55 protein-coding genes and 1 tRNA gene (2 of these 56 cut by a window edge) are annotated in these 57,671 nt (G+C 47.2%); 21 read left to right on the forward strand and 35 right to left on the reverse strand.

What is annotated here, in order from left to right:
• Nucleotides 1-249 carry the start of a protein-glutamate O-methyltransferase CheR gene (locus EXT46_RS02980; RefSeq protein WP_130145126.1) on the reverse strand. It extends 585 nt beyond the left edge of the window, so only the first 249 of its 834 coding nucleotides appear in the window; its start codon is at nt 247-249; its stop codon lies off the left edge, out of view.
• Nucleotides 250-296: 47 nt separating this feature from the next.
• A complete protein-coding gene (locus EXT46_RS02985) occupies nt 297-1,229 on the reverse strand; it encodes a chemotaxis protein (protein ID WP_022944060.1) in 933 nt (310 codons plus the stop codon).
• A gap of 167 nt (nt 1,230-1,396) precedes the next feature.
• Between EXT46_RS02985 and flgA the strand changes: the two genes are divergently transcribed.
• The 3 genes from flgA (at nt 1,397) to flgN (ending at nt 2,933) form a co-directional block, all read left to right on the forward strand.
• Nucleotides 1,397-2,113 carry a flagellar basal body P-ring formation chaperone FlgA gene (flgA, locus tag EXT46_RS02990; protein ID WP_082342239.1) on the forward strand — a complete coding sequence of 239 codons (717 nt, stop codon included), beginning with the start codon at nt 1,397-1,399 and terminating at the stop codon, nt 2,111-2,113.
• A gap of 72 nt (nt 2,114-2,185) precedes the next feature.
• A complete protein-coding gene (gene flgM / locus EXT46_RS02995; RefSeq protein WP_022944062.1) occupies nt 2,186-2,512 on the forward strand; it encodes a flagellar biosynthesis anti-sigma factor FlgM in 327 nt (108 codons plus the stop codon).
• Complete coding sequence (gene flgN / locus EXT46_RS03000) at nt 2,505-2,933, forward strand: flagellar export chaperone FlgN (protein ID WP_053911114.1); 429 nt, start codon at nt 2,505-2,507, stop codon at nt 2,931-2,933. The genes flgM and flgN overlap by 8 nt, the downstream gene beginning before the upstream one ends.
• A gap of 57 nt (nt 2,934-2,990) precedes the next feature.
• On the opposite strand, the gene EXT46_RS03005 is transcribed toward flgN, so the two are convergent.
• Nucleotides 2,991-8,741, reverse strand: coding sequence for a retention module-containing protein (locus EXT46_RS03005; RefSeq protein WP_130145128.1), 5,751 nt, complete (start codon nt 8,739-8,741; stop codon nt 2,991-2,993).
• 228 nt (nt 8,742-8,969) lie between these two features.
• On the opposite strand from EXT46_RS03005, the gene EXT46_RS03010 reads away from it, so the two are divergent.
• The 4 genes from EXT46_RS03010 to EXT46_RS03025 are packed head-to-tail and all read left to right on the forward strand — an operon-like array spanning nt 8,970 to nt 15,110.
• Complete coding sequence (locus EXT46_RS03010; RefSeq protein WP_240701075.1) at nt 8,970-10,943, forward strand: TolC family outer membrane protein; 1,974 nt, start codon at nt 8,970-8,972, stop codon at nt 10,941-10,943.
• 23 nt (nt 10,944-10,966) lie between these two features.
• On the forward strand, nt 10,967-13,099 hold the full coding sequence (locus EXT46_RS03015; protein ID WP_130145130.1) for a type I secretion system permease/ATPase: 2,133 nt from the start codon (nt 10,967-10,969) through the stop codon (nt 13,097-13,099).
• Nucleotides 13,096-14,520, forward strand: coding sequence for an HlyD family type I secretion periplasmic adaptor subunit (locus tag EXT46_RS03020; protein ID WP_130145132.1), 1,425 nt, complete (start codon nt 13,096-13,098; stop codon nt 14,518-14,520). The genes EXT46_RS03015 and EXT46_RS03020 overlap by 4 nt, the downstream gene beginning before the upstream one ends.
• Before the next feature lie 2 nt (nt 14,521-14,522).
• The gene (locus EXT46_RS03025; protein ID WP_130145134.1) at nt 14,523-15,110 is read left to right on the forward strand and encodes a response regulator transcription factor; all 588 of its coding nucleotides are present in this window, start codon (nt 14,523-14,525) and stop codon (nt 15,108-15,110) included.
• A 5-nt stretch (nt 15,111-15,115) separates the two neighbouring features.
• Here the strand turns inward: EXT46_RS03025 and EXT46_RS03030 are convergent, their stop codons facing one another.
• The 3 genes from EXT46_RS03030 to EXT46_RS03040 all read right to left on the reverse strand — a co-directional run bounded on the left by EXT46_RS03030 (nt 15,116) and on the right by EXT46_RS03040 (nt 18,461).
• Nucleotides 15,116-17,065 (reverse strand): LapD/MoxY N-terminal periplasmic domain-containing protein, encoded by a 1,950-nt coding sequence (locus EXT46_RS03030; protein ID WP_165381045.1) that lies wholly within the window; start codon nt 17,063-17,065, stop codon nt 15,116-15,118.
• The gene (locus tag EXT46_RS03035) at nt 17,062-17,697 is read right to left on the reverse strand and encodes a transglutaminase-like cysteine peptidase (protein WP_053910756.1); all 636 of its coding nucleotides are present in this window, start codon (nt 17,695-17,697) and stop codon (nt 17,062-17,064) included. The genes EXT46_RS03030 and EXT46_RS03035 overlap by 4 nt, the downstream gene beginning before the upstream one ends.
• 308 nt (nt 17,698-18,005) lie before the next feature.
• A complete protein-coding gene (locus EXT46_RS03040; RefSeq protein ID WP_026110991.1) occupies nt 18,006-18,461 on the reverse strand; it encodes an LPP20 family lipoprotein in 456 nt (151 codons plus the stop codon).
• A gap of 128 nt (nt 18,462-18,589) precedes the next feature.
• Between EXT46_RS03040 and EXT46_RS03045 the strand changes: the two genes are divergently transcribed.
• From EXT46_RS03045 to EXT46_RS03080, 8 genes are all read left to right on the forward strand, one after another.
• Nucleotides 18,590-19,759: a flagellar assembly protein T N-terminal domain-containing protein gene (locus tag EXT46_RS03045; protein ID WP_165381046.1), complete on the forward strand. Its 1,170-nt coding sequence runs from the start codon at nt 18,590-18,592 to the stop codon at nt 19,757-19,759.
• A gap of 147 nt (nt 19,760-19,906) precedes the next feature.
• On the forward strand, nt 19,907-20,641 hold the full coding sequence (locus EXT46_RS03050) for a glutathione peroxidase (protein WP_130145140.1): 735 nt from the start codon (nt 19,907-19,909) through the stop codon (nt 20,639-20,641).
• Nucleotides 20,642-20,895: 254 nt separating this feature from the next.
• The gene (locus EXT46_RS03055) at nt 20,896-21,729 is read left to right on the forward strand and encodes a hypothetical protein (RefSeq protein ID WP_130145142.1); all 834 of its coding nucleotides are present in this window, start codon (nt 20,896-20,898) and stop codon (nt 21,727-21,729) included.
• 10 nt (nt 21,730-21,739) lie between these two features.
• Nucleotides 21,740-22,267 carry a hypothetical protein gene (locus tag EXT46_RS03060; RefSeq protein WP_130145144.1) on the forward strand — a complete coding sequence of 176 codons (528 nt, stop codon included), beginning with the start codon at nt 21,740-21,742 and terminating at the stop codon, nt 22,265-22,267.
• A gap of 52 nt (nt 22,268-22,319) precedes the next feature.
• Complete coding sequence (locus EXT46_RS03065) at nt 22,320-22,829, forward strand: hypothetical protein (protein ID WP_130145146.1); 510 nt, start codon at nt 22,320-22,322, stop codon at nt 22,827-22,829.
• A 52-nt stretch (nt 22,830-22,881) separates the two neighbouring features.
• Nucleotides 22,882-23,394 (forward strand): hypothetical protein, encoded by a 513-nt coding sequence (locus EXT46_RS03070; protein WP_130145148.1) that lies wholly within the window; start codon nt 22,882-22,884, stop codon nt 23,392-23,394.
• A gap of 31 nt (nt 23,395-23,425) precedes the next feature.
• The gene (locus EXT46_RS03075; RefSeq protein ID WP_130145150.1) at nt 23,426-23,974 is read left to right on the forward strand and encodes a hypothetical protein; all 549 of its coding nucleotides are present in this window, start codon (nt 23,426-23,428) and stop codon (nt 23,972-23,974) included.
• 52 nt (nt 23,975-24,026) lie between these two features.
• Nucleotides 24,027-24,554 carry a hypothetical protein gene (locus EXT46_RS03080; RefSeq protein ID WP_130145152.1) on the forward strand — a complete coding sequence of 176 codons (528 nt, stop codon included), beginning with the start codon at nt 24,027-24,029 and terminating at the stop codon, nt 24,552-24,554.
• A gap of 104 nt (nt 24,555-24,658) precedes the next feature.
• Here the strand turns inward: EXT46_RS03080 and EXT46_RS03085 are convergent.
• The 9 genes from EXT46_RS03085 to rppH all read right to left on the reverse strand — a co-directional run bounded on the left by EXT46_RS03085 (nt 24,659) and on the right by rppH (nt 32,193).
• Nucleotides 24,659-24,733, reverse strand: a tRNA-Arg gene (locus EXT46_RS03085).
• A gap of 66 nt (nt 24,734-24,799) precedes the next feature.
• Nucleotides 24,800-25,369: a FlgO family outer membrane protein gene (locus EXT46_RS03090; protein WP_022944077.1), complete on the reverse strand. Its 570-nt coding sequence runs from the start codon at nt 25,367-25,369 to the stop codon at nt 24,800-24,802.
• Nucleotides 25,370-25,429: 60 nt separating this feature from the next.
• A complete protein-coding gene (locus EXT46_RS03095; protein WP_022944078.1) occupies nt 25,430-26,155 on the reverse strand; it encodes a FlgO family outer membrane protein in 726 nt (241 codons plus the stop codon).
• A 12-nt stretch (nt 26,156-26,167) separates the two neighbouring features.
• Nucleotides 26,168-26,761 (reverse strand): FlgO family outer membrane protein, encoded by a 594-nt coding sequence (locus EXT46_RS03100; RefSeq protein WP_130145154.1) that lies wholly within the window; start codon nt 26,759-26,761, stop codon nt 26,168-26,170.
• Nucleotides 26,762-26,840: 79 nt separating this feature from the next.
• A complete protein-coding gene (locus tag EXT46_RS03105) occupies nt 26,841-27,674 on the reverse strand; it encodes a thymidylate synthase (RefSeq protein ID WP_022944080.1) in 834 nt (277 codons plus the stop codon).
• Between the two features lie 4 nt (nt 27,675-27,678).
• A complete protein-coding gene (gene lgt / locus EXT46_RS03110) occupies nt 27,679-28,494 on the reverse strand; it encodes a prolipoprotein diacylglyceryl transferase (protein WP_130145156.1) in 816 nt (271 codons plus the stop codon).
• A gap of 12 nt (nt 28,495-28,506) precedes the next feature.
• On the reverse strand, nt 28,507-29,313 hold the full coding sequence (locus EXT46_RS03115) for a sulfite exporter TauE/SafE family protein (protein ID WP_022944082.1): 807 nt from the start codon (nt 29,311-29,313) through the stop codon (nt 28,507-28,509).
• Between the two features lie 75 nt (nt 29,314-29,388).
• The gene (gene ptsP, locus EXT46_RS03120) at nt 29,389-31,662 is read right to left on the reverse strand and encodes a phosphoenolpyruvate--protein phosphotransferase (protein ID WP_130145158.1); all 2,274 of its coding nucleotides are present in this window, start codon (nt 31,660-31,662) and stop codon (nt 29,389-29,391) included.
• A gap of 9 nt (nt 31,663-31,671) precedes the next feature.
• Nucleotides 31,672-32,193: an RNA pyrophosphohydrolase gene (gene rppH, locus EXT46_RS03125; protein ID WP_022944084.1), complete on the reverse strand. Its 522-nt coding sequence runs from the start codon at nt 32,191-32,193 to the stop codon at nt 31,672-31,674.
• Between the two features lie 459 nt (nt 32,194-32,652).
• Here rppH and mutH point away from each other — a divergent pair, with 459 nt between their 5' ends.
• Nucleotides 32,653-33,321 carry a DNA mismatch repair endonuclease MutH gene (gene mutH / locus EXT46_RS03130; protein ID WP_053910737.1) on the forward strand — a complete coding sequence of 223 codons (669 nt, stop codon included), beginning with the start codon at nt 32,653-32,655 and terminating at the stop codon, nt 33,319-33,321.
• Between the two features lie 39 nt (nt 33,322-33,360).
• Here mutH and EXT46_RS03135 read toward each other — a convergent pair whose 3' ends face one another.
• Both EXT46_RS03135 and EXT46_RS03140 read right to left on the reverse strand, forming a co-directional pair.
• Complete coding sequence (locus tag EXT46_RS03135) at nt 33,361-33,792, reverse strand: fosfomycin resistance glutathione transferase (RefSeq protein WP_130145160.1); 432 nt, start codon at nt 33,790-33,792, stop codon at nt 33,361-33,363.
• Nucleotides 33,793-33,797: 5 nt separating this feature from the next.
• On the reverse strand, nt 33,798-34,121 hold the full coding sequence (locus EXT46_RS03140; RefSeq protein WP_022944087.1) for a hypothetical protein: 324 nt from the start codon (nt 34,119-34,121) through the stop codon (nt 33,798-33,800).
• Nucleotides 34,122-34,337: 216 nt separating this feature from the next.
• Here EXT46_RS03140 and EXT46_RS03145 point away from each other — a divergent pair, with 216 nt between their 5' ends.
• Complete coding sequence (locus tag EXT46_RS03145; RefSeq protein ID WP_022944088.1) at nt 34,338-34,580, forward strand: hypothetical protein; 243 nt, start codon at nt 34,338-34,340, stop codon at nt 34,578-34,580.
• Between the two features lie 109 nt (nt 34,581-34,689).
• Here the strand turns inward: EXT46_RS03145 and eno are convergent, their stop codons facing one another.
• From eno to rlmD, 5 genes are all read right to left on the reverse strand, one after another.
• Complete coding sequence (gene eno / locus EXT46_RS03150) at nt 34,690-35,982, reverse strand: phosphopyruvate hydratase (RefSeq protein ID WP_045978620.1); 1,293 nt, start codon at nt 35,980-35,982, stop codon at nt 34,690-34,692.
• A gap of 69 nt (nt 35,983-36,051) precedes the next feature.
• Nucleotides 36,052-37,686 (reverse strand): CTP synthase, encoded by a 1,635-nt coding sequence (locus EXT46_RS03155; RefSeq protein WP_022944090.1) that lies wholly within the window; start codon nt 37,684-37,686, stop codon nt 36,052-36,054.
• Nucleotides 37,687-37,793: 107 nt separating this feature from the next.
• Entirely contained in the window at nt 37,794-38,555 is a 762-nt protein-coding gene (mazG, locus tag EXT46_RS03160) for a nucleoside triphosphate pyrophosphohydrolase (RefSeq protein WP_130145162.1), read from the reverse strand.
• Nucleotides 38,555-40,720, reverse strand: a complete 2,166-nt coding sequence (relA, locus tag EXT46_RS03165; protein ID WP_130145164.1) for a GTP diphosphokinase — start codon at nt 40,718-40,720, stop codon at nt 38,555-38,557. The genes mazG and relA overlap by 1 nt, the downstream gene beginning before the upstream one ends.
• Nucleotides 40,721-40,728: 8 nt before the next feature.
• The gene (rlmD, locus tag EXT46_RS03170) at nt 40,729-42,042 is read right to left on the reverse strand and encodes a 23S rRNA (uracil(1939)-C(5))-methyltransferase RlmD (protein ID WP_130145166.1); all 1,314 of its coding nucleotides are present in this window, start codon (nt 42,040-42,042) and stop codon (nt 40,729-40,731) included.
• Nucleotides 42,043-42,121: 79 nt separating this feature from the next.
• Between rlmD and barA the strand changes: the two genes are divergently transcribed.
• Complete coding sequence (gene barA, locus EXT46_RS03175; RefSeq protein ID WP_130145168.1) at nt 42,122-44,881, forward strand: two-component sensor histidine kinase BarA; 2,760 nt, start codon at nt 42,122-42,124, stop codon at nt 44,879-44,881.
• 26 nt (nt 44,882-44,907) lie between these two features.
• Here barA and EXT46_RS03180 read toward each other — a convergent pair whose 3' ends face one another.
• The 11 genes from EXT46_RS03180 to rpoE all read right to left on the reverse strand — a co-directional run bounded on the left by EXT46_RS03180 (nt 44,908) and on the right by rpoE (nt 53,799).
• Complete coding sequence (locus EXT46_RS03180) at nt 44,908-45,303, reverse strand: hypothetical protein (RefSeq protein ID WP_130145170.1); 396 nt, start codon at nt 45,301-45,303, stop codon at nt 44,908-44,910.
• A 71-nt stretch (nt 45,304-45,374) separates the two neighbouring features.
• On the reverse strand, nt 45,375-46,106 hold the full coding sequence (pdxJ, locus tag EXT46_RS03185) for a pyridoxine 5'-phosphate synthase (protein WP_130145172.1): 732 nt from the start codon (nt 46,104-46,106) through the stop codon (nt 45,375-45,377).
• Nucleotides 46,107-46,113: 7 nt separating this feature from the next.
• Nucleotides 46,114-46,809, reverse strand: a complete 696-nt coding sequence (gene recO / locus EXT46_RS03190; RefSeq protein ID WP_130145174.1) for a DNA repair protein RecO — start codon at nt 46,807-46,809, stop codon at nt 46,114-46,116.
• A 6-nt stretch (nt 46,810-46,815) separates the two neighbouring features.
• Nucleotides 46,816-47,715, reverse strand: coding sequence for a GTPase Era (era, locus tag EXT46_RS03195; RefSeq protein WP_026110994.1), 900 nt, complete (start codon nt 47,713-47,715; stop codon nt 46,816-46,818).
• A gap of 1 nt (nt 47,716) precedes the next feature.
• The gene (rnc, locus tag EXT46_RS03200; protein ID WP_022944099.1) at nt 47,717-48,394 is read right to left on the reverse strand and encodes a ribonuclease III; all 678 of its coding nucleotides are present in this window, start codon (nt 48,392-48,394) and stop codon (nt 47,717-47,719) included.
• A gap of 2 nt (nt 48,395-48,396) precedes the next feature.
• On the reverse strand, nt 48,397-49,335 hold the full coding sequence (gene lepB, locus EXT46_RS03205; protein ID WP_130145176.1) for a signal peptidase I: 939 nt from the start codon (nt 49,333-49,335) through the stop codon (nt 48,397-48,399).
• A 21-nt stretch (nt 49,336-49,356) separates the two neighbouring features.
• The gene (gene lepA, locus EXT46_RS03210) at nt 49,357-51,144 is read right to left on the reverse strand and encodes a translation elongation factor 4 (protein ID WP_022944101.1); all 1,788 of its coding nucleotides are present in this window, start codon (nt 51,142-51,144) and stop codon (nt 49,357-49,359) included.
• Between the two features lie 68 nt (nt 51,145-51,212).
• The gene (locus tag EXT46_RS03215; protein WP_130145178.1) at nt 51,213-51,662 is read right to left on the reverse strand and encodes a SoxR reducing system RseC family protein; all 450 of its coding nucleotides are present in this window, start codon (nt 51,660-51,662) and stop codon (nt 51,213-51,215) included.
• A gap of 3 nt (nt 51,663-51,665) precedes the next feature.
• Nucleotides 51,666-52,553, reverse strand: a complete 888-nt coding sequence (locus EXT46_RS03220; RefSeq protein ID WP_240701076.1) for a MucB/RseB C-terminal domain-containing protein — start codon at nt 52,551-52,553, stop codon at nt 51,666-51,668.
• A 60-nt stretch (nt 52,554-52,613) separates the two neighbouring features.
• On the reverse strand, nt 52,614-53,216 hold the full coding sequence (locus EXT46_RS03225) for an RseA family anti-sigma factor (protein WP_130145182.1): 603 nt from the start codon (nt 53,214-53,216) through the stop codon (nt 52,614-52,616).
• Between the two features lies 1 nt (nt 53,217).
• Nucleotides 53,218-53,799: an RNA polymerase sigma factor RpoE gene (gene rpoE / locus EXT46_RS03230; RefSeq protein ID WP_022944105.1), complete on the reverse strand. Its 582-nt coding sequence runs from the start codon at nt 53,797-53,799 to the stop codon at nt 53,218-53,220.
• A 203-nt stretch (nt 53,800-54,002) separates the two neighbouring features.
• Here rpoE and nadB point away from each other — a divergent pair, with 203 nt between their 5' ends.
• Entirely contained in the window at nt 54,003-55,619 is a 1,617-nt protein-coding gene (gene nadB, locus EXT46_RS03235) for an L-aspartate oxidase (protein ID WP_130145184.1), read from the forward strand.
• On the opposite strand, the gene EXT46_RS03240 is transcribed toward nadB, so the two are convergent.
• Together EXT46_RS03240 and EXT46_RS03245 are read right to left on the reverse strand one after the other, a co-directional pair.
• Nucleotides 55,594-56,019: a protein YgfX gene (locus tag EXT46_RS03240; RefSeq protein ID WP_130145186.1), complete on the reverse strand. Its 426-nt coding sequence runs from the start codon at nt 56,017-56,019 to the stop codon at nt 55,594-55,596. The two genes, nadB and EXT46_RS03240, sit on opposite strands and share 26 nt — an antisense overlap.
• A complete protein-coding gene (locus EXT46_RS03245; protein ID WP_022944108.1) occupies nt 56,012-56,263 on the reverse strand; it encodes a succinate dehydrogenase assembly factor 2 in 252 nt (83 codons plus the stop codon). Before EXT46_RS03245 ends, EXT46_RS03240 begins: the two co-directional genes overlap by 8 nt.
• 145 nt (nt 56,264-56,408) lie before the next feature.
• On the opposite strand from EXT46_RS03245, the gene EXT46_RS03250 reads away from it, so the two are divergent.
• Complete coding sequence (locus EXT46_RS03250; protein WP_022944109.1) at nt 56,409-57,317, forward strand: folate-binding protein YgfZ; 909 nt, start codon at nt 56,409-56,411, stop codon at nt 57,315-57,317.
• 12 nt (nt 57,318-57,329) lie between these two features.
• Nucleotides 57,330-57,671, forward strand: partial view of a peptidylprolyl isomerase gene (locus EXT46_RS03255; protein WP_022944110.1) — the 5' portion only. The gene runs 147 nt beyond the window's last position; 342 of the gene's 489 nt are visible here — the first part of the coding sequence; its start codon is at nt 57,330-57,332; its stop codon lies off the right edge, out of view.

Raw genomic sequence — 57,671 nt, forward strand, 5'->3', positions numbered from 1 at the left:
GTCGCGAAACCACAATGTTTCATTGGTGGTCATGGCATCAACAACAGCGGCACGAAGTTGCCGCTCATGCGGGCTCAACGTTTTACTAACCAACTGCGACAAAGATTCAACGCTAAAGCGAGCCATCAGCGGAGCCAAGCGACTTTTAACTAAATAAAGTTTGTTATCACCCAGCACAATGCCACACTGCTGTTCTAAAAATGCACGAAACTGGTTGTATTCACCGAGCTCTAAATGCTTATTTTCCAAATTACTCTCACCTAACTCACTTGAAGCGGTTACAAGACAAGGCGGCATTAATCACAATGCACCCACTTTTTAACTGCTGTAGCCAGTTCGTCGGGGTTAAATTTGGCAATAAAATCATCTGCCCCAACTTTTTCTATCATCGCATGGTTAAATACGCCACTTAAAGAGGTGTGCAGTATCACATGCAATGGTGCCAGCTTCGGATCCGCTTTGACCTCTGCTGTTAAGGTATAGCCGTCCATCTCTGGCATTTCCACATCCGATATCAGTAACGCCACTCGCTCAGTGATATCATCTTTGCAGTCGAGCTTCGCTATTTCTTTTAATCGCAGCAGGGCCTCTTTACCGTTTTTCGCCAGCTCAGTTTGCACCCCGAGAGGCTCCAGTGCCCGTTTTACTTGATTACGCGCCACGGCAGAGTCATCGGCAATAAACACAATACGCTCACCGAGATCTTTCTGCATCTCGCCATCTGAGGCAATGCCCTCACTGACCTCGGTATTAACAGGGCTGATCTCTGCAAGAATTTTTTCGACATCCAAGATTTCTACGAGCTCGTCATCAATCTCAGTCACTGCGGTAAGGTAAGAATAACGCCCCGCACCTGACGGCGGTGGCATAATCTTTTCCCAGTTCATATTGACGATACGCTCAACGCCACCCACCAAAAACCCCTGCACAGAGCGGTTATATTCGGCGATAATAATAAAGCAATTTTCAATATCAGTGATGGCCGGACCGCCTACTGCCATAGACAAATCGATGATAGAAATGGTTTGTCCACGAATATGCGCTACCCCACGAATATAAGAATTCGTTTTCGGCATATTTGTTAGTGGTGGACACTGAAGGACTTCTCTAACTTTAAAAACGTTGATCCCGAACCGCTGGCGTCCTTTTAGTTTAAACAGCAATAATTCAAGGCGGTTTTGACCCACAAGTTGGGTTCGTTGATTGACAGAATCTAAAATGCCAGCCATCGGATTCTCCTAGCATTAATTTACAACTTCGCACACTCGCGCCAAATAGGAACGCATTTTGCTTCTTAGCTTCATACGTTAGTATAACTACGCTAGAACGCCCAGTTTTTGACGCTTCGTAGTTATACCCTGTTTTACCCAATAAGCATAGTCGAAACATGGTGAGTATGTTCAAAAAAATTCAACTTTTCCAAAGCTTATGGTTAATAGCCGGTGTATTAATAAGCTCAACGGCTGAGGCAAACAACAGCCAACAACAGCGCTATGATCGCCACGCTTTGCAAACGCTTGCTGAGCAATACATCACAGAGCAAGCGCACATTCAGCCCGATCAAGAGCTGCAAGTGCAAGCGATGGACTTAGATGCGCGCATCGGTCCTAGAGAGTGTGCAGTAACACCGCAAGCCTCTACGGCTAGCGCTCCGCCATTTAATCGGCAGGTAACAGTAAAACTTAAGTGTCCAAGTCCTGCTCTTTGGAGTCAGTATGTCCATGTACGCATCAGTAAGCTCTCTACTATCGTGGTCGCCAATGATCACATTGCCCGTGGGCAAATTATTAGTGCTGATGATTTAACTACGGAGCAGCGTCCGCAACATTTTGTTCGCGCTCGCTACATAGAGCAGCCAGAAGTTATTGTCGGCAGCCGTAGTAAACGCAGTATTCGCAGAGGATTGCCAATTAGTATGAATCAGTTGTGCATGGTGTGTAAGGGCGATAATGTGAGCATTATTGCCCGCTTTAACGGACTCACTATAAAAACATCTGGAGAAGCGCTAGAAGATGGCGGTGTCGGCGATAATATTCGCGTGCGTAATGTAAAGTCTGGCCGGCTAATCAATGCCAAAGTAACAGCAGTGGAAACCGTGGCGGTTAATATTTAAATTTTATGCTAAAGTATTGGCTAGAATGGCCGATAAACAGTGCAAAGGTCAATATAGCTTAGGTAATTAGTGATGGTGAATCAAGTCAACAAAGGCCAGCAAGGCTCGGTGTACAACACACCACAAAATAAAGTGGAGCAACAAAAGCTCAACCAAACGCAAACTCAAGGTAATGAGGCAAATGCAAAAGCCAGTACTAAGGCTGCAGCAGATTCAGTAAGCCTTACCCCACAAGCAAAGCAAATGAAGTCTTTGCAAGAAAAAGCTGAGCGCTCATCAGGGTTCGATCAACAAAAGGTTGACGAATTAAAGCAAGCTATCAGTGAAGGAAAATATCAAGTAGATAGCGAAAAGCTTGCTAAAAACATCGCTGCGTTTGAGTTCGATTTGTATGGCTGATTCAGCACTTAGTGTAGCTCTCGGCCAACAGCTCTCAAGTTTACAAAACTTGCTACAGCTACTTGAAGACGAGCTGAGCGCTATTGCTGGGCGCAGTGGTGATGAGCTGAAGGAATTAACGCCTAGAAAAGAGCAAGCGCTTGTTCAAATTCAGCAACAAGACCAGCATATTGCTCAGCTATTGAAAGCGCAAGAGCAAGAGGTATTAGCGCCGCACCAAGAGATGATAGAGCATGCACAGACTTTATTGCTAAAATGCAAACAGCAAAATCAAGTGAACGCCCAAGCTGCTCATAATGCTCAACTCACTGTCAAACAACTCAAAGATATTCTTATCGGCGCACCAAGTTCATTAACCTATGCTGCCGACGGTGGGATTGACCGCAGCGAAAATAAAATCGTAAAGAATTTAAAAGCCTGAACCTACTAAGCTAAATATTGATTTGAAAAAGGGAGCCTGAGCTCCCTTTTTTGTCTTTTATAATTCGCCTTTGCCTGAGCTATCCAGCATCGCTTTGAGCACTTCATCTTCGCCAACAGTGGCATAATGCGAGGCTCCTCCAAAGCCATGCTCCTCACTTGTTACTGTTTGCTCTGAGGCTAAATCATCAAATTGAGCTAATACTTCTTCTGCCTCACCGGGATTATCCAAAATTGACTCTGCTCCTAACAAGCCCGATTCACTGATAGCTTGCTCGGCACTGACTGTGATTTCTTTTACTTGGTTAAACTCGGTAAACTGCTCATTATTTAAGCTAAAACTTACAGCCTCATAATCCAGAGTCTCAACACTGGCATAATGGCTTTGACTATCAGTTTCTTCAACCACCACCTCTTGAGCGGAAGCGCTGATCTCTAAAGGTTGCTCTGCTGAGGAGTTTTCATAAATAGAGCCACTATCAAACACCTGATTATTGGTATCTTTTACTAAATAGTTGCCCGCATCATCAATGGTCACGAAATAATAATCCTCACCACTGAGTAAATCTAAATCAAGTAATGAGAGAGTATATCCCCAGTCCCCACTAGCGTCAGTGGTTGTACTCGGGTAAGTATTTAGAACATCCAAGTCAATACCCAATAGGCCAACACCAATTAAGCTAGAGCCAACAATGTAGATCTCTGTACCTGCAGGTGCTGTGCCTTCCGCTGACGGTAGCACTAAACCCAAAATGCCGGGGTCAAAATCAGTGACCTCAAAGCTAATGGGAGTTGTATCTATGATACCGCTATCCACAGCACTGCCGGTATTTCCCGCTTGGTCGGTAACACGTGCGGTCACCGTATATTGACCATCGACCAGTACTGCGCTGGCGCTAATAGACCAATCACCGTTGTTATCTGTGTTAGTGGTCACCGTGTGGATAGTGCCCGCATCATCCACAAATTGCACACTCACCTGAGCATTCGCTTCATTTGAGGAGCCACTGACTTGCGGGGTGTTGTCATTGGTTAGTGCTACGCTGCTTGCATCAATGCTTACTGTCGGTGCAATGGTATCTATGGTGCCAGTGTCGCTTGCACTGCTGCTATTACCAGCAGCATCAGAAACACTGACGGTTACGGTGTAATCTCCTTCAGCCAGGCTGGGGGCAGACACCGACCAATTACCACTGCCGTCTACCGTCGCACTGAGTGTGTAAGTATCACCGTTGTTATCCAGCACACTAATACTCACTTCCCTGCCTATTTCACTGGATGTACCGCTCAGCAGCGGTGTGGCATCGTTCCCTAACCCTAATGGGTCAAGGGTGACACTCACTCCTTGAGTGTCAATATTTCCGGTGCTAGACACTGTGGTGGTATTGCCCGCATCATCCATGATCGTTGCACTCACGGAGAAGGTGCCATCAGATAACGCCGAAGGCGTCACAGACCATGTGCCATCTGCTGCGACAACGGTCGAAATATTCTGGCTATCACCATTACCGTCAGTGACTGTGACTGAGACAGTAGCACCTATTTCATCACTGTTCCCTGAGATAAGCGGGGTATTGTCATTGCCATTTGCAGGCACGTTCACGCTCAAGCTAGGGGCGGTAGTATCCACCTCACCGGTTGCGCTCACTTCGGTTAGATTGCCAACGTCATCACGTACTGCCGCTGCTACGGTAAAACCACCTTCAGCCAGCGCCGTAGGCACAGCCACAGACCAGTTTCCATTTGAGGTAGACGCTTGCAGGGTTTGCTGGTCACCGAACGCATCGGTCACTATCACCTCTACCACTGTGCCATCTGCCACATCCGTTGTGCCACTGATAACTGGCGTGCTGTCATTAGTTAAGCCAAGGGTATCAATGCTAAGGACAGGTGGTTCATTATCAAAATCGAGTGTACTGATGGTGGTCGAATTACCAGCGGCATCAGAGGCTGACGCAGTCACATAGGCTAATGTCAGAAGCGGCACCGTCAGATTAAGTAAAGTCCAATTGCCATCCGCATCGGTGATCGCTGTGTACGTTGCACCAATCCCTCCTCCGACTAGGTGTTCTGTGATGGTGACTTCACTGCCTGCGGGCAAATCCGAAGTACCAGACAAGGAAACAAGGTTACCTAACAGAAACGATGGCACTATGGTCAACTCGGGGCCAATGGTATCAATTACAGCACTTTGTGAATCAGTACCCGTATTGCCTGCATCATCAACAATGGTCGCGGCCACGGTATAAGTACCATCGGCTAACGCTGAAGGAGCGGATACCTGCCAATCACCATTGGCATCAGTGGTAGTGATTACGCTTTGACTGTTCCCCTGAGAGTCAGTAAAGATAAGTGTTAATTGGCTGCTCGCCTCGCTTGAGCCCCCAGAAATAAGAGGCGTGTTGTCGTTAGTGAGCTCGAGTGGGTCAATCTCAACACTTGGAGCAAGAGTATCGATGACCCCTGTCTCAGAATCCGTTGAGGTGTTGCCAGCTCCATCATCAACGCTGGCTGTGATAGTAAACTCTCCTTCTGCCAGCGCTGCACCAACGTTTGCGCTCCATGTACCGTCTGCGCCGACTGTGGCGCTCAAGTTCTGAACATTGCCAAGGGCATCAACCACGACTATTGATACCACGGCTCCAGGCGCAGCGCCCGCTGATATACCAGAAATAACAGGAGTGGCATCGCTTATCACTCCTACGGGATCAATCGTGATCCCTGGACCGGCAGTATCAACAGTACCAGATTCATTGTCGGTGCCCTCATTTCCTGCGGCATCAGTAATGCTGGCGGTAATATCAAAATCCCCCTCAGCAAGTGCAGTGGGCACCTCAGCTGTCCAACTGCCATCACCGGCTAACAGTGCCGTAAAACTCTGACTATCTCCGCTGGCATCGACTACGGTAATTGATACAACGTCCCCCTCATTGCCTTCAGCACTGCCGCTAATAACAGGGGTTTCATCATTCACACTGCCAACGGGCGAAATTGTCACAGAGGGTGCTGTAATATCCACTTCGCCTTGGACTTGATCATTCGCTTGGTTACCGGCATTGTCACTGACTTCGGCGGTGATAGTGTATTGCCCTTCAGCTAAAGGCGTGGAGAGCGACACACTCCAAGTGCCATCACCTTGCACCGTCGCCTGAACGGTCTGGGTATTACCACTGGCATCGACCACGGTGATAGCCACCGTTGCTCCAACCTCAGAACTACTGCCAGTAATGATTGGAGTCGTGTCATTGCCTATACCCGGGTTGTCGATGGTCAAATCCGGTGCGCTGGCATCAATACTGCCCTGCGCTGACGCTTGGGTGTTGTTCCCTGCTTCATCAGTCACTGATGCAAGTACAGTATAATCCCCTTCAGCTAACGGCTGGGAGGCTTCTACCTGCCAGCGACCATCGCTTTGCACCACCGCTGTTAACGTTTGCGTCGTACCATCGTTATCGGTGACCTCGATAGCCACGCTTGCGCCCACTTGCGAACTAACACCGGAAATAATAGGCGTGGTATCACTTTGCGCTCCAAGCGGGTCAATACTGAGCGTCGGAGCCGTAACATCTATTTGCCCTTGGGCATTTGCCTGCGCTTCATTTCCTTGGGCATCAGTAACACTCGCTGAAACGGTAAACACCCCCTCAGCAAGCGCCTGCGCAGCAGATACTTGCCAACTTCCGTCGCTTTGCACCTCAGCAGTGAATGACTGAGTTGTACCATTCGCATCAACCACTTCGACCGCTATCGTTGCTCCTATTTCATCACTTGTTCCGGAAATCACTGGGGTGGGATCGTTGGTGACTCCAAGTGGAGTCAGGGTTAGGCTCGGCGCTGTAGTATCCACTTCGCCTTGAGCAGTATCACTGGTACTGTTGCCGGATGCATCAACCACACTCGCCTGCACTTGGTAAACACCCTCACCTAGCGGTTGTTGAGTTTGTACTTGCCAGCTACCATCTTGCTGAACTGTCGCTTCTAATGTTTGTCGATTGCCTTCAGCATCAGAGACAATCACAATAACGGTGCCCCCGACTTCACTACTGGTGCCAGTAATAACGGGGGTTGTGTCATTGGTAATCGCAGGAGAATCTATCGTTAACTCCGGCGCACTGACATCTATAACTCCTTGCTCGGTATCACTGGCGCTATTACCTGCCGCATCAGTGACACTTGCCTGTACCTCAAACTCTCCCTCAGCCAGCGCTTGTGGCACCTCCACCTGCCAGCTACCATCTGCCTGGACAGTAGCCGTTAAACTTTGTGCAACTCCCGCCGCATCTGTAACCACTATATTGACGGTGGCGCCGATTTCATCACTGCTGCCACTGATTATTGGGGTGCTATCACTGATAGTTGCCAGTGAGTCAATGAATATACTGGGCGCTTGGCTATCCAATAAACCCGACTCTGAGTCACTGGCCTCTAAGCCACCCGCCGCTACAGAGGCGGTCACTGAGAATTCGCCTTCGGCCAATGGCTGAGCCACATCAATTTGCCACTGACCGGCAACAGCGGTTGTGGTTATACTCTGCTCATTTCCCAAAGCGTCAACGACAGTGATAGTGATCACACTACCACCAGGGGCATCCGTGCTGCCCGCTAGACTCGGCGTACTGTCGTTTGTGGTGCCAATCGCAGCGATATCAATAGTTAAACTCTCTAGGTCAGTATCACCATTAAAGCTGCCCTGGGCCTGCGCCTGGCCAATATTCCCTGCTTCATCCGTGCTACTAGCAACAACACTGAACTCCCCTTGCACCAACGGTTGTGTCACTTGCACTTGCCACGTGCCGTCCTCCCCCACAGTAGCGACCAGTGTTTGGGTTGCGCCTGCTGCATCGGTAATGAGTACATTGACTGCTGCTCCAGCATCCAAATCGCTGCTACCCGAAATAGCTGGCGTCGGGTCACCTTCATCTATAGGGGTAGCGATAACAATAACGGGGGCTATGGTGTCAAGTTCCCCTGATGTTGTTCCCACCACAGTGTTTCCCTGAGGATCGGTGGCCGTCACAGTCACTTCGAACGCACCGTCTGCTACCTCGTCAGAAAATACTACCTGCCACTGACCGCCATCATCAATAACCACTGTCTGCTCAATCGAAACACCATTAGCCGTGATCAATGTCACAGTCGCAGTTTGCCCTGCCATATTGGTGCTGGAGCCACTGACTTGAATGTCTGGGTTATTAGTTAAACCTATCGGCGTCACCGTAATAACTCCGCTCTCACCACTCGCTGCTTCACCCTCTGGCAACACCCCATCGCCGGTATTCTCAACCGTTATCGCACCTTGATTCTGAGCACTAAAATCGTCATTTAAGGTCAGTTGCTGACCTGATAGCGTTTCGCTGATACGTGTGAGCTGTACAAAAGAGGTCCCCCCTCCACCAGCGGCGCCTCCACCCGCACCAGCAGCGGTTGCTTCTAAGGCATCGAGAATGTCACCGTCACCTTGCAGTGCATCCAAAAAAGAGGAAATACTGGGGTCTTCGTTAGTGGCAGAAGGTGAGGTCGGCTGTGCATCAAGGCCATTGAGTGCCTCGGCAACACTTTGCTGGGCGACCTGATGCTCATCTAGGCTCAAACCAAATTCAGCTAGCGTGTCTGCCCCTAGCGATACATGCTGATTGGCAGGAATTTCAAAGTCGCTGTGAGTGCCTGAGAGTGTCACTGAGCTTTGTGCTTGGGTCATTATGCGCGCGCCTTGGACGATACTATCGCCAACGCTAACAAGCTTTACCTCACCATTGGGCAAACGTACAAATACTTCCCCTACTACCTCTTTTACAATTAACTGATCCATGGCGGTTTCCTCACTGAATTTGGCCGACAAATTAAGTGTAGAAACTGACGAGTAAAGTGTTATTGGACAGCAGTCCAATTTTGTCGCCAAAAAACCATACTTTTATACTAAGTCGAACGAATTTTAGAGGTACAAAAAATGATTTTATTGCGCATCGATGAATTCTCGACTAAATCATACAATTGACATGGCAGTACTGGGTTTATTTAACAAAACTGGGAGGTTAGCATGGATCGTGAACAGGCTAACAAGGAGTTCATAGGTCTTAAACCGCTTCTACTTACCGCTATTGCACTGACTACGATGTTTACAAGCTCGTTATCACAAGCACGCTCTACAGAACCACTTTCTTACGCCGCCAAACAAGCAATTGACACAAATCCGCAGGTAAAACAGCGTTGGCATGAATTTAAAGCGTCAATGCATGGGGTCGATGCTGCATTCTCTGGCTACTTGCCTAAAGTCGACGTCAATGCAAGCACTGGGTACGAGACTCGTAATTACGGCGTTGATGATGACTATGCGCGAAATACCGCCGAGTTGAGCGTAACTCAAATGCTCTATGACGGCTTTCGCACTAGCAACGAAGTGGAGCGGTTTGAGCAAGTCCAGCTAACACGTTACTTTGAACTGCTAGCTCAAGCACAACAAACCAGCTTAGATGCCGCTACTGCTTATCTTGATGTTATTCGCTACAACAAGCTGGTGGAGTTAGCAGAGCAAAACCTTGAACAACACCAAATGGTGTTTCAACAGATTGAGCAAAGCGTCGACGCAGGCGTAGCCAGAGCAGCCGATCTAGAGCAAATCACCGGGCGTTTATCGCTGGCCGAGTCTAACGTTATGACCGAGCTTGCCAACTTGCACGATGTCAATGCCCGCTATCTACGGATTGTCGGCGAGCTGCCCCCTAGCAATCTCAACGAGGCGGGGATCAGTGATGACCAGATTCCGTTTTCTATCAACAAAGCGTTAGCGCTAGCATATGAAAACTCTCCGCGCTTTTATGCCACGCTCTATGGTATCAGCGCAGAGCAAGCCTTTGCACAAAGCCAAAAGTCCGGATTTCACCCCAATGTGAACTTATCCGCTCGCTATGGCATGCAAGACAGAGATGAGCTTGGTTTTAACACGACCCGCTCCGAGGGCCGAATTGGCATTGATGTAAGCTACAACCTGTTCAATGGTGGCCTTGATAGTGCCAATCTCGAGCAAGCATACGAACAAGTCAATGTTGCTAAGCAACAACGCGATTTAGCCTGTTTAGAGATACGCCAAGGCGTGCAAATCGCCTACAATAATGTACGCATTTTAGAGCGTAAGCTACCGGCCTTAGAGCAGCACCAGGCCGCCTCGGAGAAGGTCAAGCTGGCTTATAAGGATCAGTTCGATATCGGCGAGCGTACTTTGCTGGACGTGCTTGATGCTGAAAATGAGGCGTTTCAATCCAGCCGAGCCTATATAAATGCCGAGTATGAGCGAATGAACAATGTATTGGCGATGCTAGCAGAGATGGGCGGGTTACTCGAAGCTTTAAGTATTACCAACGAGGACTACCCGACTTTAAGTGAGTTAACTGAGTCGCCGCTTACAGCAGATAGCGAGCACCTTTGCCCCAAAGTCGACGTTGCCAGCCAAATGTCTCGCAAGTCCTTTCTTGCCGAGAAAAATAAGCGTAACAACGCCTATAAAAGTATAAAAATAGACACTACATTACCAGCTGCAGGTCTAAGTAGTAACGCCGCCGTTATGAGTGCTGATGACGACAGTGATGGCATTGCCAATGATAAAGACCAGTGTCCGGCCACACCATTTGCAACCGAGGTCGACGCCCAAGGCTGCACTAAATATACAGCGGACACGCGTTCGGTGGAAATAGGTATTCCCTTTGCCTTCGATTCTGACGTGGTGATGCCGCAATACTACGCTGAGATTGAGCGCCTCGCGACATTCTTAAAGCAACACCCAGATAAAACCGTTGAAATCCACGGCCACGCGTCACTTGATGGCGAACCTCAGTACAACAAACGGCTGTCAGAGCGCCGCGCTTTTGCTGTTACCGAGATTCTTATCAATAACTTCGGTATTTCTGCACAGCGGGTGACGGCCATGGGCTTTGGTATTGAACAGCCTATCCAGAAAGAAATTTCAGTGCGTGCCAATGCGCTCAATAGGCGAATTGAAGCCAAAATCAACAGCTAACCACCTACCAAAAATGGCGTTTTATGAAAATGGATCATGCTCACGGCGGTGCCTTAGCGGATTGCTTAGCAATAATATGCAATTATCATAATCGCCCCTTCTCTGGCGAGGCGCTTATCGCTGGCCTTCCTCTTGTTGACGATAAGCTCACTCCTTCTGTGCTGTCACGCGCCGCCAAACGTGCTGGCTTTAAGGCGAAGCTCGTACATCGAGACCTTGATGCGGTTAATACCGCTTTACTGCCCGCCATTGTGTTAATGGCAAACAATCAAGCCTGTGTGCTGCTAAGCTTCGATAAGCACAACGAGCAAGTATCTGTGATTTACCCTGAACTTGCAGATACGCCAGTACAACAAAGTATCGGGGAGTTTGAAAAAACCTACAGTGGCGCGGTTATCTACCTTCAGCCTGAATTTGCCTACGATGCCCGCGCGCCTCTGACTAATAAAAATAGCCGCACCGGGTGGTTTTGGCCGATCATCAAAGAATGTCGCTCGCTGTATCGCGATGTGATTATTGCCGCACTATTCATAGGCCTGTTTTCAGTGACCATGCCGCTGTTTGTGATGAACGTATACGACCGCGTTGTTCCAAACCAAGCCGTACACACTTTATGGGTTTTAGGTATTGGCGCCATGTTGGCGCTCAGCGCCGACTTGGTGTTGCGTTTGATGCGCAGTTATTTTCTTGAATTAGCCGCGAGCCGTATCGATGTAAAAGTCTCAGCCACCATTATGGAGCGTGTACTCGGCATGCAACTGAAGAATAAGCCCCAGTCTTCAGGTTCATTTGCCGCAAACCTTCACGCTTTTGAGTCTATCCGTGGGTTCTTTAGCTCTATGACCTTAGTGGCATTAGTCGATTTACCCTTTGTATTAATTTACGCATTAATTATCGCACTGATTGGCTTAGAGTTAATTGTGCCGCTGATCATTGGCGCTACAGTCATTTTGCTGTACGCCCTTGCCAGTCACAATCGTCTTGAGCAGCTAAGTGACAACACCATGAAAGTCAGTGCCATGCGCAATGCCGTGCTGGTTGAAAGCTTAAACAACCTCGATGATATCAAAGCCTTTCATGGAGAATGTAAAGTGCAATCAGCGTGGGAACGAGCGACACTGTATTTAGCGCGTATAAATACCCAAAGCCGTTTGCTCAGTGCCTCAATTACTAATCTGTCTACCTGGATGCAACAAGGGGTCGGCATTGGCCTTATCATTGTTGGTGTGTACTTGGTGATTGACGGCGAATTAACGCAAGGCGGATTGATTGCCGCGTATCTGTTGTCTTCTCGCGCCATGGCCCCAATCTCGCAAACAGCTGCTGTGATGGCACAATATCACCACGCGGCTACGGCTATGGATTCACTTAATGAGATAATGGACAAGCCAGTAGAGCGACCAGAGGGCAAACACTGGGTATCGCACCCAGTTCTTAACGGCCACCTCAAGTTAGATCAAGTTAATTTTAGCTATGATGAAAACGCAGTGCCTATTATACGCAACGTGTCACTGCAAATTAATGTCGGTGAGCATGTGGCCCTGGTCGGTAAAAATGGCTCTGGCAAAAGCACCATTGAGAAGCTTCTTATGGGGTTATATAGCCCTAGTGCAGGCCATATATTAGTTGATGACATTGATATCGGCCAACTCGACCCGGCTGAGCTACGCCACAATATAGGATACGTTCCCCAAGACGTGAGCTTGATGTACGGTACGTTGAGAGACAACATCACGCTTGGTGCGTGGCATGCCGAAGATGAACAAATAATAGCAGCTGCAGAGAAAGCTGGTCTGATGGAGCTTATCAACGCCCATCCTGACGGCCTTGATTTGCAAGTTGGCGAACAAGGAAAGTTACTCTCTGGCGGACAACGCCAAGCCGTTGCTCTGGCTCGGGCCCTTATCAATGACCCTCCGGTGTTACTATTGGACGAGCCCAGTGCCGCCCTAGATCACAGCAGTGAGCAACGGTTAATCCATACCCTAAAACACTACTGCTCCAGCAAAACGCTCGTACTTGTTACCCATCGTTCAGCCCTGTTGGAACTCGTTGATAGAGTTATAGTCATGGATAAGGGTCAAATCATCGCCGATGGAGATAAAGCGACGATCACCTCTCACTTGACGAAAAAATCGGTGAAACACGCATCATGAAAGAGCAAGAACACCCGCCATCCAGTATTGAGCAAGCGAGTTTTGAGCGCTTAGGCCGAGGCATTCAACGCAGCGCCAAAAAGGGGTTATTCAATCGTCTGTTTAATGGCTTCTTCGTGCCTCCCAATCAGCAAGACTGGGTGGCTGATGCGCATTGGCAGCAAATGCAGCAGCAACCACTGGCGGCGCGCGGCCTTCTTTATGCTATCGCCGTGGCGGTTATACTGCTGCTAGTGTGGGCCGCCTACGCACAACTAGATGAAGTGACACGCGGCGAAGGACGAGTGATCCCCTCACAAAAACTGCAAGTTGTGCAATCTTATGACGGAGGCATGGTCGAGCAAATTCTCGTCAAGGAGGGGCAAGTTGTTGAACAAGGGGACCTCCTCGTCAAAGTCGACCCGACTCGGTTTGTCTCCAGCCTGCGTGAAAGCCGCGCCCAATATTTAGGGTTAAGCGCAGAAGTGGCTCGCTTACAAGCGCTCACCGCAAATACTGAACTGGTATTTAGCGATGAACTAAAGCAGCAAGCGCCTAATGCGATTAAGTATGAACAAGCCCAATATCGCAGTAATAAGCAGGAATTGACCCAGCAAATTCGTATTCACCAACGGCAATTAGAACAGCGACGCCAAGACTATAATGAAACAGCCGCAGCCATTGAGCAGTACCGCGCCAGCCTAGCACTAAGCCAACGAGAACTGAGGGTAACACGACCATTACTGCAATCTGGGGCCGTCTCTGAAGTCGACATAATCCGCTTAGAGCGACAGGCTGTGGACTTACAAGGTGAGATAAAGCGCGCCCAAGCGGCATTGAAGCGAACTCAGGCGGCGATTGAAGAAGCGCAAAGTAAAATTGATGAGGTCGAACTGACCATGGTGAACCGCTGGCGCGACCAACTCTCCGACTCGATGCTGCGCCTCGATGCCTTGCGGGAAACACAAACGGGGCTTGCTGATAAGGTTACACAAACAGATATTCGCTCGCCAGTTCGTGGCACTGTGCAACGCCTGTTGGTCAATACTGTGGGTGCGGTGTTACAACCTGGCAGTGACTTGGTGGAGATCATCCCTCTTGATGATCAACTACTTGTGGAAGCCAAAGTCGCGCCACAAGACATTGCCTTTTTACGCCCAGGGCAACCGGCGATGATCAAACTCACAGCCTATGACTTTACTATTTATGGCGGGTTGGAAGCCCAAGTCACTCATATCAGTGCCGATACCGTCACCGATGAGCGTGATAACACCTATTACTTAGTGCAATTAAAAACATCGCGCGGCTCATTGAGCGAGCAACTCACGATTATTCCAGGAATGACAACCCAAGTGGATATTATCACCGGGCAAAAAACGGTATTAGACTATTTATTAAAGCCCATTCTTAAAGCTACTTCTTTGGCGATGACGGAGCGTTAGCCATGGATCTGTTTATAACCGAACAAGGGCTCGTATCTAGCCATTGGCAGCGCCTAAGTGAGCCAATGGAAGTGCTTTATGCACTGCCCGAGCAAATACCCGATGCGCGTATTGCTTGGGTACTCACTGGCATGCCCGATTGGCAACAGATCATTGGCCAATTACATGCTCGTCATATCGCAATTATTTTGATGACTCGAAATCCCTGTGTCAGTGAATTACAACAAGGGTTTAGCTTAGGTGCGCGCGGCTATGTAGAACTGTTCGCCACTACGGCTGTACTTAAACAGGCGCGTGACGCGATTGAAAACAATGCTCTGTGGCTTCCTGGCTGCTTGCTAAGCAATCTTATTGGTGCACTTTCCATCGCCGATAAGGCCTGTTCATCTGCTTCTGCGGATTTGAGTAAGCTGAGCGAGCGTGAATGTGAGGTCGCCAAGCTCGTGGCTCAAGGACAAACCAACAAGGCTATCGCGGCACGACTCTATATTTCTGAGCGCACCGTAAAGCAGCATTTAAGCTCGACATTTGCCAAGCTACAAGTCAAAGACCGACTGCAATTAGCGTTGCATGTCAACGGCGCTGGGTAAGGGCATTAATGCCCTTGCTGAATTTGAATACGGGCACTGACCCCCAACTCTTTGAGTAATTCAACAGCAATGTCTTGAGCCAGCTCCTCCACCACGACCATCATTCCCAAAGGGCGCACTTGCGCACAAATATGCCTCACCAACTGCTGAGTTGCCTCATCATTACTGATGTTGTGCACCAAGGTGTTATCAAGCTTTATAATGTCTAACCCCAACTGCTCTAAGCCATCAACTTGGTTCAGTGCTTGACCTGCATCCGTTAAACCTAATTGGCAACCCACTAATTTTGCCTCTCGGCAGAACTCTTTCACTTGTTCAGCCATGTTGATTAAACATGACTCAGAAAACTCCAAGGTTAGGCGCGATGCTAGCTGCCGCTCACTCGATATTAATGCAAGAATACTGGTATAAGCGATTTCATCTTCTAGAGTCGCTTCACTGAGTTTGATAGCAAGAGGCTGAGCGTAATGCAGCCATAACTTCTCATTGAAAAATGTTTTCACCGTTTTCCAGTCCAGCTGCGCATCCAATTGTTGTTCACTGAGCAGGCGTTGATAGTAGCGTCGCGAATGGACCTTGTTACCCACTTTCAAATATAAACCGACTTCACTTTGTACGCAGCTATCGTCAAAACTCAGTACGTCTGTGAGCTTTAATTCAAACTGCTCTTTTTCAAGCGCTTGCGTTAAGGATTGCCCAGTCGCCGCCGCTACTTGGTGGTGCTCGGTTGCAGCATCGGCGTACATATCTACGCCGGAAGCGGTCGCCATTGCCAACAACCGTTGACCTTGCTGCAAAGCCTCTTCACCGCTTTGCTTTTGTTCAATATAGGTAATACTGTGCCTCAGCTCTATCAGCCCATTATAGGTATCGCTAAATTCACTGCAGCATTGCGTCAGCATCCTTGAGCTATCCTCTGCAGCCATGACCTCATTGAGTCGAAGAGCAAAGTCACAATGACTGATACGCCCAAGTTGCCAGTCATGGAGGTTATCTTGCTGAGTTTCTGCATACCTAATCAGTAACTGCGCCAGCTCTTTCTCCAACCTATAAAACTGTTCCGGGTTTAAGCTCCCCCGCAGTTGCTCATAGTTTGCCAAACGCATTAGTATCAACACTTGCTGATCATGACTAACTTGCTTTAACTCTTGCTCCATACGCGACAGGAAGTACCGACCATTGGCCAGCCCTGTTGTTGTATCGTGCTGGGCTAGGTATTGTGCGCGGGCAATACGCTCGTTCCCTTCGCGTAAAATGCCACCAAAGCGCTCGGCCAGATGATTCATCGCCTCTGTCACCTCAGCTAATTCGGCCGTATTGGGAACTGCAAGCTGCTTAAATTGCTTTTTTGAGAACCCTTGGGCTTGAGCGACTACTCGCTCTAAAGGCTTCAGTACCCAACGTAAAATGAGTGAAGCAGCAATACAGCTCAATAACGCAACAATGGCAAAACCACTGGCTAAATTGAGCACATTGTCCCATAAAGCTTCTAGTGCATATCTTTGCTGACTCTGAATATACAAGGTGCCGTATTGTTGCCAACCATTGCTTATTTGTGCAACGCCGGCGTCGACCTTAAAAGCAAACATCTGTGCAAACCAACTAGGTACTGAGGCATGTTCGTGCTGTGTAAGCGAACGCTCAACCACAACTTCACCCTGTGTATCGACTAATTTAATCTGCTGATAGTGGCCGGTATCAAAGGCTGCTGAGACGAAAAGCTCAACGGTCACTGGGTCTTTATCCATCTGACTGAGCGCAAGCGCTAAGGTTGTGGCATTATCGGCGTTTTTCAAATAAAGCTCTTCGGTGAAGCTAGATTTAACATTGTATCCGCTAATGAGTACGCTGCTGATCAACCCACTCAAAGCAATAACCACAATCACCAGCCACAGTTGTACCACCAGAGATATACGGTGCGCCCCATTGGACGCCGTAGATGCTTGCTTTATCACCACCTAACTCCTTGCTGTTCCATTTTCTTTAAAACCGAATGCCAGCGAGATAATCTCGCCCGAGGGTCGGCCACACTGTGGGTTGACGTTGCAGTCCACAGACCTTCACTGTTAAAGCTGAAAACCGGATATAAATCAGTGCGCTTCTCTGCTGGCAAAATAGCACTTGTCAGCGAGTCGAGAATGATGGGTTGGCTACTGGGTGTCGGGTAATAACCCAACACCATATGCGCTTGAAACTCTTGACTGCGAGGGCCACCTATTTGCGCTTTAACATAGATAAGCCGTAGCTTATTATCAGCGATGCCTAGCATCCTCAATGACGCGTATTTCGCTATGGCGTAGTCTTCACAATCGCCCAGCCCCTGCCCCAGGGTTTCTAATGGCGTTGCCCAATAATCTTGTTGTTTGTAGAGAAGTTGGTCGGTGCGGTAGCGCACTTGCGTGGCAAAAAACTGATTGACCAGTTGCACTTTGCGGGTTTCGGGCTGCGCACTCAAGCTAGCTAGTAATTGCTGCCAGCGCTGCGCCACCAGTAAACGTTGAGTACCGTATTGATTGCGCATAAGCGTTTGAAACAAGTCGCTGTCCATAGTTGCGCCAGCGTGAATGGCACTCATGAGCAATGTCATGGCGAACACTAAACCTAGCCCCAGCCACCGTATTTTATTTATAATTTTCGCACTGCTCACTACGTCCTAAAAGCCTACATAGTTTCTGCGCACCGCTTAGGACGCAATGGGTTTGATTTATTAAAGCATAGCAGTGATTTTCAGTTCTGCAGCACCCGATGTTGGCCGTAAATGCAGTATAAAGAGGTGCTTAGAATAAGTTTGATATTAGCAATTAAAGCAAAAATGCAGGTGTATAAAGGCAAGAAAAGATAAAACCCAAGCGCACAGGCGTACACTTGGGGCAATGTTATATATCAGCAAGCACCTCAGTAGTAAGTGACCTTTTTTACCTTGCGAGGTTTACTCTGAGTAATGTAAAGATCGTGTACTAGCTTCATATCCAGTTCTAATTCAGTCGCATAACTGTCGCCAACAACATAACTGCGTTTAACTCGAGCCCCTCGGATCACCCCTTGAACCCGTGCCTGCAGTACATCATCTCCAGCAATGGCATTGGCAACGGTGGTTTGCCCTTGCATTTGCTGGCCATAAACCTGCTCCGCCAACTCCCGGTAAGCTTCTATCTTTGAAGCTTTCATCGCCATCAGCGATTTTTGCTGGGCGCTTTCACCGGGCTGCGGTGCAATAGGCGCGTAGCCAATCGCACGTAAAATCGGATAATTGTCAGGCTGCTCGATGGCATATTCAACGTGCTTATCAAACACGCTGCTGCAACCGAGCATGCTCCATGTGCTGATCAGCAGTATCATCATTCGTAGCATGTTTTGCTCCACATTGATTGTCTCTAAACCTATGCTCAGTAGTATGCACGATAAATGCCACTATTACAGGGGGAGTTGGTATGTTCTTTGCTGTCTTTGTTGCAAGAACATTTTTAGGTGGGATAACTATGCGATATTTGGCATCTGTGTGCGCACTGATGATTGCACTAATAAGCCCGAGTGTCAGCGCCCAATGGTTGCAAACCACAGGGGTTGCGACTTTAGAGGATGGAGATACTGAAACAGCACGCGCCAGCGCGGTCAGCGACGCTATAAAACAGGCGTTATTATATTCAGGGCTGGAGCTATCCAGTGTGCAGACCTTGACTAACGGCGTGCTCACTCAGGATCACCTTTCTTTGCAAGCACATGGTCAAGTACAACAAATGCAGCTGCTCGAAGAGCAACAAAGTGATGGCATGATCAGTGTCACCATGCAAATTGAAGTGTTAGACAACCCACAGCAATGCCCTGAACAAGACTTTGTTAGCCACTTTGCTCTCACACGCACGGCATTGGACAATCCACAGCAAGCTCGTTATGGTCAAATATTTGACGTGGCCCCAGCTTTTACTAAGCAGCTCTACGCAATTATGAGCCAAACGCAACTAGCAATGCTGCCTATTCCTTATTTTAAAGAAGCGGTGGATGTTAGCCCCTTCTTTACACAGCAATTTCAGTATGATGAAAACGTACTGGAATATATTCGCGACAAAAGTAACAGTCAGTACGTGTTACTTTCGCAAATCACCGATATTTCCACCGGCAAGCAATTAAATAATGATTATGCATTTTGGCAGGACGAAAGCTATAACCGCTATTTTAATGTAGAGTTTGCGTTATTCGATGCCTTGAGCTTTGAAAAAATATGGCAAAAAGCCTATCAAACTCAAGGGCCTTGGCAATTTGAAAAAACCGCTCGTATCGATGTAAACAGTGGCACTTTTTGGCAGAGCCAATACGGACGAGCCATTACTGCGCTCAGTGAAAAAGTGATGTTTGACCTTAACAATGAGCTGCGCTGCCTACCGACCCGTGGCTTAATTCAGCATATTGATGGTGACCAAGTAGTTGTCAACTTAGGTAAAGCCAACGGCTTAATGATGGGCCAGCAACTCACTTTGGCACATAGCAGCAACCTCACCACCTATGCAGGCAAACATTTGCCACGTCAGGTAACTACCTTACATCGTGTAGAAGTGAATCAGCTTTACCAACACAGTGCCATTGCCACTAATATTGGTAAACGGCCACTAGCGAATATTCAACTCAACGACTTAGTGTTACTGAGCCAATAGCCTGGCTCAGCACTTCCTGCGTACCATTTAAAATCAAGATACGTTCAACGTTCGGTTTTAACAATCAAAGTCATCAATTCTTACTGATATACAAATCGACTCGCTTTTGTCACACTGTACCCAACACATCGAAAGGAGATTATCAGTATGACAACATTAAACAACAGCGAAGGCCAACGAATTCCTCAGGTGACATTTGCAGTGCGTAAAGGCGAGCAATGGCAACAACTTACCTCAAACGATATCTTTGCAGGTAAGACGGTCGTGGTTTTCTCATTGCCCGGCGCGTTTACACCGACCTGCTCGTCAACACACTTACCCCGCTACAACGAGCTTGCAGGTGTACTAAAACAAAATGGCGTAGATGACATTGTCTGCGTGTCGGTAAACGATACATTTGTTATGAATGCCTGGGCTGAGCACCAAGAGGCCGACAATATTACCTTACTCCCTGACGGTAACGGCGAGTTCACTGACGGCATGGGCATGCTGGTTGACAAGAACGACCTAGGTTTTGGTAAACGTAGCTGGCGCTACTCCATGCTCGTGAAAGACGGCGTGGTCGAGAAGATGTTTATCGAGCCGCAAAAACCAGGCGACCCTTTTGAGGTATCGGATGCAGATACTATGCTTGATTATATTAACCCCAAACAAAGTAAGCCACAGCCAGTAAGCATTATTACAAAGCCGGGATGCCCGTTTTGTACCAAAGCGAAAACAATGCTTACGCAGCACGGTCTTGCTTTTGAGGAAATTGTGTTGGGTAGTCAAGCGTCGCTTACCAGCTTAAAAGCGATATCCGGTAGAGATACGGTACCGCAAGTATTTATTGGTGGGCAACATATAGGTGGCTCTGATGATTTAGCGAGATACTTCGAATAACCCGCACCAAGTTCTAAAAGGGTTACTATATACGTAGCCCTCTTTTCTAGTAAATAAACACCCAAATCGTGCTTCTAAGAAGTATCACGACAAACAACTTAGCTCGTCATGCAAATGACAGCTTCCTCGCCCATTTCCTAAACAGTACTATTCATTTCTTGCTTTTGGCACTCCGTTCTTTGGTTTGTTTTGGACCAAGCTCGATGTTACCCTAACCGAAACGGACTTAACTAATTGATAAACGGAATTATCGCATGACTCTCCAATTAGCAGACTATGAAATTAATATACGCTCATTTCACCCAGAGAAAACATTCGGTTGGTCAGGCCTCATGTTTGAAGGGGACAATCGTGGATTTTCTCTAAAGCCGAGTGGTGTAAAACCAATAACATCTAGGATTTGGCATAGATTATCTCTTTCTACATCAGAAGGAAAAATACTCACTAACGATACGGTGTCAGACCCATCAAAAGCTCCTTGGGAGAGAGCAAAAAGAGTTTATAGTGGTGAATTGGCACCAAAAGGACGCACTTTTCTTAAAAGCAGAGTTTTTCCCAATAAAAATATTTACCAGTACAGGATGGAAGGTCAATATGGTGGTGTTAACCACGCTATGCCAGGCTCTCCTGAGGTACAAGAAGCTCTAGATTTCTCCTATGTTCCGACCTTAAATGTTAAATACAAAATCGTCGTGGATATTGACAGACAAAACGGTCACATGGACATTGTAACTTATATTACTGGCGATGGTTTTCCAAATTGTGAGGCGTTTATAGTAGGCCCTAGTGGACAAGCCGTTTCATTGGGTGTACACGTTCGAAAAGGAGCAGCACCTGTGAGTTTATCTTTAAATGCTGACTACCCGATGATAGCAAGTGCAATACGATTACCGCTTAATAAAAATGGTAGTTTTAAAGGGACTGTTGGTGATGAACTCTTTAGGCGAACCAATAAACAACCAAAACTAAAGTTCCAAAAAATAACTGATTGGAATTACCGATTTATCTCTATCCCTGCTAACAGCGGCCACTGTATGTTACTCGAAAAAGCGAGTTTAAAATATTGCTTTGATGGTTTACTAAAGTAAAGGAAACTCAATGAAACACTCCCCCAGCACTCACTTTTTTAAAATACTGCTAGTCGGGTTCATGATCGCATGTTTATCTTCCTGTACAGAAGTAAAAAAAAGAGAGCCTGCAATTTACTTGATACCTGAAGGATACGTAGGATCGTTATATATTGTGTTCAACGCACCAAATGGTCAACCACCCAAGTATGAAGGTAACTCGAGGGTGTATCATATCCCGCCGTCGGGTGTGCTTGTGACACAAATGGATGCCAATGAAGGTTGGAGTGAAAGTAGTGAAATTAAGTACTTCTCTTTGAGTAAGTCAGGCAAGCGAACCCCTATAAGTGAATGGTCAGAAAACACGCTAAAAACAGAGCGAACCGTGTATGTCGGTGGCTTAGGGCGCTCGGGTCCAATATACGGCTGCACAGTAATAAATAAAAACTTTACGGTTGGTACAGATGCTGAGCAAAGAAATACCGAAAAGTTACTCACCCTCTATAAAGCTATCAAAGTTAAAAATATTGATAAAAAACTATTTGAAGGTATGTGCTAAGGCTTGCTTATTGTAATTTCTGTGGAGCTCTACACTTTCAAAAGGTAACTCTATGAAGTCTCTAAAAATATTGCTTATAGGTTTAATAGCTGCATTACTGTCAGCCTGCACAGAAGTACAAAAAAGTGAGCCCACAATTTACCTGATACCAGAAGGATACGTAGGATCTTTATATATTGTATTCAACGCACCAAATGGTCAACCACCCAAGTATGAAGGTCACTCGAGGGTGTATCATATCCCCCCATCAGGTGTGCTTGTGACACAAATGGATGCCAATGAAGGTTGGAGTGAAAGTAGTGAAATTAAGTACTTCTCTGTAAGTAAGTCAGGCAAGCGAACCCCTATAAGTGAATGGTCAGAAAATACGCCAAAAACAGAACGAACCGTGTATGTCGGTGGCTTAGGGCGTTCGGGTCCAATATACGGCTGCACAGTAATAAATAAAAACTTTACGGTTGGTACAGATGCTGAGCAAAGAAATACCGAAAAGTTACTCACCCTCTATGAAGCTATCAAAGTTAAAAATATTGATAAAAAGCTATTTGAAGGTATGTGTTAAGGCTTGTTCATTACAATTTCTTTGGAGTTCTATACTTAAAAAAGGTAACTCTATGAGGTTTCAAAATATATTGCTTATAGGTTTTATAGTAACCGCATTAATGTCAGCCTGTACAGAAGCAAAAAAAAGTGAGCCTGAAATTATCCTTATACCTGATGGTTTTACTGGAAAATTACACATCGTATTTAATGCCCCTAATGGCAAGCCGCCACAATACGAAGGTGATTCTCGGGTGTACGATATTCCTCCATCAGGTGTACTTGTGACACAAATGGACGCCAATGAGGGCTGGATAGAAAGTGATAAAATTAAGTTTTTCTCAGTAAGCAATACCGGTACTAGAACACCTATTATTGAAGTTTCAGAAAGTACACCCGAGTCAGTAAGAGCCGTATATAATGGAAGTATAGGCCAAGCTGGCCCTGTCTTTGGTTGCACCATAATGACTCAAGAATATATTGTTGGCACCAAATCACAGAGAACCAACTTAAATAAGTTACTAACGATTTTTGAAGCTATCAAAGTTAAAAATATTGATAAAAAGCTATTTGAAGGTATGTGTTAAGGCTTTCTAATCTTAACCTCTACGGACTTGTATGATATTAAAAGTTAACTTAATACAGCTTTTCTTTAAAACTTACTTTTTAAAAGCATTGCTAGTCGGTTTCATTACTGCATTACTACCGGCCTGTACAGAAGTAAAAGAAAGTGAGCCCACAATTTACCTGATACCTGAAGGATACGTAGGATCCTTATATATTGTGTTCAACGCACCAAATGGTCAACCACCCAAGTATGAAGGTAATTCGAGGGTATATCATATCCCTCCGTCAGGCGTGCTTGTGACACAAATGGATGCCAATGAAGGTTGGATAGCAAGTGATAAAATTCAGTTTTTCTCTGTAAGTATTAATGGCAATAGAAAACCAATTAGTGAGGTATCTAAAAGTACACCTGATAACAAAAGAGCTGTGTACTTTGCAGGTTTAGGTTACTCTGGCCCTGTCTACGGGTGTAAGGTATTGAACCAAAACTTTATTGTTGGTGTAAAAGAAGAGCGAATTAATGAAGATATACTTTTAACCATACATGAAGCCGTCAAGCTTAAAAATATTGATAAGAAACTATTTGAAGGTACTTGTTAGGTCTCGCTTACTGTAATTTCAGTGGAACCCTATAATTTAAAAAGGTAACTCAATGAAGCTTTTCACTAAAAGTTTCTTTTTAAAAACATGGCTTTCTTGGTTAATGATCACATTTTTATCCTCTTGCTTAGAAGTCAAAAAAAGAGAGCCTGCAATTTATCTAATACCAGAAGGGTACGTCGGCGCTTTATATATTGTGTTCAACGCACCAAATGGTCAACCACCCATGTATGAAGGTAACTCGAGGGTGTATCATATCCCCCCGTCAGGTGTGCTTGTGACACAAATGGATGCCAATGAAGGTTGGAGTGAAAGTAGTGAAATTAAGTACTTCTCTGTGAGTCAATCAGGTAAACGAGTTCCCATTAGCACTGTTTCCGAGGATACCCCTGATAATAAAAGAGCATTATATTCTGGTGGCTTGGGTGAAGCAGGCCCCATCTTTGGATGTACTGTGATCAATAAAAAATTTACTATCGGCATGAAATCAGAAAGAACCGACTCAAATAAGTTACTAACGATTTTTGAAGCTATCAAAGTTAAAAACATTGATAAAAAGCTATTTGAAGGTATGTGCTAACACTTATCTACCGAAACATTTCAAAATTAAACATTCAAGTCTAGGACATGGTTTCAGTAAGCTGAAAGAATACTCCTTGGTGGGCTTAAAGGTAATTAATGATTTGGCAGCCCCTGCAGGAATCGAACCTGCAACTACCCCTTAGGAGGGGGTTGTTATATCCATTTAACTAAGAGGCCACTGGCCTCTATTATCAAATAACTTCACCTTAAATAGCAATAGCTTAAAGCACAAACGCTGAGCTATTAACCATGCGGCAATAGGTCGTCTAAGACGAAGTAAGGAATAAACTGGCGGGCGCTGGCTTTAATGACTTGATCCTGACTACTGATCACTCGCGCATTAATCACCACTCCATTGGGGCGGTACACCAGTGTACCGGTGAGAACATGGTCTACACCCACCGACTCAGCCAACTCGCTGGCATGACGAGAAAGGGCAAAGTCACCGGATGGTTGAACAGAAATAGCGCGTTTAAGCTTGTGCTCGACCGTTGCAAATCCAAATTGTTGCAGGTCTGTCATCAGCCCTTCGGCTAACTGGTTACCAAGGGCGCCAGCGTTATCAAGGCGATGATCAAAGTCAACGAAACTGGTCACTGCAATATGGCTGACATGTTGTGTCGCCATGGTATCACTGAGTTTCAATGCCAATTGTTGAGTGTAATCCCCTAGGTGTTTGTGGTGAGCATTGTTAAACCCTCTATCAACACTGATATACAGAGGGTTTATCTCGACCTTGCTTGGCTCACTTTGAGCCCATGCAGCCATGGCCATGGTTGTTACCATGGCGCCAACAAGAAAACGCTTTATCATTGTTTTTACCCACTTAAGCCATATAGTCGGTTATCGGCGCCAGGGCTAAAAACTTTATAACTAATTCGCTTGGCTGAGCTCCACACCATTATAACTGGCGTTGCTCAGTAACGCGTTTACTACATCGTTGGGGATCAAACCTTGAGAGCTGGCAATGACCATTTTCGAATTGACGCTAACAATCCGCGCATTCACTAAGACTCCGCCTTGGTGTTTCACCAGCGTGCCCGCTAACACTAAGCGCATTGGGTGATCTTGCTGCAACTCTAAAAAGTCACGGCTATAAGCGAAATCACCTTCAGGGGTTACACGAATGTAATCGGTGGTCTTGTAATCCACTACAGGCACCCCAAATTCATGCAACTCATGCATAAAGCTCTCTGCCAATTGGTTGCCCAATAATGTGCCCTGCTGGTAGTCGGTATCTAAGTAGACGAAGCTTGATACTGCCATAACCTGATTTTGTGCGCTGGCGTCAATGTTACTCATCATATCTTGCATCAATCCGCGCACATAATGGTTAATGTTTTTCACAGAATGTTTCGCGTAACTTTGGCGGCTAGAATGTACTTTAAGAGGATTGTTAAGGCCTTGATACTGAGCTGTATTACCAGCCACGGATTGCTCTGGGGCACCAATCACTTTGACCTGCTGATGGGCACTTTCATACTCTTCAATTGCCTGGCGCTTTACTTCATCTTCATGCGCGGTCCATTGATTCATACTGGCACAACCAGCTACAGCTAAAGTCAGCGATAAAAGCCCTGAAATTGCGGGAGTGTTCATAGTCTTTCCTCGTTAATAAGCGCGGCGCTCAATATGGCCATTTTGCATATGTACTTTATCGGCACTAGTTAACACATTATTAGGTAAATAGTCCGTCGCCGCCGCGACCACCTCATTATTACTGATGTTAATCATGCGCACATTGACTACATAAGCATCTTGCTGTGGGGTCATAGTCCCGGTAACAAAAAAGTCGATACCGTGACGGGCTGCTAACTGCCCTACCTCGCGGCTCAACATAACATCTCCGCCGTCACGCAAAGCAATGCTATTACGGGTTCGATATTCAACCACAGAGAAACCCATTTGATTGTAGAGGGTGATAAAACTCTCTTGAAGTTGCAGCGCTATCTGGTGTTGCTGAGGTGTCATTTGCTTGAGCGTTAAAGACTGGGGCGGCAAAAAGGTGCCGACTGCGACTTTGGCACCCGGAGCAATGCTTTGCAGCGCCGTTGTCATATTATTGGCAAGACGGACACTATATTGGTGAATAGTATTTTCTTGTACAGGTCGGTATTCACCGACGCGGGGCACAATTTCTATGCGTTGTGAAGGCGCACAAGCCGTCACCAGCGCCGCTAGCAAAATCGTGATTAAGAGTCGCATGACACCCTCATCGAAACACATTTATGAATATTACTTAATGTGCCTGCAATAAAGGTGCCAGCAATAACCTGAGGCTAGATTAAATAGCAACAGGCGCCTTGATATGAGGATGGCACTGGTAATCCACCAGCTCAAAGTCATCAAAGCTAAAAGAAAAGATATCTTTCACTTCAGGGTTAATCTTCATGGTCGGTTTGGCAAACGGTTCACGCCCAAGCTGTTCATCCACCTGCTGTAAGTGGTTCAAGTACAAGTGCGCATCGCCAAAGGTATGGACAAAGTCGCCTAATTCTAAATCGCATACTTGCGCTATCATCATGGTCAGTAATGCATAGCTGGCAATATTAAACGGCACACCTAAGAAAATATCTGCACTACGTTGGTATAGCTGACAACTCAGCTTGCCATCAAGCACATAGAATTGGAATAGCGTGTGGCACGGCGGCAGTGCTTGCTTGCCCTTAGCGGCATTTTCGCTAGGGCTAAACTGAGTGTCTGGCAACAATGCTGGATTCCAGGCACTCACAATTAACCGTCGTGAATCTGGATTAGTTTTAATTTGCTCAACCACGTCCTTGATCTGATCAATCACTTCACCATTAGGGCCTTCCCAGCTGCGCCATTGTTTGCCATACACTGGGCCCAGCTCACCCTCTGCCGTGGCCCAACCATCCCAAATGCGCACGCCATTATCGTTAAGATAACCAATATTGGTATCGCCCTTAAGGAACCACAACAACTCGTGGATAATCGAGCGCAAATGACACTTCTTGGTGGTCACCAAGGGAAACCCTTCTTGCAAATTAAAGCGCATTTGATAGCCGAATACACTCAGGGTGCCGGTACCGGTCCGGTCTTCTTTTTTGGTGCCATGCTCTTTCACATGGCGCATTAAATCTAAATATTGCTTCATAGTATTAGCTTGGTTGTTGTGAGCCGTGTTTCTCTGCGCTGTTGTTATGCTGGTATGCCCAATACATCAGCCCAGCACCCACGATAATCATCGGCAAAGATAAAATTTGCCCCATGGAAATAAAGTCTGCAAACAGGCCTAAATGAGCGTCAGGTTCACGGAAGTACTCAATGGCAAAACGGAATACCCCGTAACCGAGTAAAAACAATCCGGCGACACTGCCTGCTGGGCGTGGCTTGCGTATAAACCACTGCAAAATAAGAAACAGCACGAGGCCTTCAAAAAATGCCTCGTATAATTGTGAAGGGTGTCTTGGCTCAGGCCCGCCAGTAGGGAATACCATAGCCCAAGGCACATCAGATGCGCGCCCCCAAAGCTCGCCATTGATAAAGTTACCAATGCGCCCGGCCAGTAGTCCTAACGGCACCAAAGGCACCACAAAGTCGCCCACCGCCAAGATAGACTTACCTTTGGCTTTAGCGAACCACACAATGGCGGCAATCACGCCGAGGGTGCCTCCGTGAAAGGACATTCCGCCTTGGTCAATACGCAGTAAATACAATGGATTTTCGAGGAAATAGCTAAACTGATAAAACAGCACGTAGCCCACACGTCCGCCGAGGATGACACCGAGCATGCCGTAAAACAGCAGATCGCTTACCTGCTCTTTGCTCCACCCTGAGCCAGGTTTTGCTGCTTGTCGGTTTGCCAGCCACAGAGCGAAAGCAAAGCCAATTAAATACATCAAGCCATACCAACGTACAGCCACCGGACCCACTTCAAAAATAATGGGGTCGATTTGCGGAAACTCTAAAGCCATAAATTCCAATGCCTAACTAAACACCATTCGCAAGGCGATCACCACCAATAGCACGGCGAAGATTTTCTTAATTTGCGATACTGGTAAAAAATGCGTTGCTCGCGCGCCAAAAGGAGCAGTGAACCAGGAGGTGACAACAATCCCCGCTAAAGCAGGTAAATACACAAAGCCCAAGAAGCCATCGCTTAAACTCTTCACTTGCCACCCGGAGGCAATGTAACCCAAGCAGCCAAACAGCGCAATGGCTATGCCACTGACTGCGGCGCAGCCAATGGCCTTTTTCATATCCACAGAAAAATAATTTAAAAGCGGCACCACAAGCGCGCCGCCGCCGATACCGATTAACCCGGATATGGCCCCAAGTACCGAGGTACTAGCAGCAACCACAGGACCTTTAGGCATGGCCCGAGTCTTCATTACTCTGCGCGTAGAGACAATCATACGCATCGCAATGAACATCACACAGACAGCAAATATGGTTTTCAATCCCTGTTGGGGTATATAACTTGCCATAAAGCCGCTTATCAGGGCGCCCAGTGAAACACCCACAAGCACCCAAGGTGCGACTTGCCAGGGGACATTTTGGTTACGATGATGCGCCAAAGCAGAAGAGGTGGAGGTGAATAAAATCGAAGCCAAGGAGGTAGCAATGGCAATCACTAACACGTGCTCAACATCCGTGACATGAAAGTGCACCAATAACGCCGAAAGCGCCGGGACAATAAGTAAGCCGCCTCCTATTCCCAGTAATCCAGCTAAAAAGCCTACTACGCTGCCAAGCACTGTGCATAGCAAAAATAGCCATATCAGGTCAGCCATACCGCCCTTCTTATAAACTTTTCTTATAGCGCTAATATATCAGGTTATAAAGGCAATTTCACGACCACTTATTGATCACTCTTTTTGCGTATAAAGAAGCGCGCCAAGGTGGTTTTCGAGCATAAATTCACGCACCAAGCGGTGCACTTTCTTTGCACTGGAAGCAGCCAAACATTGATGCAATAGCACCTCACAGGCGGCCAAGCCGACACGGCGGATCACCCACTTCACTTTGTGTAACGAGCTGAAGTTCATACTTAGGCTGTCAAATCCCATAGCAATAAGGAGCACCGCGCCTTCGGGCTCGCCGGCAAGTTCACCACATAGGCTAAAGGGAAAGTTGGCGTTTTGGCATTGCTGGGCAATACCGTTTAAGGCTCGTAAAACTGCAGGATGATAAGGATCAAAAAGCCCAGCCACTCTGGAATTAGCTCTATCCACAGCTAACAGATACTGAGTTAAATCGTTGCTGCCCACCGAACAAAAATCAACTTTGGCCGCCAACTCCTTGATTAAATACATACTCGAGGGCACCTCAATCATCACTCCCACTAGCGGCTTATCAATATAGCTGAATTGATCCGGTGCATCTTGTTGCAACTCATAATAAGCGCGTTCCATCAGCGCAGACGCGTCATCGACCTCCCCGATATCACTTATCATCGGCAACATAATACGTAGATTACCTAAGCCAGTATTGGCCTTGATCATGGCTTTCAGTTGATCGAGGAAAAGCTCCGGATGATCTAAACTTACGCGAATACCGCGCCACCCTAAGAACGGGTTTTCCTCGTCAATATCGAAATAATCCAGCGCCTTATCGCCGCCAATATCCAATGTACGCATAGTAACTGGTGCAGGGTGGTAGCTGCTGAGTACTTGGCGGTACCACACCTCTTGCTCATGCTGAGACGGAAACGTTCCCTTTTGCATAAACCATGACTCGGTGCGGTACAGCCCAACACCATCGCAATATCGGGCACTATTGAGCTCACTGCCTAAATCCAAGCCAGCGTTAAGCAGTAAGTCGATGCTTTTACCATCTGCGGTTTTCGCCTCAAGATGGTGCTCAGACTCAAACTGGTCATGTAATTTAGCGTCGTGATGCTGTACTTGCGCGTACTCTTGTTTAAGAGCCTCGCTAGGACATAAGTAGACGCGCCCCGCATAAGCATCAACAATCAATTCCTTTTGGTCAAACTGCAATAGAGGAATATCATTGATGCCCCACACGGTGGGAATGTTCATCGCCTTGGTAAGAATAGAGGCATGGGAGTTGGCCGCACCATGGACGCTGACCACCCCTTTGAGTTTTTCTTTGGGAACCTGAGCTAGCATGGCTGGGGTTAACGTGTGCGCCACCAAAATTGTATCGTCTGGATACACCTTGGTGGCCTTCTCGGTATTTAATAGGTGGTGCAGAACCCGTAAACCAATGTCTTTAACATCAACGGCGCGCTCCTTTATATAAGGGTCTTGCATGGCATTAAATTGCTGCACTAGACGCTCAATAACCCGCTTCAAGGCACTTTTGGCGCACCAACCGTCGGCTATTTCTAATTCAACATCGCGTCCTAGGCTCTTCGCATCAAGAAGCTGTAAATACACTTCAAAGACGGCCACAGCCTCATCGGGAAGGTGCCCTTGCATCGACGCTGCCAGGGTGCTGAACTCCTTATGAGTGGCGGCTACCGCCTGGAAAAATAGCTGCTTTTGTTTGAGTTTGTTAGGCTCTTTGCGCATTTCAACCGACGAAAAGTCAACCTTAGGCAACACCACATAGGCCTGCCCTGAAGCGATACCCGGCGATCCGGATATGCCTTTAAGAGTTGTGGAGCGCTGGCTTTGCCCATCTTGGTTGAGCAAGGTTTGCAGTTGTGCGTCGGCCAACTGAGGCGCTAGCTGGGCGGAAAGAGTAATTAAAAATGACTCTTCATCTTCACTGAATACACGCGCCGCCTGCTGCTGCACGACAATAACACCGAGCACGCGGCGTTGATGCACAATAGGTACAGAGAGAAAAGCATTGTACTGATCTTCTTGCACTAAATCGGAGGTGACAAAGCGCGGGTGCGATTTGGCATAAGCCAAATTAATAGGTTCTTCACGCTGCGCCACTAAGCCCACCAAGCCTTCAGTAAAGCCGACTCGAAACTGACCCACAGCACCAGGATTGAGGCCATCAGTGGCCATTAAAACGAAGTTATCTTTACTGTAATCAGCGAAGTAAATTGAGCAACACTCGGTGCGCATCGCTTTTTTTACTTGCGATACAAATACCACCAATGCGCTTTCCAAACTCGGTTGCTGAGCAACTTGCTCGACGATGGTGCGCATGGTGGCTAACATGGTGTTCTCCTATCGGCGCTGGCGCCACTGCCCTTGCGGCTGTGACTCCTTGCGATTAAAAGGCATAGCAACCGGCGCAAACTCTTTCATTACCCGGCGGTATACGTCGCGTTTAAAGGCCACGACCTGACGCACAGGATACCAATAACTCACCCAACGCCAGTCATCAAACTCAGGGTGGTGAGTTTTAAGTAAATCTACGTCTTCATCTTTGCACTTTAATTTTAGCAAGAACCATTTTTGTTTTTGGCCAATACACACAGGTGTGGAATCTCTGCGGATCAACCGCTTCGGTAACTTATAACGCAACCAATGTCTAGAACTTGCCAGTATCTCTACATCTTCAGGGAGTAAGCCAACCTCCTCGTGTAATTCACGATACATGGTTTGCTCAGGCGTTTCCCCATCGTCTACGCCACCTTGCGGGAATTGCCAAGAGTGCTGTCCGTAACGACGAGCCCAAAAGACTTGGCCTTGGTTATTACAAATTACGATTCCGACATTGGCACGAAAACCTTCGGCATCAATCACCTTAGTGCCTCATTTGTAAGTCGATTTTTATCGATTGTTCCATAATCCCTAAAGCACAGCAAATATTATTCGCACTAAACACCAACTTACTCACAAGTTGTGCATAACTTTTAAAAAACAAGGGTAAAAATAGAACAAATCCACAATTGATGATCATAAAAAGGTGTTTCTCCACAGATTCTGTGGATAAATATGTTTATAGGACTGTATTTTGTGGATTAAAACAACAGCACATTATTAAAGCCCGAGAGGAACACTGGAAAATATCTTTATTTTTCATAATGTTACTTTTTGACTAGGACTTATAAAGCGATGTTATTTTAACCACTGAAAACATGTTCAAAATAACACCAACTAAGGCACTTGCTAGCAATACTTAGCCGAGATAGTAAGGTGACACATTCTCCGCTACGCAAGAGTTTGCTAACATAGCGATTGAAATACTCTAGAGACAAAGACATGAACGCACCGCCACAAACCCTTAGTCAACTGCAACAACGGGTCGATGCTATAGCAGGTAAAACGCTGGGACAATTGGCAGGTGAGCTGGGCTTTAAAACACCGCAAGACTTGCTGCGTGAAAAAGGCTGGGTTGGTCAGCTTATTGAACTTGCGTTAGGAGCCAGTGCTGGCTCACTGCCCGAACCCGACTTTGTGTCATTAGGTGTCGAACTGAAAACTCTGCCCATCTCGCAAAAAGGTTTGCCACTGGAGACGACCTTTGTCAGTGTCGCCCCCTTAACCAATCTACAAGGGCTGACCTTTGAACAAAGCACAGTGTACAAGAAGCTTAATCACGTACTGTGGCTGCCAATACTGGCCGAACGTGATATCGCAGTAATCGACAGAGTCATTGGCAGTGGCTTTTTGTGGCGTCCCAATGAGCAACAGTTTGCACAGCTTAAACGTGATTGGGAGGAGCTCACCGAGCTGATTGCATTGGGGAAAATAGAAACGCTCAACGGCCATTATGGCGACGTATTGCAACTGCGTCCTAAAGCGGCAAACAGCCAAGCGTTAACCGACGCCATTGGCCCACAAGGAAAAACAATTCAAACTCTGCCCCGTGGCTTTTACCTTAAAACCCATTTTACGAGACAGATTCTAGCCAACCATTTCGCCTTATAAACCCGGTCTGTAACGGACTAACTAGCGCCGCTTTGGGTATCAATCATAGCCTTTTATCACTGCCAGCCCTTGTGGATACCAATGCAAGTGTTCGTAGGGCTTTTGCGCTATCGCTGCCAATCGACTACCTAAATCGCCAACATGCGCTTCTAACTTATGACCATCAGGGTCTAGAAAATACAAAGAGCTTCCTTCACTGCTATTTTCCTGCCAAAAACACACATCAGCGGCGGTCAATCGCTGTTGCAATTCACAAAAGCGATTTGGCTCCACCGTTAGAGCAATATGGGAGTAATCTTGCGCTGGTTGGGGTCGGCCAACATTAAGGCATAGCCACAGTTCTTGGTTTTGCAGGTAAGCACCTTGGCGCCAACGCACTAACGGAGTGAAACATAGCAGCTCGGAGTAAAACTGTAAAGAACGCCGCAAATCATGCACCGTCACAGTAAGATGATTGATGCCTAGCAACATCAGTTTTAGTACTTAAGCAACACTTTCGCACAGAGCTCGCTGAAATGCTGGTGCAAATAATGGCGGGCTAAGGTGCTCTCTTTCTCCGCAATAACAATATGCAGTAGCACCATAGCTATCACTGCACTGGCGAGCGCAGCCTCAGTGCCAATCAACACGCCAAGTATCACCGAGGGTAATAGCGCCAAGACAATTAACAACCAGCGTATCGCCCATTTTACCGGGTGCACTGCCCGAAACTCTTTATAGGCCTGTTCCACGACCTGACTACGCTCATCGGTATTAAGCGTGTCTAATTCTGGACATCCGAGAAAATAAAGTACTGTCACCCTGCCCTCCTTGAGCGTTACCAATGCAGATACAGCGACTGTTCCGATTTAGACTCATAGTGACACAACAATGAAAGGTAAACAATATTAACAACAGGTTAATTTAACTATTAAAAACAATTAATAACACTTACTTTACTGGCAACTGAAAAGTAATTCCCTTATAACATGAAGGTGGCCCCAAAAGAGGGCTAACGGACTATTAAGGAGATAATAATGAAATTAGGATTGCTTTTGGCAGGATGTGCAGTGGTGCTATTAAGTGGTTGCGCTGGCCAAGCTAATGAAGGACAAACCGCCAATAATGACGGCCTGATTTGTGAGTTGAAAAGGCCGACTGGCTCGAACATACCCAAGCGTGTCTGTATGACTGCTGAAGAAAAAGCAGCACAAGAAAAAGCAGGTCAAGATTACGTAAAGCGTGAGCTCAATCGCGGTACAACCAACAGCCTTCAATAACCTTCGTATTAGTGGTGCTATTTAACCACAAGCCAAGCTTTTAAGTGCTTGATAATACCAGAAATAAAAAAACCGCAGCTGAGCTGCGGTTTTTTTGTTCAACAAATGGTTATTGACCTTTGATTTCCGAGCGACCTTTATATACCGCTTTATCACCCAGTTGCTGCTCAATACGTAGCAACTGGTTGTACTTAGCGACACGGTCAGAGCGACACAATGAACCCGTCTTAATTTGACCGGCTGCTGTGCCTACTGCCAAATCAGCGATGGTGGCGTCTTCTGTTTCACCACTGCGGTGTGAAATAACCGCTGTGAAGCCCGCATCTTGCGCCATTTTGATCGCATCCAAGGTTTCAGACAGAGAGCCTATTTGGTTAAACTTGATAAGAATCGAGTTACCAATGCTTTCATCAATACCGCGCTTTAAGATTTTCGTGTTTGTTACGAATAAATCATCGCCGACCAATTGCACCTTATCGCCAATTTTGTCAGTCAGAATTTTCCAACCGTCCCAGTCACTCTCATCCAAGCCATCTTCAATAGAGATGATTGGATAGCGCGCCGCCAAGTCAGCCAAGAAGTCAGCAAACCCAGCAGAATCAAACTCTTTACCTTCACCTTTAAGGTCATATTTACCATCGTGGTAAAACTCTGACGCAGCACAATCAAGCGCCAAGGTCACGTCTTTGTTGAGCTCATAACCGGCAGCTTTAACAGCTTCAGCGATCACTTCCAGAGCTTCTTCGTTCGACTTCAGATCAGGGGCGAAACCACCTTCATCACCCACCGCCGTATTTAAGCCGCGAGCACTGAGTACTTTCTTCAAGCTATGGAAAATTTCCGCGCCCATGCGCAGCGCTTCACGGAAGCTAGATGCGCCTACTGGCTGAACCATAAACTCTTGAATATCAACATTGTTATCAGCGTGTTCACCACCGTTAAGAATGTTCATCATTGGCACAGGCATAGAGTAGTTACCTGAGGTGCCATTGATATCAGCGATATGTTCGAATAGCTCTACGCCCTTTTCTTGAGCGGCTGCTTTAGCATTCGCTAAAGACACAGCCAAAATCGCGTTTGCACCTAGTTTTTCTTTGTTTTCAGTGCCATCTAGCTCTAACATCACCGCATCTATAGCGCGTTGTTCAAGGGCATTTTGACCTTTTAATGCGGTGGCAATTTCGTTGTTTACGTAACCGACTGCGGTTAGCACACCTTTGCCTAGGTAACGTGCTTTGTCGCCGTCGCGCAGCTCCAATGCTTCTCGCGTACCGGTTGATGCACCTGATGGAGCACAGGCACGGCCCCATGCACCACTGGCTAGGTGAACCTCAGCTTCGACAGTTGGGTTACCTCGTGAGTCCATCACTTCACGGCCGATCACTTTAACAATTTCTGACATCTTGCTTGATTCCTCTTGTCCCAAGTGTAAAACGAAAAAGCCGTGCATGAGCACGGCTTTATCTGACAATTACGAAGATTGTTTCTGGAAGCTGTTTGCTGCTGCCACGAAACCTTCAAATAGTGGGTGACCATCGCGTGGTGTTGAGGTGAATTCCGGGTGGAATTGCGCCGCAATAAACCATGGATGATCTTCATTTTCGATGATTTCCACCAGCTTTTTATCTTCGGAGAGACCGGTGAATTTCAGACCCGCTTGCTCAAGTTGTTCAACATAATTGTTGTTGACTTCGTAGCGGTGGCGGTGACGCTCAACCACTTGGTCACTGCCGTACACCTCGCGTACTTTTGAACCCTCTTTAAGGTGACATAACTGCGCGCCTAAACGCATAGTGCCGCCTAAATCAGAGTCTGCATCACGCATTTCAACATTACCGTCTTTATCCAGCCACTCGGTGATAAGGCCAACCACCGGATGCGCAGAGCCGGCATCAAATTCAGTTGAGTTCGCCCCTTCTAGGCCAGCAACGTTGCGTGCGTATTCAATCAGTGCGACTTGCATCCCCAAACAAATACCTAGGTAAGGCACCTTGTTTTCACGAGCATACTGCGCTGTGCGAATTTTGCCTTCAATACCTCGGCCGCCAAAGCCACCCGGTACGAGGATAGCGTCTAAGCCGTGCAGTAATTCAACGCCTTTGCTCTCAATATCCTGGGAGTCAACATACTGGATATTAACAGTTAAGCGATTCTTCAAACCGGCATGTTTAAGGGCTTCATTCACCGATTTATAAGCATCAGGAAGCTCAATATACTTACCGACCATACCTATGGTCACTTCCCCAATTGGGTTCGACTCTTGATACAGTACTTGTTCCCACTCAGACAGATCCGCTTCTGGGCAATCTAAGTAAAAACGGCGACAAATAATATTGTCTAAATCTTGCGACTTTAATAACGCCGGAATTTTGTAAATGCTGTCGACGTCTTGCAGTGAGATAACCGCTTTTTCTTCAACATTGGTGAATAGTGCAATTTTAGCGCGCTCGTTGGCCGGCAATTTACACGCCGAACGGCATACCAGCACATCAGGCTGAATACCGATGGAACGAAGCTCTTTCACCGAGTGCTGCGTAGGCTTGGTTTTCACTTCTCCTGCCGGGCCTAAGAAAGGCACTAAAGTTAAGTGCATGAACAGCGCATTTTCACGTCCAAGCTCGGTACCAAGCTGACGGATTGCTTCTAAGAAAGGTTGTGATTCAATATCACCAACCGTGCCGCCGATTTCCACGATGGCCACATCATGCCCTTCAGCACCTTCAATCACACGGCGTTTGATATCATTGGTGATATGTGGAATAACCTGAATGGTGGCGCCTAGGTACTCACCACGGCGCTCACGGCGCAACACATCTTCGTATACGCGTCCTTGAGTGAAGTTGTTGCGGCTGGTCATTTTGGTGCGGATAAAGCGCTCGTAGTGACCTAGGTCAAGGTCTGTTTCAGCCCCGTCTTCGGTAACAAACACTTCACCGTGTTGAATCGGGCTCATAGTGCCCGGGTCAACGTTGATATAAGGATCCAGCTTTAAGATGGTCACCTTTAAGCCACGTGCTTCTAAAATTGCGGCCAAAGACGCTGCGGCAATACCTTTACCCAACGAGGAAACCACCCCGCCCGTAACGAAGATAAATTTTGTACTCATGCGAACCCTAAGATATCAGGAAATGGATTAAATAGAATCAAGACGGGGCGATAGTATAGCAAAGCCACCTTCGCCAATCCAGTTTAAATTGGCCTACGGGTGCGGCCTTACTCTTGTGATTTGACCTTTTGCCACGCTGCTTCCATTTGCGCTAATGAGGCGCCTTCAAGGCTGTGCTGCTGCTCATTGATGTGTACTTCCACTTGGTTGAATCGCTTAGTGAATTTGCGATTGGCTTGGCGCAGTAACTGCTCAGGGTCACGACCAAGATGGCGAGCGACATTAACGGTGGCAAACAGCAAATCACCAATTTCTTCAGCACTGTGGTCGCTGTGTGGGTCAATGTTAATGGCCTCACGCACTTCCTCGACCTCTTCATTCACCTTATCCAAAGCGCCGCTAATGCAGGGCCAATCAAAGCCCACACTGGCGACCCGCTTTTGAATTTTGTGAGCCGCACTGAGCGCTGGAAGATTGCTAGGAATATCGTCTAGAAGCTGCTTTTGCCCTTGCGCTTGGCGCTGCTGATGCTTGCGCTGCTCCCAATTTCCGGGCTCGGCTTCATCGGCAAAAATATGACCATGACGCTGCTTGAGCTTACGATTTAAACCACTGACGATGTCTTCAAAATCAAACAGCTGCTGTTCTTTTCCCAGTTGCGCATAAAAAATCACCTGAAATAACAGGTCGCCAAGCTCAGCTTTAAGGGCAGTGAAATCACCACGCTCTATGGTGTCGGCAACCTCATAGGCTTCCTCAAGAGTGTGCGGCACTATGGTGTGAAAATCTTGCCCCAAATCCCATTCGCAACCCGACTCAGGACAGCGCAGCTTGGCCATAATCGCCAATAGTTCATCAACAGAGCCCATTAGCTAGCTCCAACTCGGTTGGCATCGTACACGCCATCAATTTGCAGTAACTTCGTTAGCAGTCGATTGGTGCTGCTTAGGTCTGAGACCGCGATCTTCATCGAAAATATCGCCAGTTGCTTCTCATCAATAGTATTCACATTCATGCTCATCACATTGACCTTCTCATTGGCGAGCACCGCGCTGATATCGCGAATTAACCCTTGGCGATCGTTGGCCTCGACCTTAATTGACAGAGCAAAGTCTTGGCTGGTTTTTTGCGACCAACTGACCTCCACAATGCGCTCGGGGTGGCGCTCTTGTAGCTGCGCAAATTGCTCACAATCACTGCGATGCACCGCGATGCCTCGACCCTGAGTAATATAGCCACAAATGCTATCGCCTGGCACCGGCTCACAGCAACCTGCCATATGGCTCATCAGCGAGCCAACACCGTCAACCACGATGCCATTTTTATCGCCTTTGTGATTACCTCGGTGCGGCTTAAACTTAATTTGTGGTTCGCTTTCACCTTTGTTTTGCACAAAGTTAAGCAGCTGATTTAGACGCACATCACCGGCACCGATAGCGACCAAGAGGTCATCAAGAGCTGAGAAATTAAAACGCTTAATCGCCGGCTCGAGATCTTTGTAGTGAATGTCGAGCTTTTGCAGCTCGCCATCGAGAATATCCTTACCAGCTTGTAAGTTTTTGTCTCGATCTAGCTGCTTAAACCAGTGGTGGATCTTCGAACGTGCTCGTGAGGAGCGGATATACCCTAAGCTAGGGTTAAGCCAATCACGGCTCGGATTGGGCTCTTTTTGGGTAAGAATTTCGACCTGATCACCAGTTTGTAACTGGTAGGTGAAAGGCACAATCTTGCCAAATACCTTAGCGCCAACACAACGATGACCAACGTTGGAATGAATGTAATAGGCAAAATCCAAGGGGGTTGCCCCATGGGGTAAATCAAAGATATCGCCGCGCGGGGTGAACACGTACACCCGGTCTTCGACCACCTGGTTTTTCAACTCATCCGCTAGGTCGGTGCCATCCACAACTTCTTCTTGCCACTGCAGAATCTTCTGCAACCAATTAATTTTTTGCTCGTAACCCGAGTCCCGACCAGGTAGTGCACCTTCTTTATACATCCAATGTGCCGCCACACCTAGCTCCGCATCCTCATGCATTTGCTGGGTACGGATCTGAATTTCTACGGTTTTTCCTTCCGGCCCGAAGACCACGGTATGAATGGATTGATAGCCGTTCGGTTTGGGTGTGGCAACATAATCGTCAAACTCTTTGGGTAAATGACGCCAACTGGTGTGTACGATACCCAAGGCACCGTAACAATCTTGAATTTCATCGACGATGATGCGCATGGCACGAATGTCGAATAATTGATCAAACTCGTAGTTCTTTTTGCTCATTTTCTTAAAAATACTGAAAATGTGCTTCGGGCGGCCATATACCTGCGCCTGAATTCCCGCTTGGGTAAGCTTGTCTTCTACCTGCTTGACCATATCGCGCATATACGCTTCACGGTCTAAGCGCTTCTCTTCAAGCAATTTAGCAATGCGTTTGTAGGTTTGTGGATGCAAATAGCGAAAAGCTAAATCTTCCAGCTCCCACTTTAACTGACCAATACCAAGACGGTTTGCAAGGGGGGCAAAGATATTTGCGGTTTCTTTGGCAGCAATTACGCGCTCTTCTTCTTCGGCATTTTTCACTTCACGCAAATAGCAAACCTGCTGCGCGAGTTTAATCACCACCGCGCGAACATCTTCCACCATTGCCAACAGCATGCGGCGAATTTTATCCACCTGCACTTGGCCGCTGCCAGCATGAGCCAAAGTGCTGATAGTCGCCATTTGCTCCACCCCTTTGAGTAACAGACCCACGTCTTTGTTGAAGGTGTTGCGAGTGTCTTCAATATCTATACAACCAGCAAGGAAATAGGGCGTTAGGTAGGCCGTCGCCAATGAATTGGCGTCCAGGTTTAACTGCGCCAAAATTTCTACCATCTCTAAGGCAAGACGGTCATGCTCGGCGCACTGGCGCTCACCACAATAGTTGGCGGCCGCTTTCACTAACGCATGTTTGTCATCGCTCAGAGCTAGTTGATTTAGCGCCGTATCAAAGCTCTCTATCTGTGCTGTACGGTGTGATTGTCTGGTTGCCACCATGGCCGCAACTACCCCCGTTCGAATAAGGCCATTGTTTCGATATGCCCGGTATGCGGAAACATATTCATTATCCCAAGCTTAGTTAGCTGGTGTCCGCTGGCGAGTATAATTTTACTGTCTCTGGCCAGAGTAACGGGATCGCACGACACGTACAAGATACGTTTAAACTGATTGCACGGTAATTGCGCAAGCACCGCTTCAGCACCAGTGCGAGATGGATCGAGGATCAACACATCAAGCTCACTTGAAAACCACTGTGCTTGCGCTAATGGCTGCGTAAGGTCACTGCAATGAAAATCACAGTTATCAATGCCATTATGCTGGGCATTCGCGCGCGCATGGGAGACAGCCGATTCAACTCCTTCGACACCCGTAACATGCTGTGCTTGCATAGCCGCTAACAACGAGAAATTACCCACCCCGCAAAACAAATCCAATACCCGCTCATGCGCCGCTAAATTAAGCCATGACATGGCTTGCGTAAGCATTTTGTCGTTGACCTCGGCATTTACTTGAATGAAATTTTGCAAACCAAAGCCAAGGCGGAGCTGACTACTTTCCAGCTCATAGTAAGTGCTAGGCAAGCTCTGCTGCGCTTCACTTTGCCAAACAAGTTGCCAGTTGTGTTGTTGCGCCTGCGCGTTTATATCTTCGCGCAGTGCTTGCGCTATTGTTTTAGTGTGGCGTACAACAATAAAATTATGTTCTTTGGCACTCACCAACTGTAAATGGGTAATACAGCGCAAAGCACGATACGCACCAATAACATCACGAAAGAAGTCAAAGACCCCCATAAACCCTGCATCAAGCACCGGGCAAGCAACAATATTAGTGATCTGTTTTGACCCCTGCTGGCGAAAACCAACTTTGATGGTCTCTTGCTTATTATCACAATATACGCTTACCCGGGCACTACGACGATAATGCCAAGGTGAGCTATCAATGGGACTCTGCCATGGCAATGAACCAAGCCCAGTGAACTTATGAAATAACGCCGCTAACGCTTTTTGTTTTTCAGCCAACTGTGCACTTGCCTCGAGGTGCTGCAAGTTACAACCACCACAGTGCTGGTAGTGTTGGCACTTTGGCTCCACTCGTTCAGCACTGGGGCTTAATACTTTCACACAGCGTGCTTCAGCGTAATTCTTTTTATCGCTGAGTATTTCTGCTTTGACTTGCTCCGATCCGAGCGCCCCGGCAACAAAGATCACTTTACCTTTATCTTTGGCGACACCGCGACCATGGTGGTCGAGCCCGGATATCGACAAGGTACGAAAGCGCTGACTGACTGATTTTTTTGTGGGCTTAAAGAACTTCGCCATTGACTACCCTAATTAACATTGCGAAAGGCCTGTGAAAGCTATAACCTAAACCTATCACAGACAAAAAATATGGTTGATTATGAACCGATTAGGCCTGCGGGACTCGGTATTGATCCTGACCTTGGTGCCTACTGTGGTGATTGGTCTGTTACTTGGCGGTTATTTTACTATAAATCGCTACCTTGAGCTGGATGAATTTCTTATCGAGCAAGGTAATACGATCATCGAGCCCTTAAGTATAGCGCTGGAAAACCCATTGGCGAACAACGACCAAGGCGCACTTGAGCGCATCGCCAGGCATATTCATAACAAACACTCACCTCTTATTAAGTCCGTTGCTATTTTCGATAGCAACGATGAACTGGTGTTGGCCAGCAACTTACACCGTGAGTTTGCGCGTTTAACCCAAGTACCGACGCTTGATAATAAAACCAGTAGCAAAACCACCCGAGAAGGTGATTTCCTGGTTATCTACCATGGCATACTTGACCCCAATGCGCCGAGTCATCAGCCTTTTAAAACTAATGGCATTGTCATGGTGCAATTCAACCGCCAAGTTGCGGTAGTCGAGCAGCAAAAGGCGGTGCTGATCAGTGCTGCGGTCATTCTGCTAGCCATTGGCTTTGCCGTGGTGATATCGATTCGTTTGAGCCGTATGATCACTCAGCCACTGTCGCGTTTAGTTCAAGCAACCCAAGAAGTCGCTCATGGGAAAGAGGCCGACAATATTCAAAAGCCAATGCAGGGCGAGCTCGAACAGCTACGCCAAGGGTTACTGCATATTAACCAGCATATGGCCGAAGAAAAGGATGAGATGCAGCGTCATATTGACCAAGCCACTGCTGATTATCAAGAAACCCTCGAGCAGTATGAGATGCAAAACATCCAGCTCAATATCGCCAAGCGTGATGCATTGGCTGCCAACCAAGTTAAATCAGACTTCTTAGCGAAAATGAGTCATGAACTGCGTACCCCACTGAACGGAGTCATCGGGTTTGCCCGCCAGCTTTATAAAACGCCACTGAATAAAAACCAAAAAGATTACCTCGATACCATTGAGCTCTCAGCGAATAGCCTGTTGACTATCATCAGTGACATTCTCGATTTTTCCAAGCTTGAAGCTGGCGCCATGGAACTGGAAAGCATTCAATTCCAAATCCGTGATGCCGTTAATGAAGTGCTCACCTTATTAGCCCCCGGCGCTCATGAGAAGAATCTGGAATTGTCTATTCACGTAAACCCAAACGTGCCCGATCACCTTGTTGGCGACCCCACACGCTTTCGGCAAATACTGACTAACTTAGTCAGTAATGCTATTAAATTTACCGAACACGGCGAAGTCAATATTGATATTAGTAGCCGGTTGTTGAACGACGAACGTGTCTCATTGTTAATATCCGTTAAGGATACGGGTGTGGGCATCGCCATGGACAAGCAAGACACTTTGTTTACGCCCTTTGGCCAGGCCGACTCTTCCATTACCCGAAAATTTGGCGGCACAGGCCTCGGCCTTATCATTACCAAACATTTAGTCGAGGCTATGGGCGGTCGCATCACCCTGAACTCGGCTCCCGGCAAGGGCACCTGTTTTACCTTCAACGCCGTGTTCAAAGTACCTGAACACCACTTTGAACTTGACCTGCCTTGTGCCTCGTTGGTCAATAAGCGGGTGCTGTATTTCGAGCAGAACGAACACAGTTATATGGCAACTAGCAGTATTTTGGCAGCTTGGGGCGTGCATTTAGCCGGGTGCCGCACCATAGAAGAGCTCGAGCAGGCTGCCAGTAACGCATTCAACTACGATATCTGCGTGCTTGGCGACCCCGGCGGCGCAGAGTCCATGGCCAGAATGAAGCAGCTCATTGCCATTGCTCGCCAATGCAGTGACTACCTCTACCTGTTACTCAACACAGTGTCGCATAATATGCGTGAGGCACTCGTTGGCAGTGGTGCCGATGGGTGTCTTAGTAAGCCAATTAACCATCGCAAATTTTGCGAAATGTTGGCCGCGCCATTTCGCTTGGATCACCCAACTATTCATACTCACGACCATCATACGACCCGTTTGCCACTCAAAGCCTTGGTGGTCGATGACAATGATGCCAACCTAAAACTGATCTGTGCCTTACTCGAAGAACAAGTGGAGAGTCTAGATACCGCTCATAACGGCGCGCAAGCGGTCGAAGTATGTAAAAGCCATCGTTACGACTTAATTTTTATGGACATTCAAATGCCGATTATGGATGGCATTACCGCGTGTAAACTAATCTTAGAGTCATCTCTGAATGAAGACACCCCGATTATTGCGGTCACTGCCCATGCCTTAGATGGTGAAAAGGAGCAGTTAAAACATGTCGGCTTTGCCAGTTACCTTACTAAGCCGTTAGATGAGGATATGCTCAGCGATGCTCTATTGCATTATGCCCCCAATGACAAGCTTGCTCGTGAGCGCGTCAGTGCTAAACCGCCACTAAGCGAGCCCCCCTTTATCAGCGACAGTTTAAATTGGGAGCTGGCATTGCAACGTGCCGGTGGCAAGGAAGATTTGGCCCAAGAGATGCTAAATATGTTGCTATTAAGTATTCCTGAAACACTGAACCTTATCGAAGAGGCGATGGCAAAAGGTGACCATGAACGTTTACTGTCGATAATCCATAAGTTTCATGGTGCTTGTTGCTATACCGGTGTGCCTAAGCTGAAAAAACTCGCCGAGCTGATTGAAACCGCAATGAAAGAAAAAGCCAGCATTAATGATATTGAGCCCGAGCTGTTAGAGCTACAAGACGAGTTAAGCAATTTGATGGCTGACGCCGGTTTAGAGAAAAGCAGCTCATCTTAACTGTGCTGATACGTGAAGGCAGTGCATTAAGCATTGCCTTGCACTTGTCGCCAGTGCTTTATCCTTGGTACTAATGCCTGCCAATGATGGTGCAGATAGCGACGATAACAAAGCGAATACAGATACAGTAACGCCCGCCTTAGCGGTGTGCGTGCGCTAAGTACATGCGCTTTGACTGCGCTGATAAGCCACTGCTCATCAAAACCACTCCAGTGCCCAGCAGGTGATAATAAGTTTCGCCACAGCACTGGGGCAACTTCATAATGTAAAATAAAGGCAAGTTCATTGAGGCTGTAAGGTGAGTGCGCACAGCACCGGGCGATAGCATCATAGTGATCACTCACTGCAGTATCTAAAAACAATTCCGACAGCGCCAGCCAAACAGGTGCCCTGTTATCGAGATCGGTTGAGACGCTGCGCATGTTATGTTTACTTCAGCAACTGCAAAGCACCCATACCACCGAACAGGGCAGCACCAGTGCTTAGGGTCTAATTACGCCCGCGCTTCTAACATCAAGCGCTTCATGTCACGAACCGCTTTTTCCATGCCATCAATAGCCGCACGAGCAATAACAGCGTGACCAATATTAAGCTCATAGATTTCTTCGATCGCGGCAATTGGCTTCACATTATGATAGTGCAAGCCATGTCCTGCATTGACGATGAGCCCTTGATTATGAGCATAACGCACACCTTCACGAATAATTTCTAGTTCCTTCGCTTGTTGCTGGTCATTCTCGGCATCGGCATAGGCTCCGGTGTGAATTTCAATATAGGGTGCCGCCGCTTTCACACTGGCATCAATTTGCGCTTTATCGGCATCAATAAATAGACTGACTTTGATACCTGCAGCTGTGAGTCGTTTAACTGCGTCGGCAACTTTATCGAATTGACCGACCACATCAAGCCCCCCTTCGGTGGTGAGCTCCTCACGCTTTTCTGGTACTAGGCATACAAACGCGGGTTGTACCTCAAGGGCAATGGCCAGCATCTGTTCAGTCACCGCCATTTCTAAGTTCATGCGGGTTTGAATGGTGTCTTTCATCACATACACATCGCGGTCTTGGATATGACGACGGTCTTCGCGCAGGTGGATAGTAATACCATCAGCGCCCGCATGCTCAGCGATTGCTGCGCCATGGGCAGGATCAGGGTAACGAGTGCCACGCGCCTGGCGCAAGGTGGCGATATGATCAACGTTAATGCCTAATAGAATTTCTTTCATTGCTGCCTTACCTTGATTTAAATAATTCTCTGCTTTTCAATGGCTTATTGCCTAGCAAGGGTTTAAGTAGAAAGCGACAAAAATGCTTCGCCGCCTGTTGAATTTCAGGATCTGTAAACTCACGCGCAGCCATTGCAAGCACTTGCTTACCGCTAAAACCATAGCCATATTTAGGCTGTTGTTGCATCACCCACCCTTGCTCTGGATAGTAGTCATAATGACAATCAGCGCTGATTTCTTTACCGATATTATCGTATTCAAAATCAACACCATAACCCAAGCTTTCCAATAAAGTGAGTTCGTAATGGCGTAAGCTCGCTGCCATGTGGTTAGTGGCCGCTAGGGCCTTGAGCTGCGCTTGATAAAGGTCGTACACCTGCTCCAGCGGCTCGTTCAAAGGTACGATACGCACGGCCAACTCGTTCATGTAAAAACCACAATATAGTTTGTCACCAATTAAAGCGGGCTGTGAGCCTGATAGTTCGAAATGCTGCAAATACTTAAGATCGCCGCCGCCTTGATAGCGTATGAGCAAAGGTTGGAAAGGCTGTAACTGAGCCTTATGTTTTACGGCGTGTTTACCACTGAGACGCACGATCATGCGCATCATACCACGGTGTTGTACTAAAAAATCAGCGAGCCACTGCGAGTCACTAATGGCTCGACGATGAAGTAAAAAGGCACGGTCAAAACCGGCTTCCATCGGCGTTTAATCTTCGCCATAACCTAAGCTGCGCAGTGCTCTCTCGTCATCTGCCCAACCTGATTTGACCTTCACCCAAAGCTCTAAAAACACTTTATTATCGAGCATATGCTCAAGGTCTTTACGTGCTTCTCGGCCGATAGTTTTTAACTTTTCACCTTTGTTACCGATCACCATACGTTTTTGCGTTTCACGCTCAACAAGGATCAGTGCATTAATATGCCATACACCATTGTCTTGCCACTTAAACTGTTCAATCTCTACAGTAACCGAGTAAGGCAGCTCATCACCCATAAAGCGCATCAGCTTTTCACGCACTACTTCAGCCGCTAAAAACCGCATTGAGCGATCGGTAATATAATCTTCTGGAAAGTAGAACTCACTTTCTGGCAAGCGAGCACGTACCTCTTTTTTGATCAAATCAAGATTGCGGTTGTGTTTTGCCGATACTGGAATAATGCCAGCAAAATCGCCTTTCTCACTGAGCCACTTAATGTGCGGCAAAATCAAGTTGTTGTCTTTAACTTGATCGGTCTTATTGATCACGACCAACACCGGGGTTTTGCCGCCACTGACTTTGCTGAGTACCATTTCATCATCATCAGTCCAATGCGTCCCCTCAACAACAAAAATCACCAATTCAACATCACCAATAGAGCTTGATGCTGCGCGGTTCATTAGCCGGTTAATGGCACGTTTTTCCTCTACGTGTAAGCCTGGCGTGTCAACGTAAACAGTTTGGTAATTATCTTCGGTGTGGATACCCATAATGCGATGGCGCGTGGTCTGTGGCTTACGCGAGGTAATACTGACTTTTTGCTCAACAATTTTATTAAGCAAGGTCGATTTTCCTACATTGGGGCGGCCAACAATGGCGACCATACCGCAATGGGTATTTGTTTGCATATCAGCTGTCATTCTTTAACATCTTTAAGGCTTTTTCCGCCGCTTTTTGCTCTGCTTTACGGCGTGAACTGCCTACAGAAATAATGCTGTCCATGCCTTCGACAATACATTCAACCGTGAATGTTTGATTGTGCGCTTGACCTTTCGTATCAATCACAGTGTAGCCCGGCAAGGGAAGTTTGCGCGCCTGTAAAAACTCTTGTAGTAGAGTTTTTGGATCTTTTTGATTCATTCCAGGGGAAATTGACTCAAGGCGAGTGGCATACCAGCTTAGTACTAGGTCACGGCAGGTATCGATATCGGAGTCTAAGAACACCGCACCGATGATCGCTTCTACCGCATCAGCTAATGTAGACTCACGGCGATAACCGCCACTTTTTAGCTCACCGGGGCCCAAGCGCAGGTAATCACCCAATTCAAATTCAACGCCAAATTCGGCAAGTGTTTGCCCACGAACCAAGGTCGAGCGCATACGGCTTAAATCGCCCTCTCGCGCTTTAGGAAACTTGTGGTACAACGCATCGGCAATAACGAAGCTGAGGATAGAGTCACCTAAGAACTCCAAGCGCTCGTTATGCTGGCCTTTATGGCTGCGGTGTGTAAGGGCTTGCTCTAGTAAGTTTTGCTCACTAAAGGTATAACCAATTTTTTTATAAAGTTCTGCTACGTTTTTCTTCATTGTTACTGAATATTACCTAGGCGTTCGAATCGTACGCCGGTTGGAACCCAACTTGGAAGCGCGCTATCTGGTTCATGTTCAAATTCAAAACTCATCCAAATAAACACGGCCTTACCGACAAGGTTAGCCTCAGGTACAAACCCCCAAGCGCGTCCATCTTTGCTACTATCACGGTTGTCACCCATCATAAAATAGTGGCCTTCGGGAACGATCCATTCATCAATTTTTGATCCCTGCTGGCGATAATAATTGCTCTTAAATTCAGGCAACGTTGGGTTAATCAGAATGTCATGCTCAACTTCCCCCAAACTCTCTTGCAACCGCACCAAGGAGTCACCTCGATGCGAGAAAAACTCATCCTTATTGATGATCTCTAGCGCAATTTTATTATATTCGCCACATTGCAATGCACCTTGAGTACGCTCACCCTCGGCGCAGTTTGGCTTGATATACAGCTGCTTATTGCGATACACAATGGCATCACCAGGCAGCCCAATGACACGTTTAATAAAATCTAGTTTTGGATCAACTGGGTACTTAAATACCGCAATATCACCGCGCTCCGGCTTGCCAGTCTCAATAAGCTCACTGCGCCAGACCGGGTCTTTAACGCCGTAGGAGTATTTCTGTACAAGGATAAAGTCCCCCACCAAAAGGGTCGGCATCATTGACCCCGATGGAATTTGGAAGGGTTCAAAAATGAAAGAGCGAAACAGCGTTATGATAGCGATCATCGGGAAAATCGACTTAGCATGCTCGGTAAGCACAGGCTCAGGCGCGATTTCTTGCTTCAACTCTTCATCAAGTTCTTTACCCGCCGCCCCTTCAGCTAGGGCTATACGCTCTTTACGTTTAGGTGCATATACAAGATGGTCAACCAACCAAATTAACCCAGAGCCAAGGGTTAATAACACCAAAAATATGGAGAAATATCCGGCCATCAGAGGCATTTCCTTTTGTTATTATTTGCCAACTTTCAAAATTGCTAAAAAGGCGTCTTGAGGCACTTCCACGTTACCAAGCTGCTTCATACGCTTTTTACCTTCTTTTTGCTTCTGCAAGAGCTTTTTCTTACGGCTTACGTCGCCACCATAACATTTAGCGATTACATTTTTACGCAATTGCTTAACTGTTGAGCGGGCAATAACGTGATTGCCAATAGCCGCTTGAATTGCGATATCAAACATCTGCCTTGGGATAAGTTCGCGCAGTGCTTCTGCGAGCTCACGGCCTCGCCCTTGAGCATTATCGCGGTGACAAATCATCGCTAGGGCATCAACACGGTCGCCGTTAATAAGAATATCAACCCGCACCATGTCTGAGGTACGGAATTCTTTAAAGTTATAATCCAGAGAGGCAAAACCACGGCTGGTCGACTTCAGCTTATCGAAGAAATCCATCACCACTTCAGCCATCGGCAGTTCGTATGTGATAGCCACTTGGTTACCATGATAATTCATACGCGTTTGCACGCCGCGCTTATCAACACACAAAGTAATAACGCTGCCTAAGTATTCTTGTGGCACAAGAATATTGGCCTCAACAATAGGCTCGCGAATTTCAAGAATATCGTTTACAGCAGGCAACTGCGATGGATTATCAATCTGAATCGTGCCGTCTTTGGTCTCAACCTCATAGATTACCGTAGGCGCGGTTGTAATGAGGTCAATATCATATTCACGCTCTAAGCGTTCTTGGATGATTTCCATGTGCAACATGCCCAAGAAGCCACAACGGAAACCAAAACCTAATGCGGTTGAGTTCTCCGGTTCGAAGAACAGCGATGCATCATTGAGACTGAGCTTATCAAGAGCATCACGAAATGCCTCGTATTGATCCGAAGAGATCGGGAACATGCCTGCATATACCTGTGGCTTAACGCGCTGGAAGCCAGGTAAACGTTCTTGTGCTGAGTTTTTCGCCAAGGTAATCGTATCACCGACTGGCGCACCATGGATTTCTTTAATACCAGCGATTACAAAGCCTACTTCGCCCGTTTTCAGTGTGCCAGTATTAGTTTGTTTAGGGGTAAAGATACCCACCTTGTCAGCAATATGAACTTGCTCGTTCGACATGATTTTAATCTTGTCGCCCGTTTTCAGCTCGCCTTGAACAATGCGCACCAAAGACACAACGCCTTGATAAGGGTCAAACCACGAGTCGACAATCAGTGCTTTAAGAGGCCCGTCGGTGTCGCCCTGCGGTGGCGGGATATCGCGAACGATACGCTCTAGCACATCGTCGATACCAATTCCTGTTTTTGCACTGCACTGCACGGCATCAGTGGCATCAATCCCGACAATGTCCTCTATTTCTTCGGCAACACGCAGTGGATCTGCTTGTGGTAGGTCTATTTTATTAAGAATAGGCACCACTTCTAAGTCCATTTCAATGGCAGTGTAACAGTTGGCTAAGGTTTGTGCTTCTACACCCTGGCCAGCATCAACAACAAGCAACGCGCCTTCACAGGCCGCAAGAGAACGCGATACTTCATAGGAGAAGTCAACGTGCCCTGGGGTGTCGATAAAATTAAGCTGATAAGTTTCACCGTCTTTGGCGGTGTAATTCAAGGTTACACTTTGCGCTTTGATGGTAATACCACGCTCACGCTCGAGGTCCATTGAATCCAGAACTTGCTGCTGCATTTCGCGGTCGGTTAACCCGCCACATACTTGGATCAAACGATCGGAAAGGGTCGATTTACCATGGTCGATATGGGCGATAATCGAAAAGTTACGGATATGCTTCATAAATTGGATTCTGACTTCTTAAACTTGAGCTCGTGTAAATAAAGGCCCGATTTTACCTTTAATTGACGCTAATCACCAACTCTTTGCGAAATAGGTAGGCTCAAAGGGTAAATTTTTAATACTTTTACATCATGAACAACCTGCGCAAGGCGTTGTTTTGCCATGACAAAGCCAACGAAACCGGCCACCACAGCAGTGCCAATTTGCGCCAGTTCGCTTAAGCCTAAAACACTTTGCACAAGCACGGCGCTCACCAATGCCGCCAACAATGGCCAGATATAAACAACAAACGAACTGCTGACAATGTGGGAGTCATCCAAGGCTAACTTCACTTTTTGCCCCACAACGACAGGTTCAGAAAATTGATACGGGAAGGTTTTTTTGTCGGTTTTGAATAACTTGGCAAAGATTTGCGCGCCACATTTACCGTTGCACCCTGCACAAGCTGGCTTTTGTTCGCTTTTCAAAAAGGCGGTATCCCCTTTCACTGATACCACCGTTAGGGTTTGCTCAATCATAATCTACAGAGGACGCTGGACGGATTCGGCAATGTTTTTCGCGGTTGCCGTCGGGATATTTCCTATCACCGAAACATCGTAAGCTCCGGCATTATGAATATACACGGTAGTTGCTCCCGAGGTCAGTGCACCGCTGGGACGCTGACTAGCTAGAGGCCGCTGCACAAACACCGAGACATCAACTAAGCCGTCAGAATAAAGGTAGTAATCGGCCAGCTCGTTATTCATGTTCAGTTTATGGCGGTCGGCTTTAAGCAGTTCAAATCCTTGCGGCAGCCACCCGATACTCCAGCTGCTTTCACCGCTTTGCCCATTTAGTTTCGGCAGCGGCGTGGGAAATTCACGTTGACTGATTTCCACCAGCTCCGGAGCGGGTTGCTCGGTCACACTGATATGGCTTAACTGTAACTGCTCTAGCAACTCACCACTGTGATTCACATAAGCGGATTTGAGCAATAACGAGGTTTCAGTATCCAGCCATAACCAGTAATTGTACTTATCTTGGTCTTTCGCTTCGATGCGAATTTGCTGTGCCGGTCGCCCAGCGATACGTCCTTTATTTCCAAGCACAAAGCGGTAGTTGCTTTGCAACTTATCAATATCGCTAAATAAGACTTCGGGAATAGGCCCAGCGATGGTATTAGTAGCGATTGAATATGGCTGATTTTGCGGCTCGTAATAGGTGACCTGATCATCAACTCGCACCATTTCCAAGCCGGCACCATTTAACAGCGTAAGAAGCTCTAACTCCTGCTCTTGATAAATACCATGGCTCCAACGATAAGGCTCCATGGCACGGTCTTTGACGACCACGAAAGAAGCAACAAAGTTGCGCTGCTTAACGGCCGTAGCCATGTTATCCAACCACTGTTTAGCGGTCATCTCGGACATGGCCAACGCAGGAGTCAGCCACAGACTAAAAAGCGCAACATACAGGTACTTCATTACTCGTTACTGGTCCTTTTTACTTTGTGACTCGTCGTTAGCAGCGATGCGCGCCGCTTCACGGGTTTGTCGCTGGTGCTCCATAACAAGCGCACCAATACGCTGCTTCTGCAATTCTCTTAAACCACGCTCGGCGTTATCAAGCGCCGGCTCCGAAGAATAACTTACCGGCGATGCGGAACCTAAAAATGGCTGCGATTGCAAAGGTGGCAAGTCGCTTTGCTCTGAATCAGAAGTGCCATATTGTTGCACACCCACTACAGCAACCACAGCAACACTTGCGGCAATCGCTGTTTGGGCGATACCACGCCACCATCCACCAGAAATAACCTGAGCGTTTTGCTGTGATGCGGCTGGCTGTTGTTGTGCTTGTTGTTGGCCGAATTCAGCATGGACAGGTTCGTTTTCTAATTGCTTAGCAACCGAAGCGGCAATATCTAATTGAATTGAAGGCGCGGTCTCTGAGCGCATCGCGTCGCCAATCAGGCTGTAGCGGGCTAAGGTTTGCGAATCAATATCGTCAGTTTGGACATCGTCCAAAGACACTTCGTTGTCAACCAAAGCAGAGACAAACGCCTTATCCTGCTCACTACACTTTGCTTTAGTCATATTAAGACTCACCTATTAACGGAGTTAACTTATTATCTATCGCTTCTCGGGCACGAAATATACGCGAACGTACCGTACCCACAGGGCAATCCATCACCGCAGCGATTTCCTCGTAGCTCATCCCCTCTAGCTCCCGCAGAGTGATGGCTGTTTTTAAATCTTCTGGTAGCTTATCTATGGTTGCAAAAATAACGTCTCTGACTTCGTCACTCAGAAGCAAATTCTCGGGCGTTGAATTTGAGCGCAATAAATCAGCGCCCTCGTAAAACTCTGCTTCATCTGCATCTACATCATTCGCAGGCGGCCGACGACCCTGTGCTACTAAGTAATTTTTCGCACAGTTCACCGCGATACGGTATAACCAAGTATAAAACGCACTGTCGCCCCGAAAGTTAGGCAGGGCCCGATAGGCTTTAATAAACGCCTCCTGAGCTACATCTGCAACATCGCCTTGATTGGCAACGTAACGAGAAATCAATCCTGCAACCTTATTCTGATATTTGGTGACCAACAGGTTATAAGCATTTTTATCTCCTTGTTGAACCTTTCTTACCAGCGCTAAATCCAAATCCTGCTCGCTCATTCGAGCCGGTACTCCTCTGCGTTGTCGTGCTTTTCTTGCTGCATCTTTGCTACCAAATACACTGTGTCTGACCTGAGTAAAATGAAAAAGTTCGCGCTTGGGCAATTATTTTTGCATTGGCAAGCAACTAAAGTCGTGTGACACCCGTAAATATGATACATATAGAGCCACGTAGGTATAAAAACCTCAAGCCACATTATAACATGAACCCAAACAAACAACATCACAGCGACGTTACCGTCATAGGTAGCGGTGCCGCTGGTTTATCACTGGCCTTGTCACTTGCCAACCATTGCCAAGTTACGGTTATTAGTAAAGGTGCACTGCGAGAAGGGTCGACTTTATATGCCCAAGGCGGTATTGCTGCCGTTTTCGACAAGCAAAACGACAGCATTGAGTCGCACGTTGAAGACACCTTAGAAGCAGGTGCTGGGCTGTGCGATCGTGAGGCTGTGCACTACACAGCATCGAATGCGAAGGCTTGCATGCGCTGGCTAATAGAGCAAGGTGTCCCTTTTGATATGGAAACCGATGACAAAGGTCATGAGCGTTACCATTTAACTCGTGAAGGCGGACACAGCCATCGCCGTATTCTGCACGCCGCCGATGCCACTGGTAAAGCAGTGCAAACAACGCTGATTGAGCGGGTGCAAGCACACCCTAATATTACCTTGTTAGAGAATTACAACGCCATCGACCTTATTACCGACGCCAAACTTGGGCGCGACGGAAAACATTGTCATGGCGTGTATGTTTATAACCGTGCCAAAGAGCAAGTAGAAATTCTCAGCGCTCGCTTTATTGCTTTAGCCACCGGCGGCGCCAGTAAGGTGTATTTGTATACCTCAAATCCTGATGTTGCCAGTGGCGATGGCATTGCCATGGCGTGGCGAGCAGGCTGCCGAGTGGCTAACATGGAGTTTAACCAGTTTCATCCCACAAGCTTGTATCATCCAAAATTACAGAACTTTTTAATTACCGAGGCAATGCGCGGTGAGGGAGCTTATTTATTGCGCCCAGATGGTACACGCTTTATGCCGGAGTTTGACGAGCGCGCCGAGCTAGCCCCTCGCGATGTCGTAGCCAGAGCCATTGATTTTGAAATGAAGCGTTTAGGGGCTGATTGTGTCTATTTAGACATCTCCCATCGTGATAAAGAATTTATCATCGAGCACTTCCCCACCATTTACGCCAAGTGCCTAAGTGTGGGAATCGATATCACCAAAGAACCCATTCCGGTAGTCCCTGCAGCGCACTACACCTGTGGCGGCGTGATGACCGACTTTAACGGCAAAACCGACTTGGACAATCTCTATGCCATTGGCGAGGTCGCCTACACGGGTCTGCATGGAGCGAATCGCATGGCTAGCAACTCGTTGTTGGAGTGTATTGTCTTTGCCCAAGCTGCAGCCAAAGACATTGTCGCAAAATTGGGGTTACCTGCAGAGCCTAGCACCCTGCCCGATTGGGACGAAAGCCGGGTCACTAACTCCGATGAAGAGGTCGTCATTACCCATAACTGGCATGAGCTCAGGCTATTTATGTGGGATTACGTCGGCATTGTGCGCTCGACCAAACGCCTTGAGCGTGCACTGCGTCGAGTAGAGTTATTGCAACAAGAGATCCATGAGTATTATGCGAATTTCCGAGTATGCAATAACTTATTGGAGCTACGTAACCTCGTCCAAGTTGCCGAGCTTATTATCCACAGTGCCTTAGCGCGCAAAGAAAGCCGAGGCCTACACTACACCTTGGACTACCCAGAGCGTTTACCGCATAGCCATATCACCGAGCTTAATCCTGCGACACTGGGTCTTTAAGGTTTTCGTTAACAGCCCGAGCTAAGTCACGAAACTGCTCGGGCGCCATCGCCTTATCCGCTATAAACACGTGCCGCTTAGCGCCGGTGTAGGTACTTTGCAAATGCAGCCATACCAGGCCATTGAATACCTTAGTTCCCTTTAATAGCTTGCCACTGAGTTCAATGCCTTGGCCATGTAATTCTACTTGCTGTTTGTCAATAGTAATAATGCCATAGCGCGGCCAGCAACGCTTATATACCCGCCAGCCATGCCAACTCGCGATCATGAGCACAATTGCACATAGCAAAGCCCATAGCCATTGCGGCTGACTAAACACGAGTATTATGTAGATAAGCCCGACTAGCCCCAACAAAGGCCGGTGATTCGCCGTATTGGCAGAAAATACACCTCTATACACGTACGCGGTCTAGAATGATTTTAACCATACGCGCAAGTTCTGCGTCTTCGCATTGCTCATGACCCATAAACCAAGCAAATAAATCGGGATCATCAGCCGCCAACAAACGTTGAAACGTCGCCTTGTCATCATCATTAAGGGAGTCGTACGCCTCTTCAACAAAGGGCATAAACAACACATCAAGCTCAAGCATGCCTCTGCGACACGCCCAACGTAAGCGTGCTTTACTGTCTAACTTCGCCATGGTTTACCTCTTTATGGTTTACTGCGCCGCAGTTTAGCAAAAACTGTTGCTACTCACAGCTATTTTGCGTCTATCGGGTGTCATCACTGCGACGCTTACGATACACTTGCGCTTGTCATTAGCTTGCGTACCTAAGGAGTCGTGTATGTCTGCATTTACTGTTTACGCAACAGATTATGTTGCGATCTACGTTAGTGGTGTTGATGCTAAATCTTACCTGCAAGGACAACTCACACAAGATATCAACCTTGTTGAGCCAAACACTTGGCTGTGGGCAGGGCAATGCAGCGCAAAAGGAAAGCTATGGGCCTGCTTTCGCATCGCAGCTTATCAGCAAGGCTATTTATTAATTTGTAGCGCCGATGAGGCCGAAGCAGCGCTGCGAGAGCTAAAGAAATATGCGGTATTTAGCCAAGTTGAAATCACCTCTATGACGCAACAGGTATCTGGCGTGTTAGGTGACAAACAAGCTTTAGGTGCGCACTTAGGAGTCAACCTTGATAATCCCGCGACCAACCTACCTGAAGGGTTGGTGCTCACTCTTGCCGATGACCGTTACCTTGTTGTAGCCGATGCCGACACCTTAGCACCCGCGCACTCAAGCGAGGCTTTTTTGTGCGCGCAAATTAAGGCCGCAGAGCCCAGCTTATGTGCTGCCGCAATTGATGAATACGTCCCGCAAATGGTTAATTTACATGCGCTTGGCGGCATCAGCTTTAGTAAAGGCTGCTACACTGGTCAAGAGACTGTCGCGCGCATGAAGTACCTAGGTAAAAACAAACGCGCGATGTTCGTACTCTCTGCGCAAGCAGACAGCAAACTAGCGCCACCGCTCACAGAGGGTCAAGTACAGCCAGTGGATTTAGAACGTCAGGTTGGTGACAATTGGCGTCGCGGTGGCACCTTGATAGCACAAGCGGTTGATCAAGGCAGACTTTATGGCTTGGCAGTGTTGCCAAACGATCTTGAACTCGACAGTCAACTTCGTGCAAAACACGCACCTGAGGTGATGTTCAGTATTGAGCCACTCCCTTACTCACTCACTGAAGAATAATTGGGAAACGTTATGAATATAGCCGAGAAGAAAGTCGTAACTATGCACTACAGCGTAGTCGACAAAGCCGATAACACCATCGACAATACCTTTGATGGTGAGCCATTAGTCTTTATCGTTGGCACTGGCTTTTTGATCCCAGGCTTAGAGAATGCGCTAATTGGTAAACAAGCAGGTGATACCCTGAGTGTCGAAATCGCGCCGGAAGATGGCTATGGTGAGCGTCATGAGCAATTGATGCAGGCTGTACCTAAATCAATGTTCGATGGTATGGATATTGAAGTGGGCATGCAATTCCGCGCCACCACTGATGACGGTGAGCAAACAGTTATTATCGTCGATATTCAAGGTGAA

Origin of the sequence: Pseudoalteromonas sp. CO325X (assembly GCF_004208955.1) — a bacterium.
GTDB lineage: Bacteria > Pseudomonadota > Gammaproteobacteria > Enterobacterales > Alteromonadaceae > Pseudoalteromonas > Pseudoalteromonas ruthenica.

Coding starts and splice junctions, on each gene's coding strand:
- EXT46_RS02985 (WP_022944060.1), bottom strand. CDS start 1,229: ATGGCTGGCATTTTAGATTCTGTCAATCAACGAACCCAACTTGTGGGT.
- flgA (WP_082342239.1), top strand. CDS start 1,397: ATGTTCAAAAAAATTCAACTTTTCCAAAGCTTATGGTTAATAGCCGGT.
- flgM (WP_022944062.1), top strand. CDS start 2,186: ATGGTGAATCAAGTCAACAAAGGCCAGCAAGGCTCGGTGTACAACACA.
- flgN (WP_053911114.1), top strand. CDS start 2,505: ATGGCTGATTCAGCACTTAGTGTAGCTCTCGGCCAACAGCTCTCAAGT.
- EXT46_RS03005 (WP_130145128.1), bottom strand. CDS start 8,741: ATGGATCAGTTAATTGTAAAAGAGGTAGTAGGGGAAGTATTTGTACGT.
- EXT46_RS03010 (WP_240701075.1), top strand. CDS start 8,970: ATGGATCGTGAACAGGCTAACAAGGAGTTCATAGGTCTTAAACCGCTT.
- EXT46_RS03015 (WP_130145130.1), top strand. CDS start 10,967: ATGAAAATGGATCATGCTCACGGCGGTGCCTTAGCGGATTGCTTAGCA.
- EXT46_RS03020 (WP_130145132.1), top strand. CDS start 13,096: ATGAAAGAGCAAGAACACCCGCCATCCAGTATTGAGCAAGCGAGTTTT.
- EXT46_RS03025 (WP_130145134.1), top strand. CDS start 14,523: ATGGATCTGTTTATAACCGAACAAGGGCTCGTATCTAGCCATTGGCAG.
- EXT46_RS03035 (WP_053910756.1), bottom strand. CDS start 17,697: ATGACATTGCTCATGAGTGCCATTCACGCTGGCGCAACTATGGACAGC.
- EXT46_RS03040 (WP_026110991.1), bottom strand. CDS start 18,461: ATGCTACGAATGATGATACTGCTGATCAGCACATGGAGCATGCTCGGT.
- EXT46_RS03045 (WP_165381046.1), top strand. CDS start 18,590: ATGCGATATTTGGCATCTGTGTGCGCACTGATGATTGCACTAATAAGC.
- EXT46_RS03050 (WP_130145140.1), top strand. CDS start 19,907: ATGACAACATTAAACAACAGCGAAGGCCAACGAATTCCTCAGGTGACA.
- EXT46_RS03055 (WP_130145142.1), top strand. CDS start 20,896: ATGACTCTCCAATTAGCAGACTATGAAATTAATATACGCTCATTTCAC.
- EXT46_RS03060 (WP_130145144.1), top strand. CDS start 21,740: ATGAAACACTCCCCCAGCACTCACTTTTTTAAAATACTGCTAGTCGGG.
- EXT46_RS03065 (WP_130145146.1), top strand. CDS start 22,320: ATGAAGTCTCTAAAAATATTGCTTATAGGTTTAATAGCTGCATTACTG.
- EXT46_RS03070 (WP_130145148.1), top strand. CDS start 22,882: ATGAGGTTTCAAAATATATTGCTTATAGGTTTTATAGTAACCGCATTA.
- EXT46_RS03075 (WP_130145150.1), top strand. CDS start 23,426: ATGATATTAAAAGTTAACTTAATACAGCTTTTCTTTAAAACTTACTTT.
- EXT46_RS03080 (WP_130145152.1), top strand. CDS start 24,027: ATGAAGCTTTTCACTAAAAGTTTCTTTTTAAAAACATGGCTTTCTTGG.
- EXT46_RS03090 (WP_022944077.1), bottom strand. CDS start 25,369: ATGATAAAGCGTTTTCTTGTTGGCGCCATGGTAACAACCATGGCCATG.
- EXT46_RS03095 (WP_022944078.1), bottom strand. CDS start 26,155: ATGAACACTCCCGCAATTTCAGGGCTTTTATCGCTGACTTTAGCTGTA.
- EXT46_RS03100 (WP_130145154.1), bottom strand. CDS start 26,761: ATGCGACTCTTAATCACGATTTTGCTAGCGGCGCTGGTGACGGCTTGT.
- EXT46_RS03105 (WP_022944080.1), bottom strand. CDS start 27,674: ATGAAGCAATATTTAGATTTAATGCGCCATGTGAAAGAGCATGGCACC.
- lgt (WP_130145156.1), bottom strand. CDS start 28,494: ATGGCTTTAGAGTTTCCGCAAATCGACCCCATTATTTTTGAAGTGGGT.
- EXT46_RS03115 (WP_022944082.1), bottom strand. CDS start 29,313: ATGGCTGACCTGATATGGCTATTTTTGCTATGCACAGTGCTTGGCAGC.
- ptsP (WP_130145158.1), bottom strand. CDS start 31,662: ATGTTAGCCACCATGCGCACCATCGTCGAGCAAGTTGCTCAGCAACCG.
- mutH (WP_053910737.1), top strand. CDS start 32,653: ATGAACGCACCGCCACAAACCCTTAGTCAACTGCAACAACGGGTCGAT.
- EXT46_RS03135 (WP_130145160.1), bottom strand. CDS start 33,792: ATGTTGCTAGGCATCAATCATCTTACTGTGACGGTGCATGATTTGCGG.
- EXT46_RS03145 (WP_022944088.1), top strand. CDS start 34,338: ATGAAATTAGGATTGCTTTTGGCAGGATGTGCAGTGGTGCTATTAAGT.
- eno (WP_045978620.1), bottom strand. CDS start 35,982: ATGTCAGAAATTGTTAAAGTGATCGGCCGTGAAGTGATGGACTCACGA.
- EXT46_RS03155 (WP_022944090.1), bottom strand. CDS start 37,686: ATGAGTACAAAATTTATCTTCGTTACGGGCGGGGTGGTTTCCTCGTTG.
- mazG (WP_130145162.1), bottom strand. CDS start 38,555: ATGGGCTCTGTTGATGAACTATTGGCGATTATGGCCAAGCTGCGCTGT.
- relA (WP_130145164.1), bottom strand. CDS start 40,720: ATGGTGGCAACCAGACAATCACACCGTACAGCACAGATAGAGAGCTTT.
- rlmD (WP_130145166.1), bottom strand. CDS start 42,042: ATGGCGAAGTTCTTTAAGCCCACAAAAAAATCAGTCAGTCAGCGCTTT.
- barA (WP_130145168.1), top strand. CDS start 42,122: ATGAACCGATTAGGCCTGCGGGACTCGGTATTGATCCTGACCTTGGTG.
- EXT46_RS03180 (WP_130145170.1), bottom strand. CDS start 45,303: ATGCGCAGCGTCTCAACCGATCTCGATAACAGGGCACCTGTTTGGCTG.
- pdxJ (WP_130145172.1), bottom strand. CDS start 46,106: ATGAAAGAAATTCTATTAGGCATTAACGTTGATCATATCGCCACCTTG.
- recO (WP_130145174.1), bottom strand. CDS start 46,809: ATGGAAGCCGGTTTTGACCGTGCCTTTTTACTTCATCGTCGAGCCATT.
- era (WP_026110994.1), bottom strand. CDS start 47,715: ATGCAAACAAATACCCATTGCGGTATGGTCGCCATTGTTGGCCGCCCC.
- rnc (WP_022944099.1), bottom strand. CDS start 48,394: ATGAAGAAAAACGTAGCAGAACTTTATAAAAAAATTGGTTATACCTTT.
- lepB (WP_130145176.1), bottom strand. CDS start 49,335: ATGGCCGGATATTTCTCCATATTTTTGGTGTTATTAACCCTTGGCTCT.
- lepA (WP_022944101.1), bottom strand. CDS start 51,144: ATGAAGCATATCCGTAACTTTTCGATTATCGCCCATATCGACCATGGT.
- EXT46_RS03215 (WP_130145178.1), bottom strand. CDS start 51,662: ATGATTGAGCAAACCCTAACGGTGGTATCAGTGAAAGGGGATACCGCC.
- EXT46_RS03220 (WP_240701076.1), bottom strand. CDS start 52,553: ATGTCCGAGATGACCGCTAAACAGTGGTTGGATAACATGGCTACGGCC.
- EXT46_RS03225 (WP_130145182.1), bottom strand. CDS start 53,216: ATGACTAAAGCAAAGTGTAGTGAGCAGGATAAGGCGTTTGTCTCTGCT.
- rpoE (WP_022944105.1), bottom strand. CDS start 53,799: ATGAGCGAGCAGGATTTGGATTTAGCGCTGGTAAGAAAGGTTCAACAA.
- nadB (WP_130145184.1), top strand. CDS start 54,003: ATGAACCCAAACAAACAACATCACAGCGACGTTACCGTCATAGGTAGC.
- EXT46_RS03245 (WP_022944108.1), bottom strand. CDS start 56,263: ATGGCGAAGTTAGACAGTAAAGCACGCTTACGTTGGGCGTGTCGCAGA.
- EXT46_RS03250 (WP_022944109.1), top strand. CDS start 56,409: ATGTCTGCATTTACTGTTTACGCAACAGATTATGTTGCGATCTACGTT.